The organism is uncultured Thiothrix sp. (assembly GCF_937876535.1).
Classification (GTDB): Bacteria; Pseudomonadota; Gammaproteobacteria; order Thiotrichales; family Thiotrichaceae; genus Thiolinea.
The window spans coordinates 178015-234789 of the sequence record NZ_CALFHZ010000005.1; the positions used below are offsets into that span (position 1 = coordinate 178015).

The 56775-nt window shown below is 44.9% G+C and carries 63 protein-coding genes (2 of these 63 cut by a window edge); 32 read left to right on the forward strand and 31 right to left on the reverse strand.

Annotated elements, in window-relative coordinates; all coding sequences use genetic code 11:
* On the reverse strand, positions 1-221 hold the 5' portion of the coding sequence (locus tag Q0230_RS02055) for a hypothetical protein (protein WP_298607653.1). The gene continues 442 nt to the left of window position 1, outside the view; 221 of the gene's 663 nt are visible here — the first part of the coding sequence; it begins with the start codon at positions 219-221; the stop codon falls past the left edge of the window.
* Positions 222-272: 51 nt separating this feature from the next.
* A complete protein-coding gene (locus Q0230_RS02060; RefSeq protein ID WP_298607655.1) occupies positions 273-1178 on the reverse strand; it encodes a LysR substrate-binding domain-containing protein in 906 nt (301 codons plus the stop codon).
* A 128-nt stretch (positions 1179-1306) separates the two neighbouring features.
* Between Q0230_RS02060 and Q0230_RS02065 the strand changes: the two genes are divergently transcribed.
* The 3 genes from Q0230_RS02065 to Q0230_RS02075 all read left to right on the forward strand — a co-directional run bounded on the left by Q0230_RS02065 (position 1307) and on the right by Q0230_RS02075 (position 2683).
* Positions 1307-1453 carry a hypothetical protein gene (locus tag Q0230_RS02065; protein ID WP_298607658.1) on the forward strand — a complete coding sequence of 49 codons (147 nt, stop codon included), beginning with the start codon at positions 1307-1309 and terminating at the stop codon, positions 1451-1453.
* A gap of 327 nt (positions 1454-1780) precedes the next feature.
* On the forward strand, positions 1781-2248 hold the full coding sequence (locus tag Q0230_RS02070; protein ID WP_298607660.1) for a DUF2059 domain-containing protein: 468 nt from the start codon (positions 1781-1783) through the stop codon (positions 2246-2248).
* Positions 2249-2368: 120 nt separating this feature from the next.
* Positions 2369-2683 (forward strand): hypothetical protein, encoded by a 315-nt coding sequence (locus tag Q0230_RS02075; protein ID WP_298607662.1) that lies wholly within the window; start codon positions 2369-2371, stop codon positions 2681-2683.
* Between the two features lie 69 nt (positions 2684-2752).
* On the opposite strand, the gene Q0230_RS02080 is transcribed toward Q0230_RS02075, so the two are convergent.
* Complete coding sequence (locus Q0230_RS02080; protein WP_298607664.1) at positions 2753-3091, reverse strand: YkvA family protein; 339 nt, start codon at positions 3089-3091, stop codon at positions 2753-2755.
* Positions 3092-3202: 111 nt separating this feature from the next.
* Here Q0230_RS02080 and Q0230_RS02085 point away from each other — a divergent pair, with 111 nt between their 5' ends.
* Positions 3203-3673, forward strand: a complete 471-nt coding sequence (locus Q0230_RS02085; RefSeq protein ID WP_298607666.1) for a cytochrome c — start codon at positions 3203-3205, stop codon at positions 3671-3673.
* Between the two features lie 60 nt (positions 3674-3733).
* On the opposite strand, the gene Q0230_RS02090 is transcribed toward Q0230_RS02085, so the two are convergent.
* From Q0230_RS02090 to grpE, 5 genes are all read right to left on the reverse strand, one after another.
* A complete protein-coding gene (locus Q0230_RS02090) occupies positions 3734-4426 on the reverse strand; it encodes a cytochrome b/b6 domain-containing protein (RefSeq protein ID WP_298607668.1) in 693 nt (230 codons plus the stop codon).
* Positions 4423-5235, reverse strand: coding sequence for a 4-hydroxy-tetrahydrodipicolinate reductase (dapB, locus tag Q0230_RS02095; RefSeq protein ID WP_298607670.1), 813 nt, complete (start codon positions 5233-5235; stop codon positions 4423-4425). Before dapB ends, Q0230_RS02090 begins: the two co-directional genes overlap by 4 nt.
* A gap of 35 nt (positions 5236-5270) precedes the next feature.
* Positions 5271-6425 carry a molecular chaperone DnaJ gene (gene dnaJ / locus Q0230_RS02100; RefSeq protein ID WP_298607672.1) on the reverse strand — a complete coding sequence of 385 codons (1155 nt, stop codon included), beginning with the start codon at positions 6423-6425 and terminating at the stop codon, positions 5271-5273.
* Between the two features lie 90 nt (positions 6426-6515).
* Entirely contained in the window at positions 6516-8441 is a 1926-nt protein-coding gene (gene dnaK / locus Q0230_RS02105) for a molecular chaperone DnaK (RefSeq protein WP_298607674.1), read from the reverse strand.
* A 121-nt stretch (positions 8442-8562) separates the two neighbouring features.
* A complete protein-coding gene (grpE, locus tag Q0230_RS02110; protein ID WP_298607677.1) occupies positions 8563-9156 on the reverse strand; it encodes a nucleotide exchange factor GrpE in 594 nt (197 codons plus the stop codon).
* A gap of 155 nt (positions 9157-9311) precedes the next feature.
* On the opposite strand from grpE, the gene Q0230_RS02115 reads away from it, so the two are divergent.
* Positions 9312-10067, forward strand: a complete 756-nt coding sequence (locus Q0230_RS02115; RefSeq protein ID WP_298607679.1) for a class I SAM-dependent methyltransferase — start codon at positions 9312-9314, stop codon at positions 10065-10067.
* Here the strand turns inward: Q0230_RS02115 and Q0230_RS02120 are convergent.
* A complete protein-coding gene (locus Q0230_RS02120) occupies positions 10064-10273 on the reverse strand; it encodes a hypothetical protein (RefSeq protein ID WP_298607681.1) in 210 nt (69 codons plus the stop codon). The two genes, Q0230_RS02115 and Q0230_RS02120, sit on opposite strands and share 4 nt — an antisense overlap.
* A 164-nt stretch (positions 10274-10437) precedes the next feature.
* On the opposite strand from Q0230_RS02120, the gene Q0230_RS02125 reads away from it, so the two are divergent.
* Both Q0230_RS02125 and Q0230_RS02130 read left to right on the forward strand, forming a co-directional pair.
* Positions 10438-11463, forward strand: coding sequence for a thioredoxin fold domain-containing protein (locus Q0230_RS02125; RefSeq protein ID WP_298607683.1), 1026 nt, complete (start codon positions 10438-10440; stop codon positions 11461-11463).
* A gap of 47 nt (positions 11464-11510) precedes the next feature.
* Entirely contained in the window at positions 11511-12122 is a 612-nt protein-coding gene (locus Q0230_RS02130; RefSeq protein ID WP_298607685.1) for a hypothetical protein, read from the forward strand.
* A 50-nt stretch (positions 12123-12172) separates the two neighbouring features.
* Here Q0230_RS02130 and soxB read toward each other — a convergent pair whose 3' ends face one another.
* The 6 genes from soxB to Q0230_RS02160 all read right to left on the reverse strand — a co-directional run bounded on the left by soxB (position 12173) and on the right by Q0230_RS02160 (position 17131).
* Positions 12173-13891, reverse strand: coding sequence for a thiosulfohydrolase SoxB (gene soxB, locus Q0230_RS02135; protein ID WP_298607687.1), 1719 nt, complete (start codon positions 13889-13891; stop codon positions 12173-12175).
* A gap of 68 nt (positions 13892-13959) precedes the next feature.
* The gene (soxX, locus tag Q0230_RS02140; RefSeq protein WP_298607689.1) at positions 13960-14580 is read right to left on the reverse strand and encodes a sulfur oxidation c-type cytochrome SoxX; all 621 of its coding nucleotides are present in this window, start codon (positions 14578-14580) and stop codon (positions 13960-13962) included.
* A gap of 10 nt (positions 14581-14590) precedes the next feature.
* Positions 14591-15409: a sulfur oxidation c-type cytochrome SoxA gene (gene soxA, locus Q0230_RS02145; protein ID WP_298607691.1), complete on the reverse strand. Its 819-nt coding sequence runs from the start codon at positions 15407-15409 to the stop codon at positions 14591-14593.
* A 31-nt stretch (positions 15410-15440) separates the two neighbouring features.
* Positions 15441-15752, reverse strand: coding sequence for a thiosulfate oxidation carrier complex protein SoxZ (gene soxZ / locus Q0230_RS02150; RefSeq protein WP_298607693.1), 312 nt, complete (start codon positions 15750-15752; stop codon positions 15441-15443).
* Between the two features lie 15 nt (positions 15753-15767).
* Complete coding sequence (gene soxY / locus Q0230_RS02155; RefSeq protein WP_298607695.1) at positions 15768-16235, reverse strand: thiosulfate oxidation carrier protein SoxY; 468 nt, start codon at positions 16233-16235, stop codon at positions 15768-15770.
* A 617-nt stretch (positions 16236-16852) separates the two neighbouring features.
* Positions 16853-17131 carry a DUF1127 domain-containing protein gene (locus Q0230_RS02160; RefSeq protein ID WP_298607697.1) on the reverse strand — a complete coding sequence of 93 codons (279 nt, stop codon included), beginning with the start codon at positions 17129-17131 and terminating at the stop codon, positions 16853-16855.
* Positions 17132-17266: 135 nt separating this feature from the next.
* Here Q0230_RS02160 and Q0230_RS02165 point away from each other — a divergent pair, with 135 nt between their 5' ends.
* From Q0230_RS02165 to Q0230_RS02175, 3 genes are read left to right on the forward strand one after another with little or no spacing between them, the layout of a single operon-like run.
* Entirely contained in the window at positions 17267-18118 is an 852-nt protein-coding gene (locus Q0230_RS02165; protein ID WP_298607699.1) for a LysR family transcriptional regulator, read from the forward strand.
* Between the two features lie 52 nt (positions 18119-18170).
* Positions 18171-19541, forward strand: a complete 1371-nt coding sequence (locus tag Q0230_RS02170) for an aspartate aminotransferase family protein (RefSeq protein ID WP_298607702.1) — start codon at positions 18171-18173, stop codon at positions 19539-19541.
* 9 nt (positions 19542-19550) lie between these two features.
* Positions 19551-20924: a glutamine synthetase family protein gene (locus tag Q0230_RS02175; protein ID WP_298607705.1), complete on the forward strand. Its 1374-nt coding sequence runs from the start codon at positions 19551-19553 to the stop codon at positions 20922-20924.
* A 46-nt stretch (positions 20925-20970) separates the two neighbouring features.
* Here the strand turns inward: Q0230_RS02175 and Q0230_RS02180 are convergent, their stop codons facing one another.
* From Q0230_RS02180 to gshA, 3 genes are all read right to left on the reverse strand, one after another.
* Entirely contained in the window at positions 20971-22779 is a 1809-nt protein-coding gene (locus Q0230_RS02180) for an assimilatory sulfite reductase (NADPH) flavoprotein subunit (RefSeq protein WP_298607707.1), read from the reverse strand.
* Positions 22780-22946: 167 nt separating this feature from the next.
* Complete coding sequence (locus Q0230_RS02185; protein WP_298607709.1) at positions 22947-23306, reverse strand: RNA-binding protein; 360 nt, start codon at positions 23304-23306, stop codon at positions 22947-22949.
* A 197-nt stretch (positions 23307-23503) separates the two neighbouring features.
* Positions 23504-25087 (reverse strand): glutamate--cysteine ligase, encoded by a 1584-nt coding sequence (gshA, locus tag Q0230_RS02190; protein WP_298607711.1) that lies wholly within the window; start codon positions 25085-25087, stop codon positions 23504-23506.
* 174 nt (positions 25088-25261) lie between these two features.
* On the opposite strand from gshA, the gene Q0230_RS02195 reads away from it, so the two are divergent.
* From Q0230_RS02195 to dusB, 4 genes are read left to right on the forward strand one after another with little or no spacing between them, the layout of a single operon-like run.
* Positions 25262-26047: an enoyl-CoA hydratase-related protein gene (locus Q0230_RS02195; RefSeq protein WP_298607713.1), complete on the forward strand. Its 786-nt coding sequence runs from the start codon at positions 25262-25264 to the stop codon at positions 26045-26047.
* A gap of 10 nt (positions 26048-26057) precedes the next feature.
* Positions 26058-26912, forward strand: a complete 855-nt coding sequence (locus tag Q0230_RS02200) for an EamA family transporter (protein WP_298607715.1) — start codon at positions 26058-26060, stop codon at positions 26910-26912.
* Positions 26913-26936: 24 nt separating this feature from the next.
* Positions 26937-27593 (forward strand): MOSC domain-containing protein, encoded by a 657-nt coding sequence (locus Q0230_RS02205; RefSeq protein ID WP_298607717.1) that lies wholly within the window; start codon positions 26937-26939, stop codon positions 27591-27593.
* Positions 27594-27635: 42 nt separating this feature from the next.
* On the forward strand, positions 27636-28634 hold the full coding sequence (dusB, locus tag Q0230_RS02210; protein ID WP_298607719.1) for a tRNA dihydrouridine synthase DusB: 999 nt from the start codon (positions 27636-27638) through the stop codon (positions 28632-28634).
* Here dusB and Q0230_RS02215 read toward each other — a convergent pair.
* Both Q0230_RS02215 and Q0230_RS02220 read right to left on the reverse strand, forming a co-directional pair.
* Positions 28623-29372, reverse strand: a complete 750-nt coding sequence (locus Q0230_RS02215) for a response regulator transcription factor (RefSeq protein WP_298607721.1) — start codon at positions 29370-29372, stop codon at positions 28623-28625. The two genes, dusB and Q0230_RS02215, sit on opposite strands and share 12 nt — an antisense overlap.
* Entirely contained in the window at positions 29365-31350 is a 1986-nt protein-coding gene (locus tag Q0230_RS02220; protein ID WP_298607723.1) for a PAS-domain containing protein, read from the reverse strand. The genes Q0230_RS02215 and Q0230_RS02220 overlap by 8 nt, the downstream gene beginning before the upstream one ends.
* A gap of 202 nt (positions 31351-31552) precedes the next feature.
* Between Q0230_RS02220 and Q0230_RS02225 the strand changes: the two genes are divergently transcribed.
* Together Q0230_RS02225 and Q0230_RS02230 are read left to right on the forward strand one after the other, a co-directional pair.
* A complete protein-coding gene (locus Q0230_RS02225; RefSeq protein ID WP_298607726.1) occupies positions 31553-32059 on the forward strand; it encodes a TerB family tellurite resistance protein in 507 nt (168 codons plus the stop codon).
* 130 nt (positions 32060-32189) lie between these two features.
* Complete coding sequence (locus tag Q0230_RS02230) at positions 32190-32507, forward strand: hypothetical protein (RefSeq protein WP_298607728.1); 318 nt, start codon at positions 32190-32192, stop codon at positions 32505-32507.
* 71 nt (positions 32508-32578) lie between these two features.
* On the opposite strand, the gene Q0230_RS02235 is transcribed toward Q0230_RS02230, so the two are convergent.
* On the reverse strand, positions 32579-33043 hold the full coding sequence (locus Q0230_RS02235; RefSeq protein ID WP_298607730.1) for a hypothetical protein: 465 nt from the start codon (positions 33041-33043) through the stop codon (positions 32579-32581).
* A gap of 209 nt (positions 33044-33252) precedes the next feature.
* Between Q0230_RS02235 and Q0230_RS02240 the strand changes: the two genes are divergently transcribed.
* The 10 genes from Q0230_RS02240 to Q0230_RS19660 all read left to right on the forward strand — a co-directional run bounded on the left by Q0230_RS02240 (position 33253) and on the right by Q0230_RS19660 (position 44069).
* Positions 33253-35199 carry an AMP-binding protein gene (locus Q0230_RS02240; RefSeq protein ID WP_298607731.1) on the forward strand — a complete coding sequence of 649 codons (1947 nt, stop codon included), beginning with the start codon at positions 33253-33255 and terminating at the stop codon, positions 35197-35199.
* Positions 35199-36002 (forward strand): ABC transporter ATP-binding protein, encoded by an 804-nt coding sequence (locus Q0230_RS02245; RefSeq protein ID WP_298607733.1) that lies wholly within the window; start codon positions 35199-35201, stop codon positions 36000-36002. The genes Q0230_RS02240 and Q0230_RS02245 overlap by 1 nt, the downstream gene beginning before the upstream one ends.
* A gap of 33 nt (positions 36003-36035) precedes the next feature.
* Positions 36036-37037: a branched-chain amino acid ABC transporter permease gene (locus Q0230_RS02250; RefSeq protein ID WP_298607735.1), complete on the forward strand. Its 1002-nt coding sequence runs from the start codon at positions 36036-36038 to the stop codon at positions 37035-37037.
* Positions 37038-37039: 2 nt separating this feature from the next.
* A complete protein-coding gene (locus tag Q0230_RS02255) occupies positions 37040-38116 on the forward strand; it encodes a branched-chain amino acid ABC transporter permease (protein ID WP_298607736.1) in 1077 nt (358 codons plus the stop codon).
* Between the two features lie 66 nt (positions 38117-38182).
* Positions 38183-39481, forward strand: a complete 1299-nt coding sequence (locus Q0230_RS02260) for an ABC transporter substrate-binding protein (RefSeq protein ID WP_298607738.1) — start codon at positions 38183-38185, stop codon at positions 39479-39481.
* Between the two features lie 80 nt (positions 39482-39561).
* Positions 39562-40374 carry an ABC transporter ATP-binding protein gene (locus Q0230_RS02265; RefSeq protein WP_298607739.1) on the forward strand — a complete coding sequence of 271 codons (813 nt, stop codon included), beginning with the start codon at positions 39562-39564 and terminating at the stop codon, positions 40372-40374.
* A gap of 14 nt (positions 40375-40388) precedes the next feature.
* Positions 40389-41627 carry a phenylacetate--CoA ligase family protein gene (locus tag Q0230_RS02270; RefSeq protein ID WP_298607740.1) on the forward strand — a complete coding sequence of 413 codons (1239 nt, stop codon included), beginning with the start codon at positions 40389-40391 and terminating at the stop codon, positions 41625-41627.
* Positions 41628-41803: 176 nt separating this feature from the next.
* The gene (locus tag Q0230_RS02275) at positions 41804-42376 is read left to right on the forward strand and encodes a peroxidase-related enzyme (protein WP_298607742.1); all 573 of its coding nucleotides are present in this window, start codon (positions 41804-41806) and stop codon (positions 42374-42376) included.
* 242 nt (positions 42377-42618) lie between these two features.
* The gene (locus Q0230_RS02280; RefSeq protein ID WP_298607744.1) at positions 42619-43824 is read left to right on the forward strand and encodes a hypothetical protein; all 1206 of its coding nucleotides are present in this window, start codon (positions 42619-42621) and stop codon (positions 43822-43824) included.
* A gap of 113 nt (positions 43825-43937) precedes the next feature.
* Entirely contained in the window at positions 43938-44069 is a 132-nt protein-coding gene (locus Q0230_RS19660) for an HNH endonuclease (RefSeq protein ID WP_367274120.1), read from the forward strand.
* On the opposite strand, the gene Q0230_RS02285 is transcribed toward Q0230_RS19660, so the two are convergent.
* Both Q0230_RS02285 and Q0230_RS02290 read right to left on the reverse strand, forming a co-directional pair.
* A complete protein-coding gene (locus tag Q0230_RS02285) occupies positions 44066-44479 on the reverse strand; it encodes a PIN domain-containing protein (RefSeq protein WP_298607745.1) in 414 nt (137 codons plus the stop codon). The genes Q0230_RS19660 and Q0230_RS02285 overlap by 4 nt on opposite strands.
* Positions 44469-44693 (reverse strand): type II toxin-antitoxin system VapB family antitoxin, encoded by a 225-nt coding sequence (locus Q0230_RS02290; protein ID WP_298607746.1) that lies wholly within the window; start codon positions 44691-44693, stop codon positions 44469-44471. The genes Q0230_RS02285 and Q0230_RS02290 overlap by 11 nt, the downstream gene beginning before the upstream one ends.
* 188 nt (positions 44694-44881) lie before the next feature.
* On the opposite strand from Q0230_RS02290, the gene Q0230_RS02295 reads away from it, so the two are divergent.
* From Q0230_RS02295 to Q0230_RS02315, 5 genes are all read left to right on the forward strand, one after another.
* Positions 44882-45199 carry a hypothetical protein gene (locus Q0230_RS02295; RefSeq protein WP_298607748.1) on the forward strand — a complete coding sequence of 106 codons (318 nt, stop codon included), beginning with the start codon at positions 44882-44884 and terminating at the stop codon, positions 45197-45199.
* A 117-nt stretch (positions 45200-45316) separates the two neighbouring features.
* Complete coding sequence (locus tag Q0230_RS02300) at positions 45317-45742, forward strand: hypothetical protein (RefSeq protein WP_298607750.1); 426 nt, start codon at positions 45317-45319, stop codon at positions 45740-45742.
* Between the two features lie 84 nt (positions 45743-45826).
* Complete coding sequence (locus Q0230_RS02305) at positions 45827-46495, forward strand: nitroreductase (protein ID WP_298607751.1); 669 nt, start codon at positions 45827-45829, stop codon at positions 46493-46495.
* 74 nt (positions 46496-46569) lie between these two features.
* Complete coding sequence (locus tag Q0230_RS02310) at positions 46570-47868, forward strand: hemolysin family protein (protein WP_298607753.1); 1299 nt, start codon at positions 46570-46572, stop codon at positions 47866-47868.
* A 71-nt stretch (positions 47869-47939) separates the two neighbouring features.
* Positions 47940-48527 carry an HdeD family acid-resistance protein gene (locus tag Q0230_RS02315; protein ID WP_298607755.1) on the forward strand — a complete coding sequence of 196 codons (588 nt, stop codon included), beginning with the start codon at positions 47940-47942 and terminating at the stop codon, positions 48525-48527.
* Between the two features lie 64 nt (positions 48528-48591).
* Here the strand turns inward: Q0230_RS02315 and Q0230_RS02320 are convergent, their stop codons facing one another.
* From Q0230_RS02320 to Q0230_RS02355, 8 genes are all read right to left on the reverse strand, one after another.
* On the reverse strand, positions 48592-49140 hold the full coding sequence (locus tag Q0230_RS02320) for a YggT family protein (protein WP_298607756.1): 549 nt from the start codon (positions 49138-49140) through the stop codon (positions 48592-48594).
* 8 nt (positions 49141-49148) lie between these two features.
* On the reverse strand, positions 49149-49988 hold the full coding sequence (gene proC, locus Q0230_RS02325) for a pyrroline-5-carboxylate reductase (protein WP_298607758.1): 840 nt from the start codon (positions 49986-49988) through the stop codon (positions 49149-49151).
* 79 nt (positions 49989-50067) lie between these two features.
* Entirely contained in the window at positions 50068-51048 is a 981-nt protein-coding gene (locus Q0230_RS02330) for a DUF2156 domain-containing protein (protein ID WP_298607760.1), read from the reverse strand.
* A 45-nt stretch (positions 51049-51093) separates the two neighbouring features.
* On the reverse strand, positions 51094-52563 hold the full coding sequence (locus tag Q0230_RS02335) for a YdiU family protein (RefSeq protein ID WP_298607762.1): 1470 nt from the start codon (positions 52561-52563) through the stop codon (positions 51094-51096).
* On the reverse strand, positions 52563-53540 hold the full coding sequence (gene folE2 / locus Q0230_RS02340; RefSeq protein ID WP_298607764.1) for a GTP cyclohydrolase FolE2: 978 nt from the start codon (positions 53538-53540) through the stop codon (positions 52563-52565). Before folE2 ends, Q0230_RS02335 begins: the two co-directional genes overlap by 1 nt.
* A 128-nt stretch (positions 53541-53668) precedes the next feature.
* Entirely contained in the window at positions 53669-54157 is a 489-nt protein-coding gene (mreD, locus tag Q0230_RS02345; RefSeq protein WP_298607766.1) for a rod shape-determining protein MreD, read from the reverse strand.
* On the reverse strand, positions 54154-55155 hold the full coding sequence (gene mreC / locus Q0230_RS02350; RefSeq protein WP_298607790.1) for a rod shape-determining protein MreC: 1002 nt from the start codon (positions 55153-55155) through the stop codon (positions 54154-54156). The genes mreD and mreC overlap by 4 nt, the downstream gene beginning before the upstream one ends.
* 86 nt (positions 55156-55241) lie before the next feature.
* Entirely contained in the window at positions 55242-56288 is a 1047-nt protein-coding gene (locus Q0230_RS02355; protein WP_078920834.1) for a rod shape-determining protein, read from the reverse strand.
* A gap of 247 nt (positions 56289-56535) precedes the next feature.
* Here Q0230_RS02355 and hslO point away from each other — a divergent pair, with 247 nt between their 5' ends.
* Positions 56536-56775, forward strand: partial view of an Hsp33 family molecular chaperone HslO gene (hslO, locus tag Q0230_RS02360; RefSeq protein WP_298607770.1) — the 5' portion only. Its footprint extends 657 nt past the window's final position; only the first 240 of its 897 coding nucleotides appear in the window; it begins with the start codon at positions 56536-56538; its stop codon lies beyond the right edge, outside the window.

Below are 56775 nucleotides of genomic sequence, written 5' to 3' on the forward strand. Positions count from 1 at the left end.
TGGTTAGGTGCTTGCATTACCGCTAGCTCAGGAAAACTATGCAGCAGTTCAATCGCTTGGCGTAAGGTGGTTTTACCCAGCTCCATATGAAAAACTTGCGTATGACCTTCTGCTGTTTTGGTGACTTGCCAAGGTAAATTATCGATAGCTTGTGGATGCTCTGACTTGCCACAAGCGCTTAATAACAGCAGAGTACAGAACCCTGCTAAAAAACGCTTCATTGCCCTAACCTATTACTTGCAAAGATGTGCATCATACCTGAGCACCTGCCCTCACGCATACCAGTCTTCACTTTCGCCATGCTCGAGTAGTAGTTGTACTAAATCCGACACATATTGTTTCAAGTATTTATTCTTCGCCCAAGCCACACGCGTGGTTGAGGTTGGCAATAAATGCGACAGATCACGCAACACTAAATCATCATCATGGATATGTGAATAGGCCATTTTCGCGATGATCCCCGCCCCAAAGCCCAAACGCACATAGCTCAAAATCACATCGGTATCAGTTGCAGCAAAGGACACATCTAAATGCAAACCTGCTTGTTCAAAAGTGGATTGGACTTTAGAGCGCCCTGCAAAACCAAAGACATAAGTCAAAATGGGATACTTAGCAATCCGCTGTAAAGTGAGTTCACCTTCCGCTAGCGGATGACCTTCGGGCAAAATCAAGCCATGATTCCAATCATAACAACGTTCACTAGTTAACCCCGGTGCTTTGCCGATTTCCTCGGTACAAATGGCAATGTCTGCTTTACCTTCATGCAACATACCAACTAATTGCGAAGGCGCACCTTGCAACAGATGAATCGAAACCGCTGGATAACGTTGGCGAAACTCCATTAAGACTTCAGGCAAAAAATACTTGGCTTGTGTATGCGTGGTCGCAATCCGCACCTCACCACTGGTTTCCATGCGATATTCATCTGCTACCGCTCGAATATTTTCGAGGGCTTGCTCAATCGTATCGATTTGCTTGACTAAAGCCCTGCAAACAGGGGTTGGCTCTACTAAACGCTTACCTTTGCGCTCAAACAGTGGCATCCCTAGTTCTTCTTCTAATAAGCCTAATTGCCGACTGACTGCTGATTGCACCACATAATGTTGACCTGCCGCACGGGAGACATTCATGCCATTACTCAGCAGGGTTTTTAAGAGTCGCAATTGAATGAGCTTCACGAGCTAGTCCTCCATTTAATCGAAAACATCGATATTAATATCTTAATCTATCACTTTTAAGCATTAAAGCAGTTTTGTACCATTACAATTACTAAAAGCAAGCAATTACCAGTCAAAGGATTTTTCACATGAGCGCCGTCGCAGCACCCAGTTTAGATGTTCAAGTTGAAGAAAGCTCTAGCATTGAAGTAGTAGCTTATGCTGAAAATGATGCTACTTATGCGGCAGAACCCGAAATTATTGTGTGGAATTTTGACCCTAGTATTTGCGGCTAAGCATTTCCTTTAGCACTTAAGTTTAGGTGGTGTTCACTCACTTAAAACTTAAGTCTTAGTACATAAAGACTGTATTACCCTGCTTAGCTTCACTCAGCCCTTCACTGTCTACAACTAATACCCTTTTCCTCTCAGCGACGCGGCGGAACTTTGCTTCCGCCCTATTTCCTGCGAAAAATACCCTAAGCAAGCTACAATAAATATTTTTTAATAATTTGCTGTTATTTTAAGCCTCTGAGCTTTAAAGTAATTTAATTTACAAATAGCTTAAATCTTATCCAAAGCATTCTACACTCTATTAATGAGTATAATAATTTAGGATCCATAATGAAGGTGCTGTTTTTCTTAAGTATTTTTTCAATTACAAGCCTTGCATTTGCTTTGGAGGACAATCTCGCTAACCGCCAACAACAAGCTACACGTTACCTAGAAGCGAATCCACCTAAGGCAATGGCACAAGCTTTAGCCGACCAAAATGTGAGCATGCTGCCAGAAATAGATCGTAAGCCTTATCTAGACATGTTAACTAAACATTTAGATATTGAGGTGATTAATCAAGCGATGCATGCGGCTCTGGTGAAATATTTTACCGCCAATGAATTAGAGGTTTTAGCAAATTTTTACAGCAATCCAGATGCTAAAACCGCTCTAACGAAAATGGATCAATACACCAGTGAAGTACTGCCAGTCTTACAAACGGAAATGTTAAAAGCACAGCAAAAAGCCTTTAATGCACCGGAGAAAGACTTAAACCCTGAACAGTCAAGTATGAGTGCAACCAATAAATTTCCATAGTATTTGCACATTTCAGAGCAGTTTGATGCACAATCACCACCTAAACTCCAGCTTAACAGCATCCAAGATCAAGCCCTTCGAACCCTGAGTTGCTGTCACCCTAGAGTAGGAGATACTGCAATGAAAAAAATAAGCCTAGCTGCGATTGTAAGCCTTGCCCTGTTAGCTGCAAGTACGACTGCATCAGCCCACGGTGGCTATGATGATGGCTATCGTCATCATGGTGGACAGCGCCAGCATAGTAATCATGCCTCATTTTATATTGGCTTTGGCCCATCTGGGTATGTGAGCTATGGGATGAATGTCCGCCCACATCACAACTGGCGCCCCGTCTATCAGCCTTACCGTTATTACCAACGGCCTTATCGTAGCCATCAACGTGTGATGCATCGTAGCCGTGGTTATTGTCCAGTACATGGCGGTTGGCATCGCTAAGATCAAGTCAGCTTAAAGCATCAGCCTTGTGCCAAGAATGGTAACGGTGCTGATGCTTTGCTTTTCGCGCTAAATTACTTCTGCCCCAAACCACTCAGTAGTCTTCGCCTTCGCTTGTTGTACATGGCTATCTTTGATATGCGTTACTACAGCTGCTAAAGCCCCTGCTAACGCCCCCCAATCATCCACATAACCGCCTGGAATAAAGTCCATGATGGCATCGACTGGTACAATAAAATAAGCCAGAGCACCTATAATAATAGTCTTAGCCCACTTAGGGGTGTCCGGATCTTGCAAACAGTAATAGAGCTTTAGTGCCAGTTCAACTACATCACGTCCTGCAGATTTTGCATAGCTTTTGAGTTTGCTCCAGAAAGACTGTTCAGTGTAAAGCGGGGAATTAGACATAGATACTCCTATGGTAACTTGCCTCAAGTTATAGTTAATTTATACTGCCAACCTGTACTGCTAGTACCTCTTAAATAGTAATTATTTTTAAACAATCAAGGAGCAAGCACGATGAAATTTGGGAAATTTGCCATTATCACAGGTGCAGTCTTATCAACCGCCATTGTCATGGGTAGCGCTTGGGCTGCTAAACAAACCCCACAAGAAGCGGCTATCGACTATCGCCAATCTGCCTTCACTATGATTCGCAATCACTTTGGCCCGATGGCTGGTATGGTTAAAGGTGACGTACCTTTTGATGCAGCGGCTTTTAAGAAAAATGCTGACGCAGTTGCGACTTTAAGCCAATTCCCAATCAATGGCTTCATCGATGGTAGCTACGAAGGTAAAACTGAAGCTAAACCAGAAATTGCTGCCAAAATGGAAGATTTCAGAGCCAAAATGGAAACTTTCAAAGTTGAAGCGGCTAATTTAGCTAAAGCAGCAGATGGTGCAAGTGATATTGCGGCACTGAAGCCACAATTCAGCAAAGTTGCCGAATCTTGCAAAGCTTGCCACGATAGTTATCGCAAAGAAGATTAATTAGCTAATTTGCTCCCCTGCTCAGATCTGAGCAGGGTTGGTATTGGCAACTCTATAACTCTACAGTTGACTTGCAAACTGCAAACCAAAATAAACTACCCCATAGCAGACAATAAAAATGCTTAGTGCTAACCAAGGACTTTTAAAGCTGACGCTACTAGGAATAGGTTGTTGATCTACCGGCCAATCGGCACTACCTGAAACCATTGCTTTAATGAGATTGGTACGTTTACGGATTTTATAAAACCCTACACTTAAAATATGCACTACCGCAGCTAGCAATAAGATATTGAACCATTGCTGATGTAGCCCATTCAAAGTCTTTGCAGTTGATTCAGAGACTAAGGCATATAAGGGGCCTTCGACTAAAATATCATCGTTAGCAAATAATCCAGTAGTGGCTTGAAACAGCACGCCACCTAGCAAAAATACCACCATCCAAGCCCCTAGGGGATTATGGCCCACATGATACATAGTACCACTTTGCTTCAACTCTTTTAGATGATGAATTGAGCTTGCGGGTGATTTAATAAACGAGCTAAAACGGTTAGTTTCACTCCCAATCAATCCCCAAATAATCCGAAAGATAATTAAAGCAAGCATGAAAATACCCGCTTTCATATGCCAATCCATCCACAAGCCACCTAACTCAGCTGACAGCCACATAAAGCCCATGCCGAGCACTAGTGTCCAATGGAAGAGACGTGTAGGCAAATCCCAGATTTTGACGGGGGTAGTTGGTGTATTATTCATTTGAACCCCAAGACATCTTGCATATCATACAAGCCCGTGGGTTGGGTCTGTAACCATTGAGCAGCACGCACCGCACCCTTAGCAAAAGTCATTCGGCTGGACGCTTTGTGGGTAATTTCAATGCGTTCGCCTACATCCGCAAACATGACCGTATGATCACCAACTATATCGCCAGCACGAATCGTTTCAAAACCAATCGTTTTACGATCACGCTCACCCGTGACACCTTGACGACCATATACAGCACACTCTTTCAGATCACGCCCTAAAGCTGAGGCAATCACTTCACCCATATGCAAAGCCGTACCTGAGGGTGCATCTACTTTGTGGCGGTGGTGTGCTTCAATAATTTCAATATCTACGGTATCGCCTAACACACGGGCAGCCATATCAAGAAGCTTCAGGCAGAGGTTGACACCAATACTCATATTCGGCGCGAACATAATACTGATCTTTTCAGATGCTGCTTGGATAGCGGCTTTACCCGCCTCATCAAAACCAGTCGTACCAATCACCATTTTTTTATTATGTGCTACACACCAAGCTAAATGCTCTAAGCTCGGCTCTGGGCGAGTGAAATCGATTAATACATCAAAATCATTCGCAGCAGCGTCTAAGGATGGAGCAATAAGGACTCCATTAGCCCCCATACCCGCTACGGCACCAATATCCGTATCGACCAGCGGGCTATGTGGATGTTCAGTAGCCACGGTTACCACTAAACCTTCGACAGCATTACAGGCTTCCAGCAGAGTTTTGCCCATGCGCCCCGCAGCACCTACAATTGCTATCCGTGTCATTTCGGTCATTTCAGCATCCCTCGGTTCATCATTTTGCTTAAGCTTTAATCGTTTTTGTCACCAAAAAGATCGTGCTTTACATCATCAATGAAACCTTTTGCCTTGTCCAGCCAGCTATGCTCCTTTGGACTATGTCGATTGCCACCCTCACTCATGGTTTGATCAAACTCCTCGAGAAGCTCGCGTTGACGCTTTGTGAGATTGACTGGCGTTTCAACAATCACCGTACAAACTAAGTCCCCTAGGGAGGAACTGCGCACTGACTTCACGCCTTTATTACGTAAGCGGAATTTTTTGCCCGTTTGGGTTTCAGGTGGGATTTTTAAAGTAACTTTGCCATCCAGAGTTGGCACTTCCATCTCGCCGCCAATGGCTGCGGTGGTAAAGCGGATAGGCACATTACAGAATAAATTATCACCTTCACGGGTGAACAGCTCATGCTCTTTGACAAATACTTGTACGTATAAATCACCTGATGGGCCACCATTCAAACCAGCTTCGCCTTCGCCGGATAAGCGAATACGATCACCCGTATCAACACCCGCCGGAATTTTGACTGATAGGGTTTTATGCTCTTCGATGCGACCTTGGCCATGACAGCTAGGACAAGGATCAGTAATGACTTTGCCATTTCCATGACATTGCGGGCAAGTTTGTTGAATAGAGAAAAAGCCTTGTTGAATTCGTACTTGGCCTTGACCGTGGCAAGTTGAGCAAGTTTGTGGGTGAGTGCCTTTTTTCGCACCTGTACCGGAACAAGTCTCACAAGTTTTCATCGTAGGGATGCGAATATCAACTTCTTTACCGGCAACTGCCTCTTCCAGGCTCAGTTCAAGATTATATTGTAAGTCGCTACCACGATAGGCACGGCTACCACCGCCACGTCGACCACCACCACCAAAAATATCGCCGAAAATATCCTCAAAAATATCACCAAAGCCAGCGCCGCCCCGTGCGCCACTTGCTCCTACTTGATCAACCCCAGCATGGCCGAATTGATCATAAGCCGAGCGTTTATTTTGATCACAGAGAACTTCGTAGGCTTCTTTGGCCTCTTTGAATTTGGCTTCAGCATCAACATCATCTGGGTTGCGATCTGGATGATACTTCATCGCTAAGCGTCGGAACGCTTTCTTTAAATCATCCTCACTCGCATTTTTTTGTACACCGAGGACTTCGTAATAATCCCGCTTTGACATTAGTATCCCCTGCTACAAATAGGATCCACAAAAACAAAAAGCAGGCGTGACAGCTTGCCCGTCACGCCTGCGGAAGTTAGCTCGTTTAGCTTACTTCTTGTTCACTTCTTCAAACTCAGCATCAACGATGTCATCATCGGCTGGCTTAGCACCTGCACCAGCTTGGCCACTCGCGCCAGCTGTACCCGCTTCAGGGCCAGCACCCATACCAGCCATCTTCTGCATCAGTTTGCCAGACGCTTCACCTAAAGCTTCGCTTTTACGCTCGATAATGTCCTTATTATCGCCTTTCAGAGCATCTCGTAATTCACGCACTAAGCTTTCGATATTGGCACGATCTGCACCATCAACCTTGTCGCCATAATCACGTAAAGATTTCTCAGTGCCGTGAATTAAGTTGTCCGCTTGGTTGCGTACATCCACCAATTCACGTTGCTTACGATCTTCTTCAGCATGTGCTTCGGCATCTTTCACCATGCGCTCAACTTCAGCATCAGACAGACCAGAAGAAGCTTTAATCACGATGGATTGCTGCTTACCAGTGGCTTTGTCTTTGGCCGATACGTTCAGAATACCATTCGCATCAATATCAAACGCAACTTCAATCTGTGGCATACCACGGGGTGCTGGTGGAATGTCTTGTAAGTCAAAACGGCCTAAAGACTTATTGTCGCGCGCCATTTGCCGCTCACCTTGTACCACATGCACGGTTACCGCAGTTTGATTGTCATCTGCAGTTGAAAACACTTGTTGAGCCTTAGTTGGGATGGTGGTGTTTTTCTCAATCAACTTAGTCATCACACCACCTAAGGTTTCAATCCCTAAGGACAATGGGGTCACGTCTAATAACAGAATGTCTTTCACACCACCACTTAACACACCGCCTTGAATCGCCGCACCGACTGCAACTGCTTCGTCAGGGTTCACATCACGGCGTGGCTCTTTACCAAAGAAGTTTTTCACTGCCTCTTGGACTTTAGGCATCCGCGTTTGACCGCCGACCAGAATGACTTCATTGATTTGGGAAGCACTCAAACCCGCATCTTTCAAGGCAATCTTGCAAGGCTCAATGGTACGGCTGATTAAATCATCGACCAATGATTCTAACTTGGCGCGAGTCACCTTAATGTTCATGTGTTTCGGGCCAGACGCATCAGCTGTGATATAAGGTAGATTCACATCCGTTTGTTGGCTAGAAGACAACTCGATTTTAGCCTTCTCTGCAGACTCTTTTAAGCGCTGCATGGCTAATGGGTCACCTTTCAAATCCACCCCAGATGACTTACGGAACTCGTCCACTAAGTAATCAATCAAGCGCATATCAAAGTCTTCGCCACCCAGGAAAGTATCCCCGTTAGTTGACAAAACTTCGAACTGCATTTCGCCATCCACATCCGCAATTTCAATGATAGAGACGTCGAACGTACCACCACCTAAGTCATACACAGCGATTTTGCTATCACCCTTAGACTTATCCATACCATAAGCTAAAGCCGCTGCGGTTGGCTCATTGATGATCCGCTTTACTTCTAAGCCTGCAATACGCCCAGCATCTTTAGTGGCTTGACGTTGTGAGTCATTGAAATAAGCAGGCACAGTAATTACGGCCTCAGTGACTGGCTCGCCTAAATAGTCTTCGGCGGTTTTCTTCATTTTCATCAGCACACGCGCAGAAATTTCAGGTGGTGCCATTTTCTTACCGCGGACATCAACCCAAGCATCACCATTGTCAGCTTGCACAATTTTGTAGGGTACTAATTTAATATCTTTTTGTACCGCATCTTCTTGGAAGCGCCGACCAATCAAACGTTTGACTGCATATAGGGTATTTTCTGGATTGGTCACTGCTTGGCGTTTTGCCGTTTGACCCACTAATACTTCTTCATCCATAAAGGCAACTACCGATGGGGTAGTACGATCACCTTCTGAGTTTTCAATAACCCGTGGCTTATCGCCCTCCATGATCGCTACACAAGAGTTGGTAGTACCTAAGTCAATACCAATAATTTTTCCCATAATCTTTACTTCTCCAGAAATCTTTTTAACTACTGCAACCCAAGGTTGCTAACTGAATCCTTAGATAGGGGCTATTTATTGCTTTTCAAGGCTTAAAAACCCCAGAAAAAATGTTTTTTTGCTACTTTTTGCTAACCATTACCATCGCTGGGCGAATCGTGCGACCACTCAAGGTATAACCCTTCTGCATGACTAAAAACACCGTGTTATTGTCATAATCGGGGTGTGGTTGCATCCCAACCGCTTGATGCAATTCAGGATTGAAAGCTTGACCGAGTGGATTAACCACTTCCATTTTGAATTTTTCCATGACGGATTCAAATTGCTTTAAAGTCAGTTGCATCCCTTCACGCAAGCTATCCGCATCACCCTGAGCCTGTAAGCCCATTTCTAAACTATCGATGACCGGCAACACTGCTTCTGCAAAGCGTTGTACTGAGAATTTATGTGCATCTTCCACCTGTTTTTCATAGCGGCGGCGTTGATTGTCAGCCTCGGCTTGGCCTCTAATATATAAATCCCGATTTTCCTCGGCTTTAGCTTGAGCTGCTGCTAACTCTGCTTGCAGTTTAGTGACTTCGGCTTGTGCCTGCGCTAAAGCGTCAGCACTATTAGCCTCTGTTTGCACTGTTTCTGCGCCCGCCTCGCTAGCAGCTTGTGGCTGCACCATCGGGTCTAAGGTTGAGTCTTGTTTATCTTGTTCTGCTGGGTTCATCTTCGATCTCCAAAATCTTGCCACGCTGCTAAAGGCTCCGTGTACTGAATCGCCTGAGAGAAATAAGGGTTAATTTTTCAAATTCAAGGCCAAAATAGAAAAGCAGATGCAAAAAATTAGAGAGTTTGCGATTATTTTCTTCAAGGAGAACCCAAATGACTCAAAACTTCAAAGATCATTTTTCTAATGTAGCGAAAACCTATGCTAGTTATCGGCCACAATATCCGGCTGAACTATATGCCTGGCTAGCCAAAATTAGCCCAAGCACTGCATTAGTTTGGGACTGTGCTTGTGGTACGGGGCAAGCATCCTTAGGCTTAGCTGAGCATTTTCAGCAAGTGATCGCGACTGATGCGAGCGCCCAGCAAATCGCCGCTGCAGAACCACAGCCTAAGATTGAATGGCGGGTTGCCTCTGCTGAAACAAGCGGTTTAGCGGATAACTCGGTGGATTTAATAACTGTCGCCCAAGCTCTTCACTGGTTTGATTTAGAAAAGTTTTATGCTGAAGCGCAGCGTGTATTGAAACCCAATGGAGTTTTAGCGGTGTGGACTTATGGGGTTTTGAAAATTGCAGAGCCACGTATTGATGCTCTAGCTCAAGACTTTTACAGTAATACCGTTGGCCCTTACTGGCCACCGGAACGGGCAATTGTCGAAACAGGCTATCGCGATTTAGCTTTTCCGTTTCAAGAACTCTCAGTACCCACTTTCAGCATGCAGCTAAACTGGTCTAAAGCCCAACTAATGGGTTATTTCCGCAGTTGGTCAGCAACTGATCGCTATATCCAAACCAAGGGTTCTGATCCTGTTAGCGATTTAGAGCAACAACTTGCCGATCTCTGGGATGAGGCAACCAGCTATCTCACTGAATGGCCTTTAGCCTTTAGAGTCGGGCGAAAAAATACTTAAAATTTTTCGGCAGCCTCTAAGCGTTGTTGATTCACTTGTTGAGCAGCGTCTATTTTATCAATAATCACCTGCTCAGTTTGTTTAGTGGGTAATACTGTTGTGGTAGGAGCAGGTGCGGGAGCCACCACGGCGGTATTCTCTTGGCAAGCAGTTAAACAACTACAAGCAACTAAAAATAATAAGGTTTTGGTGCTGGTAGAGATCATTTTTGTTCATGTTTCCAGTTCTGACAGTTGTTAAGTTTAGCAAAGCAGTAGGGCTTGTTAGCTTTTATCAGCTTAACGGCATGACCGTCTATCTCTCCTAAGCATTCGCCTCCAAGCCTAAGGCAACGTATGCTTAAATACTTGTTGGAGAAGGAGATTAATGAATGCCTAAATTAACTCAAGCTGGGTGGTGGTTCACTCTATTATGGCTGTGGTTTACCCTAACTCCATTACAGGCTGATACTAGTACTGAAGGCAAAGTAGTGGGCGGTATTGAACATGAAATGCCTGATTGGTTTAAAGAAAGCTTTTTAGAAATCCAAGAAGATATTAAAGAGGCTGCCGATGCGAATAAACAGGTAATGCTATTTTTTCACCTTAATAATTGTCCTTATTGCGCCAAAATGCTGGATGATAATTTCCTGCAAGAGCCATTGAAAACCTATATTCAAGAACATTTTGATGTGATTGCCATTAATGTTAAAGGTGATCGCCAAGTGCAATACAGCAAAGAACGCTCCTTCTCTGAAAAAGAATTAGCTACTGACTTAGAGGTCACGCTTACACCCACCATTATCTTTGTCAATGCCGAGAATAAAACCGTTGCCCGCTTGAATGGTTATCGCTCCCCCACACAATTCAAGCCAGTACTCGAATATATAGCCAACCAAGTTTATAAAACCGAATCACTCAGTGAGTATCTTGCCAAGCAAACTTCGCCAACAAGTTATCAGTTACAGCCGAATATTTTGTTTCAAGACCGCAAAGATCTTTCTAATATTAAAACGCCTTTAGCAGTCATTTTTGAATCGACTAGCTGCAGCGACTGCAGCTTCTTACATGATACTTTATTGAACAACCCAGCAATTCAAGGCGAGTTAAAAGCTTTCACTGTGGTGCGTTTTGCTGCCGATGACAATACTGAAATCACCGATGTAAATGGAACTAAAACTACGCCTAAACGCTGGCTACAGCAACTCAAACTTAGTTATCAGCCGGGGTTAGTGTTGTTTGCTGAGGGCAAAGAAGTCACCCGTTTAGAGGCCAAATTGTATAACTTCCATTTTCAGCAGCTCTTAAACTATGTCAGTAGCCAAGGCTATAAAGAACGCAGCTTTCCAGAACATTTGGGTATGCGCCAAGAAGAGCAGCTAAAGCAAGGGAAAACTGTCAATATTGGAGAGGAATAAGACTTTAGACACGCTAAGCAAGCTTTTAACTTCAAGAAGATTAAGATATGGCTCCAATTAAAAATTTAAGCATTATCCTGATAATTTTAGCTAGCCTAATCAGTATTCAAACCCTGCGTGCTGAGGAGCCTACAGCCCAACCACTAGCAGCGACCGAACCTCCTACAATAGCCGCTATAGTTACTGCAGCAGACACCAAAACAGCTCCTGATATAACAGGTCTATACAGACTCACTAAAGCTGAAAGAACTTTGTTAAGCGCTAAAGAAGACCCTTTAAAAGGCTTCTATGTGTTTAAAGGCAAATTGGAAATCGAGCGTTTAGCTGCTAATCAGTTTCTAGTTTTCGAAGCACAAACTGTGAAAAATAGTGGCACCATGCACTATGTAAGTATTTTTGAATTGATTGATGGTGAGTTTAAGAAAAAATTAATTCATCTTGAAAATGCTCTTGTCGGCGATGTAGAAATAAACTATGCAACTGACGAATTAGTCATCAAGACTACTGAGCGTGATGAGTTTGCTGAAACACTGACATGGCAACGTATTGAGGCAGCTAAAGAAACTAAAGATAAATACCTAGAAAAACATATCGACCAGGCCAAAGCACATTTTGAGGAATATGGTTTAGATCAGTACAAAGCTTTAAGAGCTAAATAGTGAATCAAGGCTAGTCACTACTCAGTAGTTTGATCAAGTACCATGTCATTTTAGGCCCAACCTGCATTCCCCTCCACATTTTTCAATCTTGGGGTATTCAATTCCAGCTTACTAATCGTTTTCTTATCACGTAGGTAATCCGCCACCACGTCCCAAATCGGCTTATTGTCTGGTACTTTTTCCTGCACGCTCGCCCAACCTGCCACCGGATAAGTCTTACTCATTTCCAATGGTTTACCCGCTAACTCCATATCCGACACACGTTCGCCCATTTTCGCTGTCGGATCAAAACTAAACTTCAAACCACCTACACGCACCATATCCCCACCCTGCTGATAATACGGATCAGGATTAAACAGATTATCAGCCACATCCTCCAGAATGGTTTTGATAGTTTCACCCGTTAATTCATTGCGAGTCACCGTGCCATAAGTGATTGCGGTCTGATCAGCGACATGCTCGAAAGTAATCGGCTGCTGGGGTAATAAACTCGTGCCCCAGCGGAAACCGGGGGAGAAAGCAATTGGCGCATCGAGACGTTCCATTAGGGCATTGCAAATCAGTTGATCGAAACTGCCATTAAAATTACCACGGCGATAAAGCACTTCATCACAAACCGCTAATTCTTCGGCTAATTCTTTCTTGAAAGGCTCGCGCACTTTGTCGATTAGCTTGACCATTTCAGGGTCAGGGGTGAGTAAATTGGAGAATACTGGCAAGAGTTTATAGCGGTAATCCGCTACTTTGCCGTCTTTCACGTCTAAATCCAAAACGCCTAAAAACTTGCCATTCGAACCTGCATTGGTGACTAAGGTTTTGCCGCTCGCATTCTCTACTATCACGGGCTGGAATACGCCATCGTGAGTATGGCCGCCCATAATCGCATCAATGCCGGTGACTTTGCTGGCCATTTTCAGGTCAACATCCATGCCATTATGCGAAAGCACAATCACCACTTTCGCACCCTTACTGCGCGCCTGATTCACCATCTCTTGCATACGATCATCGCGAATGCCAAAACTCCATTCGGGAATCAGATGCTTAGGATTAGCCACCGGCGTATAGGGGAAAGCCTGCCCAATAATCGCAACTGGCACGCCATTCACTTCCTTGATGATATAAGGGTTAAACACAGGTTCTTCAAAATCGGTGCTCATCACATTTTGCGCCACAAAATCAAGCTTACCTTTGAAATCGCTCTCAATGATTTCTTTGACACGATCCGCGCCATAGGTCATTTCCCAATGCGCGGTCATCACATTCACACCTAAGACTAATTGGGCATCCACCATGTCTTGCGCTTTGGTTTTTAAGGCAGTCCACGAGCCTTGCCATGTATCGCCGCCATCCAGTAATAATGCGCCTTTACGCTGGGCACGAACTTGATCAACCAAAGTTTTGAGATGGGCAAAGCCACCCACTTTACCGTATTGCTTGGCAGCTTCGGCAAAATCTACATAGGTGAAGGCATGGGCTGCTAAACTGTTGGGAGCGATATTATAAAACTTCAAAAAGTTCTCACCCACCAAATGCGGCGGCTTGCCCTGCATCTTACCAACGCCCAAATTGACGCTCGGCTCACGGTAATAAATCGGCAAAAGTTGCGCGTGGCAATCGGTGTAATGCAATAAGGATACATTACCAAAGGCTGGGAGTTCATAGGGATTGGTAGGCTTATCTGCTGCCAGACTCAGGCGCGGATTGAGGTGAAAACCGGCCACACTAGCCGCCGCTAATAATTGCAAAAACTCACGGCGATTCATGCCCATTGGTTTGCCCTCAATTAGAATTCAGAATAGGCGCTCAAGACGAAAAACTTGAGCGCTTAGTACACAGTTTATTTATTGACGGGTGATGCTGGATCAATCAAAAACGCTACTAAATCAGCAATTTGCTCAGGGTTAAGCACGCCATTAGCACCAAAACGCGGCATATTGGAACAGGCTACATGCGCTTGTGAGTTATAGATTTTCTCATAAGTGTATTTGATATTGGTTTCATTGTTCCCGCGTGCTTTGCCATAGCCCGTCAAAGAACTGCCAATATTGCCTGCTGCCACTTCTTTCGGATCAGCCGCATGACAGGCATAGCAATTGCCACCCCGCGGCTTATCCGCCTTGTCTGGCATAATCACGCCGACCCGCATCCCAAAGCCTGTATTAAATACCTCTTTGCCTTTTTCCCAGCTTCCCAGCATCTTTTCAGGGTATTTAATGCTGGCTTTCTCGCGCTCCACAATCGCCTTAGCCTGTTCGTCTGAAGGCTTATTGCGCGTTTCAGAACAGATTTTCAAAGTTTCATCTTGCTTGAGTCGCTCTAAATGCTGCTTGTCACCCTGTTGGTAACCGGTGGAAATGTATTGATCGACTAAAGCTTGAATCGCTTTATCATCGCCTGCCGCCCAAGTTACCCCTGCAAGAATGCTTAAGGCTACGCTAGCCAAGATTGGTTTTTTCATAGCCTACTCCTTAACGTGACATGCCAGGTAAAACATAAGTACCGTCTTTTGCCTGTGAGGTCAGATAGGCAATTAGTGCCACGGTAAGCGGTGAGCCATACTCAGTATCCGGCAAACGCATCTGCCCTTCACAATCCCAAATCCGATGCTGCATAGTACGCACGGCGGCATGTGAGACCCGATAGGTCGGCCAGCCACCAATGGCTTTTTGCGCATCAGCACCGGCTTTAGAAAAATTACCTAGATTTTGTAAGCGGATACGCTGTTTATCCGCACCATGACAGGAGGCACAGGAAAAATCTAAAGGGCCAGTACGGTGATAAAATAAAGCCTCACCGACTTTAATCATTTCTTGCTCTTTAGGATGTGCAATCGGTGGATTGATTTTCATCCCATCGGATTGCGCGGCGATATAGACAGCAATCGCCTCTAAGTCGGTATTATCTTCATTGGCTTTTTCATTGGCATAGGTTTTTTTCTTCAGCTCAGCTTCGTCAAAACCTTGCACTGTGGTCATACAAGTCAGCATGCGTGACTCTAAATCTTGCACGCGATCTGTGTCTTGGAAATAGCGCGGCAGTTCAGCATACACACCTTTCACCACACCTTTACCTAAACCAAAATCACATTCTTCCATCGAAACATTTTTTGAGCCGCGTTTGGCTTTAAATAGCTCCTCGCCGCGATCCACAACTAATAAGGCCGGATTCGCATCTCGATCCCCGTAGGTCATTTCACGATAAGCATCCGCATTGGGTTCTTCTGCAGCATAAACAACCGTCAGAGCAAGACTACTCATGAGCAGTCCGGACAATAATAGCTTTTTCATAGCACGCTCCTCTCCTAGCGTTAGAGCCAAACTACTCCACGGTCAACTCCGCAGAATCCGTAGCATCTTTGTTGTCTTTCCAAGTTAATTTAACTTTGTCACCGACAGCACCTTTATAACTAAAGGCCAGATAAGGATTCTTCGAAACCGAGCCACCCCAATTAGTTTTCAGTACTTCCTTGTCATTCGCCGTCACGACCACTTCGGTAATGTAATGTGCAGGCACTAATTCACCAGTCGCTGAATCTTTACGTAAGCCCGTTTCCATCGGGTGAGTCATTAAGGCTTTAACCTCAACCAAGCCGCCTTCTAGTGATTTTGCTTTCAGCTTTATACTTGCCATCCTGAACTCTCCTGATTAACCGCCGCAGCCGCCGATAGTGACTTTAATTTCCTGTTTAGCACTAAATAAACCCTCTTTAGTTTGGACTAAAGCCAGCACTTCTGAAGTTTTTGCCATTTTGATGCGGGTAGAGACTTCAGCTTTAGTGCCCTCAGGCAAGGTGAAGGTCGCAGCTAAGGGTGTAGGATTATTTGCGACTACAATACTAATGCCAGTCACACCTGCCATTGAGGAACTCACAGTTAAGGGTACAACCGCACCATTTTCTGCAATCTCTGGTGCTTTGATTTGCACATCAGTAGAGGGTTTAGCCTCCACTGCATTAAGCATTTTCAACACGTCATCTAAAGTTTTGGCAGCAAAGGGATTGGTATTCGACTCTTCAGCGGCGAACACTAAACTCGGGCTGACGAAGCCACTGCTAATGGCAATGCCAGTTGCGCCCACCGCTAAGGTATTAGAAAGAAATCGTCTCCGTTTCATAGAATCTCCTGTGCGTTTTCTAAATTTAGATTGTTATTAGAGTTTAAAACTAAAAATAAGCTAGAACGAATAACTGGATAAGAGTCACACCGAATAGGTAACTGGAAATAGGGCATAAGCAAGCGGGTAATAGTCAAACAACTCATTAATACCACTTCCTCCTAGCGGCTATTAATCACGAGTGATGAATAGCAAATGAGTAATCTGCATTAATAACAGCTAAAGATAACCGGGTCAAACCTCTATCTCTAAAGACTAGCTTGAATACCTCCTATCTATCTCATACCGTTAATTCACTGATTTAATGAACAGAATCAGTGATTCTATTTTTTGCTTAAGTACGCATCTACGGAATAGAGGCGCATTAACGCCCTGAAAAAGCCAGATTCAGCCCTAAACCTGCAAAGGCTGCCGCAAAACCGCGCCGTAAGGTATTTTGTACCCGTACTGATTGCAGAACGAGCAGCCGGAAGAGTTGGCTAGTAAGCCATAAGCGACAAAAACTAAGAAAGTCATGAGCATAAAGACCGCACTTAAGAGCAAGATTTGCCCTAAGACAGCACCAGCGTCTGGGGTAACAAATTGGGGTAAGCCTAGCAGGTTTGCTGAGTTTACATTTAGCGAGCGCGATCAGCATCCCGCAAAGCCCGCTTAATACGATACGCTGGTAAATCATCGATACTCCGCTGACTTTCAAGCCAAGCATCGCCAGCACTCACCCCAATATCTTTTAAGATATAGTCAGGTAAATCAGCAAGTTCAGTACGTTCTTTCGCAATCTGTACTTTTAAGGCTTGTAAAACTTGCCAATCTCTAAACCGTTCAGCCAATTTTTCAAAGCTAAACCAATCCCATTCGCCGAAAGGAACACTCACTACTGCGCTATAAAGTTTCATGATACCATCCATCAATATTTGTGAAATTAATACTTATTTACTTAACATATATTGACTTTAACAGTGTACTGATTTATTAGTAAAACGAATAATTTTGAAGAACTATTTCACAATTTTTGATAGGTAAGTGCGTATATGAAACCCATTCGTAATTTTGATTTAGCCACTCTACGCAGCTTTGTGCAGATTGCAGATGCAGGCAGTATGACACGCGCCGCCTCACGCTTAAATATGACCCAATCCGCGATTAGTATGCAGATCAAGCGCTTGGAGACTAGCCTAGAACAAGCTTTATTTGATCGCTCAGTACAGCGCTTATTACCGAACGCAGCAGGTGAGCAACTCCTGCATTTTGCACGGCAAATGCTGGCTTTAAACGATGAAGCTTGGGGACGCATGACTGCACCCGAGTATGAAGGCGAAATTCGCTTGGGCGTACCTTCAGATATTATCAATCCACATATTCCGCAAGTGCTCGCCACCTTTAGTCGCGATTTCCCAAAAGCACAGATTAAACTCACGACTGATCTGACAATTTATCTCAAAGAGCAATTCGCTGCCGGTCAGCACGATATTATTCTCACCACCGAACGCGAGCCGGATGGAGGTAAAATTATTAGCCGCCAAGCCCTATTGTGGACGGGTTCAGAAACGGGCTGTACTTGGAAAAAACGCCCATTACCGATTGCCTTCACTAAAGGCTGTATTTTCCGCACCCCTTCAATAGAAGCATTGGAAAGGGCTAACATTGATTGGTTTGATGTGGTAGTCACTGAAGATGATATTGCCAAAAACGCTATGATTAGCGCGGGCATGTGCGTGGGTGCTCAGCTTGAGCAAACCCAAAATAGCGGTGTTAAGCATCTACCGTTTAATGGCCTCTTACCCGAATTACCACATTTTTGTATAGCGCTCTATCATCAGCCTTTGCCAAATAATGATTTGGCTCTGAATTTAGTCAGTTATATTGAAGGGGCGTTTGCTTAAGTGATCACAATTCGGTGAGAATAGACTCACTGTTAGCCACTTGGAGCTGCCTATGACACGCACCTACTCGCTCAAAAAACTCGCTGCACTTGCTCAGCGCGAAGCTGAAACTTTTATCCAACATCACCCCCAATCTGCTCATTTGGCTGAGCAAGCCAAGCACTATCTGTATGGTGGAGTGCCTATGCATTGGATGGCAGACTGGTCGACTCCCTACCCCTTATTTGTACAGGAAGCCAATGGTGCGTACTTCAAAGATGTGGATGGGCATCGCTATGCAGATTTCTGCTTAGGGGATACGGGCTGTATGTTCGGGCACTCACCTGAACCCGTCGCTAAAGTCATAGCTCAACATGCGGCACACGGTTATACCACCATGTTACCCAGTGAAGATGCGATTGTAGTGGGTCGGCATTTAAGTGAGCGCTTTGGTTTACCCTATTGGCAAGTAGCTACGACAGCGACCGATGCGAATCGCTGGGCTTTACGTTGGGCACGTGCCGTCACGGGGCGCAAAATCATTCTAGTATTTGATGGCTGTTATCACGGCACGGTCGATGAAACGATGGTGCGCCTGCAACATGGCAAAACCGTGCACCGTAAAGGTTTAAAAGGCCAAGCTTTAGACCTCACTCAATACATGCGCGTAGTCGAGTTTAATGATCTGCCCGCACTCACATTAGCCTTACAAACCAATGATGTGGCTGCCGTTTTATGCGAACCCGCGATGACCAACATCGGTATGGTTTTACCAGATGGAGGCTTTCATACTGAATTGCGCCGCCTCACGCAAGCGCATGGCACACTATTAATTATTGATGAAACACATACGATTTCAACTGGTTATGGGGGCTACACCAAAAGCTTTGGTTTAGAGCCAGATTTATTTGTACTAGGTAAACCGATTGCTGGTGGCTTGCCTTGCTCCGTGTTTGGTGTAAGTAGTGAAGTTGCGCAAAAAATGCAGCAACTTAAAAGTACAAATAACCTTGCTGAGCATGACGGACATGGGCACAGCGGTATGGGAACTACCCTGTCAGCGAATATGTTTACCATGCGGGCGATGCGCGCAAATCTTGAACAAGTCATGACCAAAGCTGCCTATGACGACATGATTCCTAAGGCAGAATATTTAGCTCAAGGGCTAAAAAACGTGATCACAAAACATGATTTGCCGTGGTGTATTACCCAGATTGGCGCACGGGTTGAATTTCAATTTAGCCCAAAAGCACCCCGCACAGGACATGAGGCCGAATTAGCCTTTGATGATGAGTTGGAGCAGTGTATTCATCTGTATCTGCTCAATCGTGGTATCATGATTACCCCCTTTCACAATATGATGCTGGCCTGCCCTGCTACTCAAACCACTGATATTGATAAACTTATTCGTACACTTGATACTTTCATTCAAGAACTATACTAAGGATTGATCATGCAACCGACTGCACCTGCCCGCTCGCCTGAAGTAACCAGCTTTTTAAGCGCTCAACCGCATTTAAGCCAAATTGCGCTGATCTTGACCGATATTAATGGCATTGCACGTGGCAAATTTCTACGTCCGCACGAGCTACATGCTTTATTTTTAAATGGTCGGCCTTTACCTAGCTCGATTTTATCTTTGAATGTCTTGGGTGAAGATGTGGATACTACTGGTTTAGTCTGGGAGGTCGCCGATATGGATTGCCTCGCCAAACCAGTACCAAATTCTTTGAAAGTCTGCCCGTGGCTACCCAGTACCGGACAAGTATTGGTCAGTATGGATAAAGTCGCCGGTATGCCTGCCGCTGCAGCTGATCCGCGTTTACGTTTAGCGGAGATTATTGCCAATCTCAAAGCCGATAATCTATACCCTGCTTTAGCCTGCGAATTAGAATTTTATTTGCTGGATGCGCAAGCATGGAAACAAGGCAAAGTCGTACCCGCTACCGCCAGCAATCAACTGCCACTCACGCAAACGCAGGTCTACAGCGTGGATGATTTAGAGGCGATGCGCCCCTTCTTTGCAGATATTTATAAATACGCCGCGATTCAAGGTTTACCCGCAGAAACCGCCATTTCCGAATATGCACCGGGGCAATTTGAAATCACTTTGGTTTATCGCAAAGATGCTCTGCAAGCGGTAGATGAAGCGATTCAATTCAAGCGTCTAATCAAAGGTGTAGCTGAACAACATGGCATGCTTGCCTGCTTTATGGCAAAGCCCTTTACTGAGCGCGCAGGTAGCGGTATGCATATTCACGTCAGCTTAAATGATGCTGATGGTTTGAATCTGATGAGTGCTGGTGAAACCGAAACCAATGAATTACTGCTACATAGCATTGGTGGCATGGCAGCGACTGTGCAAGATAGTATGGCAATTTTTGCCCCGCATGCGAATTCCTATCGGCGCTTTAAAGCTAATAGTTATGCACCGACGGCGGCGACTTGGGGCATTAATAATCGGAGTGTGACTTTCCGTGTGCCAACAGGTTCAGCAGCAAGTCGCCATGTCGAACATCGTGCTTCGGGTGCGGATGCGAATCCTTATTTAGCCGTGGCTGCGGTATTAGCGGGCTTACATCACGGGATTAAAAATAAACTCAATCCGGGTAAACCGGCTGAAGGTAATGCCTATGGCGAGCAAAGCAATACCTTGCCCTTAAACTGGTACGATACTTTAGAAGCCTTTGAAAACTCGCCGTTTATTGCTGAATATTTTGGGGCGGATTTCCAGCGGATTTATAGCGCGCTCAAGCGAGAAGAGTGTGAGCGCTTTAATGCTGAAGTAAGTGAATTAGATCATCGCTGGCATTTGCGGCTGGCTTAAATGCAAAAGGGGCTTGATCAGCCCCTTTTGTCAATCCATGTTTATTCTAGTAAACATCGCGCTGATAGCGATGCTCAGAAATCAATAACTCTAACCAGTCATGCGCTTGTTCAGGTGTTTTGCCACCCTGTTGAATCGCAATAGCCAATAAAGCTTGATTCACATCTTTCGCCATACCGTGCATATCACCACAGACATACAGATGTGCGCCTGTTTGCAGCCATTGATACACTTCTGCGCCCGCTTCTAATAAACGATTTTGTACATAAACCTTCTGCGCTTGATCGCGTGAGAAGGCGACGCTCATCCGCTCTAATACACCCGATTGCAGCAAACTTTGCCATTCAGTTTGATAGAGAAAATCGGTACGGAAGCGCTGTTCACCAAAGAATAACCAAGTATTGCCACTTAAACCCTGAGCTTCACGTTCAAATAAGAAACTCCGGAACGGCGCTACCCCTGTCCCCGCACCAATCATAATAATTTTGGTCTGTGGGTCATGCGGCAAACGGAAGTGTGGGTTTTCTTTAATATACACTCCACTCACATCACCGGCTTGTAAACGCGCTAAGCCATTGGAAGCCGTGCCTAAATGCTCGCGGCCATTGAAAGTATATGTCACGCGCTTCACCAACAAATGCACTTCATCAGGGTGCGCGTTTGGACTGGAAGCAATCGAATATTGACGATCTTGCAACGGGCGTAATAAATCGACTAAAGCCTGTGCCTCTAACTGACTAGGATAAGTGTGCAATACATCAGCCCAATCTGCCGCCCACAGGAAATCTTTGAGCGCTTCTTTATCCTCGACAGCAGTTAGTAATTCAGCCTGATTAATCAATTGTGCATATTGCTTTAACTGACGCTTAGTAACCGTCGACAACTCTAACTTACTGGTTAAAGCGGAGCGCAAATCCAAGCTTTGCCCGTCTAGACTCACTGTTTCAGAGCCAGTGAATTTGCCTTGCTTTAAAACCTCATCAACTAAACCAGCATCGTTATGGACTTGAATCGCTAAGATGTCACCCGGCTGGTATTGAATACCTGAGCCTTCCAGTGAAAACTCTAAGTGCAACACATCTTTACTTGAGCCTGTATCAGTGAGGACAATACTATTCAGTAACTCAGCTTTGAATGGATTCTCATTAGAATATAAAGCTTCGTTAACACTGATTGCGACAGGATTGGCTACAAATTGAGTGTTGGCCGCTTCTGTAGCTGCTTTGAATTGCTCCAGAACTTTTTCTTGCCAAGCTTTAGCAGTTTTCGCGAAATCAACATCGCAATCAACGCGATCTAACACCCGCTTCGCACCTAATTCAGCAAAGCGAGTATCTAAGACTAAACCCGCTTGGCAGAACTCATCATAACTAGAGTCACCCAAAGCTAAGACGGTGTATTCAAGTTTTTCTAAGCGCGGTGCACGTGCGGATTGAATAAAATTAAAGAAAGCCCGCGCATCATCCGGTGGTTCACCATTACCGTGAGTGCTCACCACAATGACTAGACGTTGTTCTTGTTTAAGCTGTTGAGGCCGATAATCCTTCATACTGCTCAGACTGACTTCACCTCCGTGAGCTTTTAAGTGATTGGTTAACTGTTCGGCAATTTTTTTACCATTGCCCGTTTGTGTCCCGTAAAGGACTAAGGTTTTGATAGCGGCGGCAGCACTGACTACTGGCGCAATAGTAGGGGTCGTCACCGTGGCCGTACTGCGTTGTGGGAAAGGAATCACATTATCCTTACCCATTGATAAACCTGAAAGATAGCCGCCTAACCAAGCCAGTTGGACAGGGCTTAAATCCGTGACAGCGGAGGTGATACGCTCTAATTGTTGTGCACTCAACACAGTCATAACTGCTCTCATTCAGGCTAAAGTTTAAAGATTGGCGCCAGTATGCCGTAGGGAGTATTTCTGTTAAAGTGATATAAAAAGATTAAAATATTACATTTTTAGATAAAATTGGCCATAAAAAAGGCTGGTACGAGACCAGCCTTTACGGTATTTGGGTAAACCGCTAATTAATAGCGATTACGATAGCCGCCACCCTCACGGTCGCCACCGCGACCACCACCACCGAAACCACCGTCACGACGTGGAGGACGACCACCGCCACCACCACCGCCGCCACCATTGTTTTCACGTGGTTTAGCTTCGTTTACTTTGGCATTACGACCACCAATATCGGTGTCATTTAAGCCATTGATGGCCGCTTGCGCTGAGCTATTGTCAGGCATTTCTACGAAACCGAAACCTTTTGACCGGCCAGTTTCTTTATCTTTAATAATGCTAACTTTGCTAACATCACCGAAGGCACTAAAAATGCTACGGAGGTCTTCTTCAGTAGTCGCGTAGGCCAGGTTTCCAACGTAAATATTCAATTGTAATCATCTCATCTATTGTGTGCTGCGGAAATCATTTAGTAGCGGGCAAGCAGACACACAAATTACCCGCAACATTTCAGGTATAAAACCCTGAACAATTACTAGTGTATAGTAGTTTTGATTCAAGGAAAGAAAAATCTTGATAAATTTCATTTTCAGTTTCAGCTTATTTACATAAGCAAATTCTCATTTACTTATAACTCCCCAGAAAAATAAGCATGGAGGAATTGGTCAAACTCCATAGTATCTGATTTTTCAATAGCTTGCTGTTGAGCTAGCGACTCCTGCGCCAGCTGAGTAAACTCTGCTTCACGCTCTGCAGATAAATGCTTTTTCAGAAAGAAATCACGATGTTGGCGTGATTTAGTTTGGGCAAAACTAAAAAAGCTTGCGCCCTTTTCCTGCATTTCCCGCATCATCTGGGCAGAAGGGGTTAGCTCAGGGTCATTAATCAATTCGAGTTTTTGTTGCACTGCAGAATAATAAGTCGTTTCTTGATGAACTTTATCTAATAACTCAGCCACCGGCAGCATTTGCTCTAATAATTCCTTACCCCAAGCTTGTAGACTAATCTGCCGTTCAGGCTGCTCTAAAAGCAAACCCGGTTTACGCCCCTGATGTGCTACCAGCATTTGATTGCTATTGATCATATTGCGTTCATTCGCATCGATTTTGGGGCTAGCCTGCAATAAACAGAAATGCATAAACACCTCTAAGAAGCGTAGTTGCTCATGTGTCAAACCGGCTGGATGGAAGGCATTAATATCTACAGAGCGTAGCTCGATATATTTAATGCCGCGATCTTGCAGAGCATTGACTGGCTTTTCAAAGCGTTGCAAAGGCTGCTTAGGACGTACCGTGCTGTAGTATTCATTTTCGATTTGTAGAATATTGGTATTCAGCTGGCGGTAGACACCATCAACTTTTACGCCGATTTTTTCATATTCCTTACTAGGGGTATGAATCGCGCGCCACAAGCTGTTGGTATAAGATTGCAAAGAGTCATAACAAACTTGTACACCACTCGCATTTTCTTTGCTATTGGTATAGCCAATATTTCCCATCCGCAACGAGGTGCCATAGGGTTCATAGAGAGTATATTCATTCAACTCCAACATCGTTTCTGGTGCTTTACGCCCTCCCAGAAAACTTTTACAAATGGCTGGCGACGTACCAAATAAATAAATAATCAGCCAACCATAACGCAATAAATTGCGAGTAAGCGCCATGTACTGTTCATCACGAAACTCACGCAAACTGCCTTGATGTCCTTCTACCGCTTGCCAAGGCTCCCAAAAAGCTTCAGCAATCGAGTAATTAAAATGAATACCCGCAATCACTTGCATGGTTTTTCCATAGCGCCACGCTAAACCCTGCCGATACACATGTTTCATCAAACCAGCATTAGAACTACCATACTCTGCAATACGAATATCGTCATCACCGTGTAGCACGCACGGCATACTGGTCGTCCACAACAGCTCATGGTCTAAATGCTGATACACAAAGGTTTCAATATCTAGCAGGAAATCCAAGGCTTCAGGCGCACGCGCTTGGGGGGGCGTAATCAGTTCAATTAAAGCTTCTGAATAATCCGTGGTAATCCAAGGATGGGTTAAGGCTGAACCTAAGACTTTGGGATGATCGGTTTGGGCTAAAGTACCGTTAGGGGTCACTCGTAGGCTTTCTTTCTCTAGACCGGTGCGGCTCTCTCGCAAAGCTGCATGTAGTTGATGTTGTTCAATCGCGCGTAAACGCTGCTCCACTTGTTGATACACAGGCAGCTCCTCCTAAGTTTTTATGGGGCTTTATCAATTTTAAGAATATCATTTTTAAGCATAAACGTCTGATAGCACTGTTTTGCATTGGGATATTTGCGCTAAACGGTCGTTGCATAGCAGTGCCTGCTAACTACCGCTATACTCTAGCCTGCTTACTTGGAGGAGTCGCTCGTGGAATTTGAAACTATCTTATTAGAAACGCCAGAGGCTGGCATCTACTGCCTAACCATCAATCGTCCAGCGCAATACAATGCGCTGAATGCCAAAACTTTAGAAGAAATTCATGCTGCGGCTACTCATCTCCAAACTCAAGCGGATGCTCGCGTCTTACTCTTAACCGGCTCAGGGCAGAAGGCCTTTGCAGCAGGTGCAGATATTAAAGAAATGCAGTCTAAAAGCGCGATTGAAGGTCAAGCTTTTGGGCGTAAAGGTATGCAAGCCTTTCGCAGCTTAGAGTTATTACCCATTCCAGTGATTGCAGTTGTACATGGCTTTGCTTTGGGCGGTGGCTGCGAATTAGCCATGAGTTGCGATTGGATTATTGCCTCCGAACAAGCCCAATTTGGTCAACCTGAAGTGGCTTTGGGTGTCACCCCGGGCTTTGGGGGAACTCAGCGTTTAAGTCGCTTAGTCGGGCGTTCCAAAGCGTTAGAGTTATTAGTTTCAGGGCGGCGAATTGATGCAGCAACAGCCTTGGCTTGGGGTTTAGTCAATCATGTTTATCCCGTCGATGACTTGATGAAGGAAGCATTGAAAATTGCGCGTGAAATCGCGGCTCAAGCGCCCTTAGCGGTACAAATGTGTAAGCAATTGGTGATTCGTGGTCAAGATTTAGAGTTAGCAACCGCTTGCTTATTAGAAGAGCAAGCCTTTGGCTTAAGCTTTTCTACTCAAGATCAAAAAGAAGGGATGGCCGCTTTCGTGGAAAAACGTACCGCTTTATTCCGCGGTGTTTAAGTAAGACTTAATGAGTTCTGTTGTCGCACTGCTGACTTTGTCAGTAGGGATGCATGCGACTTGGAATTTATTAGCGCGCCAAGTTCCTGCATCCTGCAATTATCTCTGGTGGGGGTTACTCGCCCATTTATTGCTATTTGGACCATTGGGTGTTTATGGCTTGAGCCAAATAACAGGGTCAAGCCAGTTCATCCTATTGAATAGCTTAGCTGCGATGGCTTTAAGTATTTACTTTGTGGCTTTGCGCCATGCCTATCGTTTTGCACCGGCTGCTTTCGTTTACCCCTTGGCACGTAGCTCCCCCCTGTTAATTGTGATTTGGACGTGGCTCTTGTGGGGGCAATTACCGAGTTGGCTAGCTAGTGTAGGCATCGGTTTAAGCTTATTAGGCTTATGGCTGTTAGCCATGACCAGCTCTAGGCAAGCCCATACCGCTCAAGCCTTACCTTGGGTCGGTTTAGCCGCTATCTGTACCAGCATTTATTCTCTATGTGACAAATTATTGATTCAGCAACTACCATCTTTTGCGGCCATTTTGGGTTATGTATCCCTTAGCTATCTAATGGCATTTATGGTGATGAGCCTGTTGAACTGGCGCGAAACCCGACATTGGCTTCCCGCTTGTAGGCCAAATGCTTGGTTAATTTTAATTGGTGGTTTGTGCATTGGCAGTTCTTACGCCTTGATTATTCAAGTAATGAATCACTTGGATACAGCGACTGCTGTGACTTTTAGTAATGCGGGGATTGTGGTGGTCAGCATTATTTCGATCTTTGTGCTAAAAGAACAAGAGCAGTGGTCAAAGCGTTTGGCGGCTGCGAGCCTTATCAGTATGGGATTAATCGTACTTGGCTCAAGCCTTTAAATCATGCAACTGGGGAGAGGGAGCATGAATGCATTTGTGGTGGGACATTTGTATGCGACAGCTAAGCCGCAACGGATTGGGGAAGATCAGGCGTTCACAGGGATATGGAAAGACTGTATCCAAACAGCTGTTTTAGATGAAGATGGCATCAAAGGTGATATTCAAGTTGATCGACGTGTGCATGGTGGTACGGAAAAAGCCTTGCATCAATATGCAATTCCAAGTTATGCGCAATTACATGCAGCTTTCCCTGAATTAGCGGCACGTATGCCCATTGGCAGTATGGGGGAAAATCTGACGGTGCTGGGTATGCATGAAGGCAATGTGCATATTGGAGATATATACCGCCTGGGCAGCGCACTTGTACAAGTCTCACAACCACGTAATCCCTGCTGGAAAATTAATAGTAAATTCGACGATGAGCGCTTAGCAAAATTCATTGCGACTCAACACATCAATGGTTGGTATTACCGCGTATTAGAATCTGGCTCGGTACAAGTCGGCGATAGTATGGATTTAGTCGAACGCTTTAATCCCATTTCATTACGCAATTTTCTAGAGGCGTATGCTGAACATCGACCCAATTTTCTGATTTTACGTAGCTTGGCGCGCTGCCAAGGTTTAACGCCTAGCTGGCAGCTGAAAATCCAGCAGCGGATGGAAGTGCTACAACGTTTATAGCAAAACGCACCGAGCGGCTAGAAGCTGATACACTTAGCTGTTATGAAAATTGGCTCTTACACCTTAACAAATAATCTGATTGTGGCTCCAATGGCAGGTGTCACGGATCGTCCGTTTCGCACGCTTTGCAAACATTTCGGCGCAGGGCATGCGATTAGCGAAATGATGGCTTCCGACATGACTTTATATGCGCAAAAAAAGTCGATGTTTCGGGCTAATTTCGCAGGGGAACTAGCCCCAATTTCTGCACAAATTGCCGGTTCTGAACCTGAACAAATGGCCGAAGCCGCACGCTATCAAGTTGCGAATGGTGCACAGATTGTAGATATTAATATGGGCTGCCCAGCGAAAAAGGTCTGTAAGCGTTTAGCAGGTTCCGCTTTATTGCAGGATGAAGATTTAGTCGCCCGCATTCTAGATGCAGTGGTGGCGGCCGTTGAAGTACCTGTCACTTTAAAAACTCGTTTAGGCTTTGCGAATGGACAAGAAAATATTCTGCGGGTGGCAGAGCGTGCCGAACAAGCGGGTATTGCTGCCTTAGCAATTCATGGACGTACTCGCGAGCAAATGTATACGGGCGCAGCGCGCTATGAATTGATTCGGGAAGTGAAGCAGCTTTTAAAAATACCTGTGATTGCGAATGGGGATATTGATAGCCCTGCCAAAGCTAAGCAAGTCTTAGAGCAGACGGGTGTCGATGCTTTAATGATCGGGCGTGCTGCTCAAGGCCAGCCCTGGATATTCCGAGAAATTACCCACTACTTAACCACGGGCGAGAACTTAGCGCGTCCTAGCCTCAAGGAAATTCGCGAAGTGGTTCTGCAACATTTAGCCGATTTATATGCTTTTTACGGCGAATACTCAGGCTGTCGGATTGCACGCAAGCATATCGCTTGGTACACGACCAGTTTGCCGAATAGTAATGCGTTTCGCGCTGCTATGTATGCAGAAGAATCTACCGCTACTCAATTTAAAGCCGTCGAAGCTTATTTTGCAACCTTGTTTGATCAAACTGAGACAAGGCAAGACTTAGCTGCTTAGTTGCGGGCTACGTACTTTTTCGACCGTTTGCGTTAGTAAATAGCCGCCACCACGCACGGTTTTAAACAGAGTTTGCTCATCCTCAATGGGCAGCTTCTTACGCAATTGCCCAACCCGTACATCAATAGTTCGATCAAAAGGAGCAGCATCGCGCCCGCGTGTTTGCTGCATGAGATAATCGCGATTTAAGACAGTTTGCGGATGCTTAACGAAGACTAAGAGCAGATCAATTTCAGCGGGAGATAAATCAATCAGCTCCTGTTGCATATTGCGAACTTCACGTAATTTACAATCAAGCGCATAACTGGCAAAACGATAACAGCTGGTTTCCAGTTTAGGGGTTTGTTTAAAGCGGCCTAAGCGCCGTAAGACTGCATTAGAGCGTGCGTGTAACTCGCTCATGGCAAAGGGCTTAGGCATATAATCGTCTGCGCCGCCATTTAAGCCATGTAAGCGTGCATCCAACGCATTTTCAACAGTGAGCATAATCACGCCTGCTTGATGCTCCGCCTTGATTTCATCTAACAACATAAAGCCGTCTTTGCCGGGCAAATGTACATCTAAAAAAACAATATCAATCGTCTCGGTATTCAGCACTGCATGCATTTCTTCACCAGACGCGGCGCAATGCACCACCATGCCTTGTTTTTCAAAATAGCGTTTAACCAGTGAGCGAATACCTGGCTCATCATCGACAATTAGAATATGGTTGGGTGTAGGGCTTACCGATTCAAGCATGCTCCGCCTTCAACAGCTCCTGCAGTTTGTGGGCCAGTTGATTACGCATAAAGGGCTTACGTAGCAAGTGTTGCTCGCTCAAAGTTGACTCCACCTGTTCGCTGTAACCTGTCATGCACAGCACTTTAGTCTCAGGATAGTCTTGTCGAATCCGTGAGTAAAGCTCCAAGCCACTAATAGAGCCGGGCATGATGATATCCGTCAAGACTAGCGCATACTGTTTAGTCTGCTGGAGCTTTTCCCAAGCAAAATCTCCATTTTCAGCTAAATCGACTGCATAGCCCATTTTGTGCAAAGCACGTTGCACAAATTGCCTGACACCAACATCATCTTCCACCAATAAAACTTGTGCCTGTTGACCATCCTGCTTTAAGCGTAGTAGACGTTGCTGCTGTTGGGTAGGTGTTTCGTTGACTACTGGAAAAATTAAACGCAGCGTAGTGCCCTCACCTAAACGTGAGCGAATCTCAATCCCCCCTCCTGACTGCTTCACAAACCCATAGACCATGCTTAAGCCTAAACCAGTACCGACCCCTGCCGGTTTAGTTGTATAGAAAGGTTCAAATGCACGGCTAATGGTTTCAGCGGTCATTCCTTCGCCCTCATCACGTACACTTAGCATTAAATATTCGCCTGCAGGCAAATCAGTGAAAGAAGTGGAATTCGCTAATTTTTGATACATTTCGGTGCGAATAATCAAACGCCCACCGCGCGGCATTGAATCACGTGCATTCAGGGCTAAATTTAAAATACTGGTTTCGAGCTGATTACGATCCACTAATACGGGTGGCAAATCTTCTGCCAATTGTTTTTGCAAGTAGATGGTTTCACCTAAAGTGCGCTGTAACAGCACGCTGAAATCATCCACCAATTCCCCCACATCAGTAGCAGTCGGTTTTAACGCTTGGCGACGTGAGAAGGTCAACATCCGCTGAATTAGCTCACTGCCCCGTTGGGCAGCTTGCAGGCTACATTGCACTGCTTCATGGATTTCCTCTAGATCTAAATCTTCGTCCTCCTCAAGAAAATTCAGATTGCCCAAAATAATAGTGAGCAGATTATTAAAATCATGCGCCATACCACCAGTTAAGCGCCCAAGCGCTTGCATCTTTTGCGATTCGATTAATTCACGTTGGGTCTGTTTGTATTCAGTCAGATCTTGCCCAAGAAAGAAATAACCAAGCATCTGCTCTTGTTCGTCAAAATGTGGAATGAAGGAAATCGACACATCCAACGGGCTACGTCCTTTGCGTCCAAGGACATATTCAGTTTGAACCTCCTTACCCTGCTGAACCGCATCAATATCTTTGTGAAACTGTTCAAGATTACGATTTTCTACCAAATCAAAGATAGAAGTTCCAAGTAGCTGGCTACGATTTAAACCAAACCACTCTTCATGCATATGATTGATAAATTGGTAATTATCATTTTTATCCACATAAGCAATTAAGGCGGGTACGGCATCGGCTATCTGGCGAATCCAGAGTTCGCTTTTCCGTAAAGCATCAGCTGTTTTGCGATGGGCTTCGCTTTCTAAACGATATTCTTCGGTACGCTGTTCGACACGCCGCTCTAGCTCTAGCTCGACCATACGCTGCTGGGTTACATCGGTATAGGTGGTGACAAAGCCACTATTATGCGGTAATGGATTACCACGTACTTCAATCACCGTTCCATCGGGACGTACCCGATCGAATACATGCGATGCAAAAGTCCGTGCAAGCCGCATTCGCTCCGCAACAATCTCATCAATATTCCCCTCACCATATTCACCACGCTCTGCATTAAAGCGAAATAGCACTTCAATCGACAAACCCGTTTGGGCAAAAGTTTCGGGGAGTTGGAGCAAGTCAAATAGACGCCGATTCCACGCTAATAGGCGTAAATCTTCGTCAAAGACGGAAATGCCCTGATCTAAGTAGTTCAGAACATCCAGCGATAAAGCTCTGTGGTTTCCAAGGATAGCTTCTGTACTCATAAGCTTTAGTATTGCGCAGTATCCACTTGGATGGGAGTAGCTTTACCTTCGGTTTACAAATTATCTGGCTGGTTTTTTAAACCAATCCACTCAAGTTGGAAAGACCATGCCACTCACTAGGGTTTTATTGGTGTTCAGCTGATTAGCTGTTAACCTGCACATCCACACATTTACTGAATAATCTAAATAAAGGAGAAGAGTTATGGGATTGTTTGATATGTTTAAGGGCGATACTGGTGCGCAAATGACCCCGCATTTGGCCTTTGCAACATCCCTGCTGTATATGATGTCTGCTGATGGTGAGATGGATAATGAAGAAGTCGGTCACTTACTCTCAGTCTTAGGTGGTAGTGATGACGGTCACGGCAATATTGGGGTCGGTGCAAACAATAAAGCATTACTCGACAATGCGATGAAATATCGCCGTAAGAACTCGATTGAAACCTTCCTGCAAGAAGCGACCCCTTTACTCAGCGATGCACAAAAAATGTGTATTCTAGTTAATCTGATTGATTCATCCTTAGCTGATGGCCAACCTGAGCCAGAAGAACAAGCCCTGTTCGGTAAAGTCATGCAAGCTTTCGGTGTAAGTGAAGAACGTTTCCGTCCTTTCTTTGAAGTCATTATGCTGAAGCATGATCGTTCAGTGTTTGTGAACCAAAACCACCCAAGCAATCAACCAGGCTTTAAAGTGCAACTTTCAAATTAGCTTGAACCTCTTGAAGGCTGGTAATACCCAGCCTTCAAACTGCTTAGATTACAGTCATGTAATCCTCTAGTTCGGCTCAGGGAAGGCGAGTAGAATTCGCAACACTTCTCCCTCAACTGGACTCACTTGAATGTTACAACTAAGCAAAGCCAAGTTTTTGGGCTTATGTCTGCTACCTACCCTGCTCTTAGCAGGTTGTGCGACTACTTCTGACCCTAATGCCCCCCAAACTGAAGAAGATAAAGCTTGGGCGATGAATGTACCCGGCCAAGCGCATACGCATATTGTGATGTTACCCGGCTGCTCCGATAAACCGCTCACGTTTACACATGTGCATAGACCTGATCAAAACACGACCGATACAGGGGCTCCTGTAAAAATGCACCTGCATAATGGTTGCTTCCAATGCCCACCCAAAAAAGCTGGGGTGAAACGCATTCTGCATTAAGTCCTATTTTCAAGGCATTAGCTAAGTGGCCTACAGACTGGGCTACTTAAGCCTCAAAGCGTGTCTTAAGCTTATTTCTTAAATTTCATTATCACCTTACTGCGTGTGCTAGTCACCGCGTAGTGATAAGTCGTCACATACTTACTTGCTGTTTGATAACCCACCACATAGGAGACTACCCCCTCGAATTGTCCAGTACGCTTTACATCCTTCACTTGAGTTTTCGGCAGATGCAATAACTCTGGAATCGTGCACATCCAATACACCGAAGGAAACAGGATTTGCTTAAATTTCACACCATTCACTGCTACTGGATCGTCACTAGGATCAAAGGTAAAAGGTGGCGATTTAGACGCAACCTGATAGGTCGGACTAGGGTTCTTCACATCAAAAATCACATATTCATACAAACCTGTTGGGCTGGTATTAGTGATTCGTGTAATCGAATTAGTCGCTGTGCAGGCAGCCGCTGCAGCTACTTCAGGCAATAGAACACTACTGGTAATCACTGCTAAGGCTAAGCATGAGATTCGCATAATAAACTCCCTCCATTGTTACAAGTCCCATCTTTAAATCAGAGCTTAGGTAGCACGCTTAGTTCCCGCTCAGTTTTAACTTGTGATTTCGGCCTTGAAGTCACTGATAAACTTTCATTACTTTTACATTAGCTTTACAAACTAAGTTTGGACACTCTCCCTAGTTTGCCTTTAGGATAAAAATAGGAATCAGGTGGAGGAGGAGTGGCGTGGATCACCAAAGTGATACTTTCCCTAAATTGCTGACCGATAATGCTCAACGCTTTGCCACTCGGGTAGCAATGCGTGAGAAGGATTACGGCATTTGGCAGTCGTGGACCTGGGCACAAATGCGCGATGAAATTGTCGCACTGGCTAATGGGTTAGCGGCGCTCGGTTTTCAACGCGGTGATAAGCTAGCTATTGTTGGCTCTAATCGCCCTCGCCTTTACTGGGGTATCTGTGCTGCTCAATGTTTAGGTGGCATCCCCGTTCCGGTCTATCAAGATTCAGTCGCTGATGAAATGCAGTATGTGCTCGAACATGCTGAAGCTAAATTCGTCATTGCTGAAGACCAAGAACAAGTCGATAAGATGCTAGAGATTCAGGAACGTTGTCCGAATATGCAGCATATTATCTATGATGACCCACGTGGTATGCGTTCTTACCAGCATGATCATTTACATGATTTTGCTGAAGTACAAACCCTTGGGCGTGAGTTTGCCAAACAGCATCCTGAATATGTGAATCAGGAAATGGCGCAGGGCAAAGGCAGCGATATCAGTATTTTCCTCTACACTTCAGGCACTACAGGTAAGCCGAAAGGTGTAGTCATGACTTATGACAATATCATCATGACTGCACGCAATAGCGTCAACTTCGACAAGCTCTCCCAAAACGAAGAAGTCTTATCCTACTTACCTATGGCATGGGTTGGGGATCACATTTTCTCCTACGGTCAAGCTTATGTAGCCGGTTTTTGCATTAACTGCCCTGAAAGTGAAAGTACAATTTCCACCGATTTACGTGAAATTGGCCCGACTTATTATTTCGCCCCACCGCGTGTCTTTGAAAATATTCTAACGACAGTCACCATCCGTATGCATGATGCTGGCAAGCTCAAGCAGCGCATGTATAACTATTTCATGGAGGTGGCGCGCAAAACTGGGGTCAAGCTACTCAATGGTGAGGCGGTTAGTGCTGCCGATAAACTGATGTATAGCCTAGGCAATTTACTGGTGTATGCTCCACTGAAAAATACGATGGGTTTTAGTCGGATTCGCTTGGCTTATACTGCAGGCGAAGCTATTGGCCCTGAGATTTTTGATTTCTTCCGCTCTTTAGGCATCAATATCAAGCAGCTTTATGGCCAAACTGAAGCTGCTGTATTCATTACCATGCAACCAGATGGACAAATCTTTGCAGACACGGTAGGTGTACCTGCGCCTGGGGTTGATGTGAAGATTGCTGAAAATGGCGAGGTTCTCTATCGAGGTCCTGGTGTCTTCCATAGCTATTACAAAAACGAACAATCGACCCGTGAAACCAAAAATGAAGAAGGCTGGGTTTTCACCGGTGATGCGGGTTATTTTGCTGAAAATGGTCACTTAAAAATCATTGATCGGATTAAGGACGTAGGTCGCTTCAACGATGGCTCGATGTTTGCGCCAAAATATATTGAGAATAAGCTGAAATTCTTCCCGCATATCAAAGAAGCGGTCGCTTTTGGACATGAGAAAGATTATTGCACTGCCTTTATCAATATTGATTTAGAAGCGGTTGGTAATTGGGCAGAACGGAATAATGTACCGTATGCCAGCTATCAAGAATTAGCCGGTAATCCACAAGTTTACCAGATGATGCTGAAAAGCATTGAAGAGGTGAATCGTAGTTTAGCGGGTGACAAACTCTTGTCGAACTCGCAAATTCATCGCTTCTTGATTTTGCATAAAGAACTCGATCCGGATGATGGTGAATTAACCCGTACCCGTAAAGTACGGCGGCGGATTATTGCTGAGAAATATGGGGTCTTAATTGATGCGCTGTATAACGGTTCAAAGGCGTGTTTCATTCGCACTGAAGTCACCTTTGAAGACGGTCGTAAAGGCGCTATCGAAGCTAATTTGAATATTGCTGATGTACCCACCTTTGCATCAACGGTGAAGGAGGCTGCGTAATGGCTGAATCGACTCAAGACGGCCGCAAAATCGGCGGCACTTTGCTCGAAGTTAAAAATATCAGCCTCTCTTTCGGTGGGGTCAAAGCACTCACCGATATTAGCTTTGATATTAAAGAAGGTGAAATCCGCGCCATTATCGGTCCAAACGGTGCAGGCAAAAGCTCAATGCTCAATGTCATTAGCGGCTTTTACCATCCTCAACAGGGTGAAGTCTGGTTCCGTGGTCAAAAACGTGGCTCGATGCGCCCTTACGAAGTGGCACGCCAAGGCATTGCCCGTACTTTCCAAAATATTGCGCTGTTCAAAGGTATGTCGACCCTTGACAACTTAATGACAGGGCGGATCACACAAATGCATACGAATCTGTTCTGGCAGGCCATTTGGAAAGGTCCTGCTGAACGTGAAGAGATCGCGCATCGGGAACGGGTTGAGCACATTATCGACTTCCTTGGGATTCAAGCCATCCGTAAAACCCCTGTTGGTCGCTTACCTTATGGCTTGCAAAAGCGGGTTGAACTGGGTCGCGCTTTGGCCGCTGAAGCTAAGTTATTGCTGCTTGATGAGCCAATGGCTGGGATGAATCTGGAAGAAAAAGAGGATATGTGCCGCTTTATTCTGGATGTGAATGACGAGTTTGGTACAACAATTGCGCTGATTGAGCACGATATGGGCGTCGTTATGGATCTCTCGGATCGTGTAGTGGTTCTTGATTATGGACGCAAACTGGCGGATGGCACACCAGCCGAAGTGCGTAGCGATCCTGAAGTCATCAAAGCTTATTTAGGGGGTGCACATGCTTAAGCATTGCTTATCACTGAGAGGGAGGGTGTCTAAATGAGCCCAGACCTATTAAATGTCTTAGAAGTCATCCTCAATGGTTTAATGGCGGGCATCATGTATTCGCTCGTCGCCTTAGGCTTTGTACTGATTTACAAAGCCTCTGGCATCTTTAACTATGCTCAAGGGGTTATGGCACTGTTTGCGGCTTTAACGCTTGTGGGTTTCCAAACGGGTCAAATCCCGTTTGCCCATGTGATAAATGCTGCTTTAGGTACACATCTAGATACTTGGGGACCCGGGTTGCCAACCCTGTTAGCCATTATCCTCACTATGGGAGTGATGGTCTTATTCGCTTATGTGCTGGAACGTTTCGTATTACGGCATATGGTCAATCAAGCACCGATTATTCTGTTCATGACTACGATTGGCTTAGCTTATTTCATGGAAGGCTTCGGTGACCTGATGTGGGGTGCGGATGTTAAAACTATGGATGTCGGCTTGCCTTCTGGTGGCTCAACTTGGCTAGAAAGTATCACTGCTGGCTGGGCTGCAGAAGGCTCAAATTATCGTGGCATGTATATCGACGTCCTCGATCTTTGGGCAGCAGGTGTCGCCATTGTACTAGTCATCACCCTAACTTTATTCTCGCAATACACCAAAACTGGGCGTGCTTTACGTGCAGTTGCGGATGATCACCAAGCGGCGTTAACGGTAGGGATTTCACTACGGACGATTTGGATTATTGTCTGGTCGATTGCTGGGTTCGTAGCACTCGTAGCTGGCATCATGTGGGGCGCTAAATCTGGCGTGCAATTCTCTTTATCTTTAATTGCACTTAAGGCTTTACCGGTATTAATCCTTGGTGGCTTTACCTCGATTCCAGGGGCCATTGTGGGTGGACTAATTATTGGTGTGGGTGAAAAGCTGTTTGAATACTTTATCGGCGGCATGATCGGCGGCGCAACTGAAAACTGGTTTGCCTATGTCTTGGCGTTGTTCTTCCTGATGTTCCGTCCACAAGGTTTGTTTGGCGAACGTATTATTGAGAGGGTTTAAGCATGTTCTATCGTGAGGCGGGCGACTTTAAAACCTCTTATTCATCCGATCAACAAACCTTCCCGATTCGTTTAGATCGGCATATGGTCTGGGGCATCTTAGCCATTGCGTTCTTTGTAGTGCCGTTCTTCATCAATGATTATTGGGAGAAATCGGTACTGCTACCCTTCTTAGTCTGGGCAATGGCTGCCTTAGGTCTAAACATTCTGACTGGCTTCTGCGGCCAAGTAAGTTTAGGTAGCGGTGGTTTTATGGCTGTCGGTGCTTATGCTTGCTATAAGCTGATGGTGGCCTTTCCGTGGATGAATATGTTCATTGTGGTGATCCTCGCGGGCTTAATTACTGCGGTCGTTGGGATGATCTTTGGCTTGCCAAGCTTACGAATTAAAGGCTTCTACTTAGCGGTCGCTACTTTAGCTTCGCAATTCTTCTTAGTATGGTTATTCAATAAAGTACCTTGGTTCTACAACAACTCTGCCTCTGGCATGATCGTAGCGCCTGAACGTACTTTCTTTGGTATCCCCTTGACTGGGGCGGAATCACCCTCTTGGATTACCTACTTATTCTGTTTAACCCTAGTCGTTGTATTTGCCTTCATTGCACATAACCTGATTCGTGGTCGCATCGGACGCTCCTGGATGGCGATTCGTGATATGGATATTGCGGCGGAAATCATCGGCGTACCCCCCTTGAAAGCTAAACTTTCTGCCTTTGCGATCAGCTCTTTTTATATTGGTATGTCGGGTGCGATGATGTTTGCGATTTATTTAGGTACTGCTGAACCCACCGAAGCTTTCGGCATCAGCAAATCCTTCCTTGTACTGTTTATGATCATTATTGGTGGCTTAGGCAGCATTTTAGGATCATTCTTAGGTGCTGCATTTTTAACCCTAATGCCCGTCTTACTGAAAAACGTAATGGTGAATGGCTTCGGTTGGCCTGCTGATTTAGCAGCACATATCGAACTTTTACTGATTGGTGCTTTGATTATGTTCTTCTTAATCGTTGAGCCACATGGACTGGCTCAGTTATGGCGAGTGACTAAGGAAAAATTACGCTTATGGCCGTTCCCACACTAGGTTCATCAGCCTTGCTGTGTTGGGAATCGTGCTAGCAGTTTGTGTTTTATTTGGAGGAGAAAACAGATGAAATTGAAAAAGATCGGACTTGCCTTATTAGCAGCTGGTATGTTGGTAACTGCAATGCCAGCGGCAATGGCTGAGTTGACCTTCCCCATGTTGAGCTATCGTACTGGGCCTTATGGACCAAACGGCACTGAGTTTGCGGATGGTTATGCCGATTATCTCACTTTAGTCAACGAACGTGATGGTGGTGTCGGTGGGGTAAAAATCAAAGCACCTGAGTGCGAAACCGCCTACAACACTGAAAAAGGCGTTGAGTGCTATGAGTCTACTAAAGGGCAAGGCTCATTGATTTATCAACCGCTATCGACTGGTATTACCTATCAACTGATTCCTAAAGTCACCGCTGACAAAATCCCGATGCACTCAATGGGTTATGGCCGGACTTCAGCTGCTGACGGTAAGGTTTTCGAATACATTTTCAACTATCCAGCCAATTATTGGGATGGTGCTTCAGTCATCATCAAGCATCTCCTAGATCAGAACAAAGGTGATCTAAAAGGTAAGAAAATTACTCTGCTCTATCACAACTCTGCTTATGGTAAAGAGCCCATCCGTACCCTGGAAGAACTCTCTAAAAAACATGGTTACACCTTAAAAACCATTCCTGTTGAGCATCCCGGTCAAGAGCAAAAGTCACAATGGCTAGAAATCCGTCGGGATAACCCAGACTATGTAGTCATGTGGGGCTGGGGTGTTATGAACCAAGTCGCGATTAAAGAAGCGGGCAATATCAACTTCCCAATGGATAAGTTCATTGGTATCTGGTGGGCAGGCTCTGAAAACGATGTACGCCCTGCGGGTGCAGCAGCCAATGGCTACAAAGCCGCTACTTTCCACGGTGTTGGCACTGACTATCCCGTGTTCAAAGATATTGAGAAATATGTCAAAGGCCCAGGCAAAGCTGCTGGTGATGGCAAAAACATTGGTACTGTTCTGTATAACCGTGGCTTGTATGCTGCCATGTTAGCGGTGGAAGCTGCCGCTACTGCGCAGAAAATGCATAACACCAAAGAACTGACTGGCGCGCAAATGCGGGACGGGATGGAAAACCTCAAGATCGACAAAGCACGCTTGGAAGCTTTAGGCTTACCTAATTTTGCGCCAGAAATTAATGTTTCCTGTGCAAATCATGGTGGCCCAGGTCTTGCCGCCATCCAACAATGGGATGCGAAAGAAGGTAAGTGGAAGTTAATCACTGACTTTATCGCCTCTGATCGTGAAGTGATTGATCCATTAATCGCTGAAGACGCTGCGGCGTTTGCGAAGGAAAACAATATCACTCCACGTGAATGTAAATAAGGCTTCGGCCTGATTCTCCCTCCGTATTGTTTCGGTCAAATACGGAGGGAATCTTAGCAACTCCCTACTGACGGACAGCCATGACGACAGAAAACTCAATGCTCAGTATCAAGAATATTGAAGTGATTTACGATCACGTCATTCTGGTACTTAAAGGGATCTCGCTAGAAGTACCCAAAGGCGGGATAGTGGCGTTATTAGGTGCAAATGGCGCTGGCAAAACCACCACGATTAAATCGGTTTCGAATATTCTCAAAACTGAGCGTGGTGAAGTGACTAAAGGCTCGATTGAGTTTGAAAGCCAGCGCGTAGAGGATTTATCCCCTAATGACCTCGTCAAACGCGGTGTCGTCCAAGTGATGGAAGGCCGCCATTGCTTCGAGCATTTAACGGTTGAAGAGAATTTATTGACCGGTGCGTATATTCGCAAAGATGGGCGCAAAGCCGTTGCGGATGATTTAGAAATGGTTTACAGCTATTTCCCACGCTTGAAAGTGCGCCGTAAAAGCCAAGCGGGCTATACCTCCGGTGGGGAGCAGCAAATGGTGGCGGTTGGACGCGCGATGATGTCCCGCCCCAAATTGATTTTATTAGATGAACCTTCGATGGGCTTAGCTCCCCAACTCGTGGAAGAGATTTTCACGATTGTGCGCACCCTCAATCAGAAAGAAGGTGTGACGTTCCTGCTGGCTGAGCAGAATGCTTCGATTGCCTTACGCTATGCCACCTATGGCTATATTCTTGAAAATGGACGAGTAGTAATGGATGGCGCTGCCACTGATCTAGCCTCCAATGAAGACGTTAAAGAATTCTATCTCGGCCTCAGTGGTGGCGATAAGAAAAGCTTCCGCGATGTGAAGCATTATCGTCGGCGTAAGCGTTGGTTGGCTTAAGGGGAGGATGCTGCGTGAGCCACTATTATGATTCTTTAGAAACACGCGATGCTGCCGAACGTGAAGCTGCCTTAATTGCCGCAGTGGCTAAACAGGTGGCTCATGCCAAAGCACATGCTCCTGCTTATACCCAATTACTGGCTGAAGTGAACCCTGCGACAATCACTTCAGCCGCTGCAATTGCGGCGCTACCGATAACGCGCAAATCGGATTTATCAGCCTTACAAAAAGCGACTCCGCCTTTTGGGGGCTTAGCAGCGATTCAAGGTGTGGCACTCACGCATATTTTCGCTTCCCCTGGTCCTATTTATGAACCTGGCTCAATTCGTCGCCCAGATTTCTGGCGCTTAGCACGGGCTTTATATTGTGCAGGCTTTCGCCAAGGTGATTTAGCACATAACACGTTTTCTTATCACCTCACCCCGGCAGGTATGATGATGGAAAGTGGTGCACATGCGCTGGGTTGTGCAGTGATTCCAGCGGGTGTGGGGCAAACCGAACTACAGCTACAAACGATTGCCGATTTAAGGCCGAATGCTTATGTTGGCACGCCCTCATTTTTAAATATTCTCTTAGATAAAGCGACTGAACTCGGTATCGACATTAGTTCGATTACGCATGGCTTGGTCAGTGGTGAGGCTTATCCACCTACTTTCCGCGCCAAATTTGCAGAACGTGGGATCACTTGTTATCAAGCCTATGCCACCGCTGATTTAGGTTTGATTGCTTATGAAACGGAAGCTGCACAAGGTTTAGTCGTTGACGAAGGAATTTATCTAGAAATCGTCCGCCCCGGTACGGGTGATCCCGTCGCTGAGGGTGAAGTGGGCGAAATTGTCGTCACCAATCTGAATCCTGATTACCCACTAATTCGCTTTGCTACCGGTGATCTTTCGGCGATTATGTCAGGTCAAAGCCCATGTGGACGTACCAATAAACGGATTCGTGGTTGGATGGGGCGGGCGGATCAAACCGCGAAAGTACGCGGCATGTTTATTCATCCTTCGCAGGTGGATAAAGTGATTAAGCGCCATCCTGAAATCACCAAAGCCCGTTTAGTGGTGGAATGGCGTGATCAAGCGGATCAACTCAGTTTACATTGTGAAACGGCTGCTCCAAGCGAAAACTTAAGCCAAGCTATTGCCGCAAGTATTCGGGATATTTGTAAGCTGCGCGGTGAAGTGAAATTTGTCGAGCTCGGCAGCCTTGCCAATGATGGTGTGGTGATTAGCGATATTCGTAAATACGACTAAAGTTTAAGATCGCTTACGCTTTAGCCGACCACACGGACTCAATGCAGCCAGAATGATGATGGCGAGCCTTGCTGGAGTTGAATGCGCATGTTCCCTCCTCACATGCGTCGCCGGTTAAAAGCTTGTGTGGTTCGGCTTTTTATGAATTTAATTAATCCACGTAGAGGATGTGCTGCATGAGCGATTTTCCTATTAGCCGCTTTCCAATACCTAGTTTAGACAGCTTGCCAGACGATATTCGTGCACGGATTGAAGCGGTTCAAGAAAAGTCTGGTTTTATTCCGAATGTCTTTTTAGCTCTCGCTCATCGACCCGATGAATTTCGCGCTTTTTTTGCTTATCACGATGCTTTAATGGAAAAACCAAGCGGACTGACTAAAGCCGAACGCGAAATGATTGTGGTGGCAACCTCGAATGCTAATCAATGCCAATATTGTGTAGTCGCACATGGGGCTATTTTAAGAATTCGCGCGAAAAATCCCTTAATTGCCGATCAAATCGCGATTAATTACCGCAAAGCTGATATTAGCCCTCGCCAACATGCCATGCTGGATTTTGCTATGAAAGTTTCCCAAGCCGCTTACGAAGTGAATGATGCTGATTATGCCCTGCTCCGTGAGCATGGTTTTAGCGATGAAGATATTTGGGATATTGGCGGAGTCGCTGCTTTCTTTGGGATGAGTAATCGGCTGGCGAATATGCTGTCGATGCGGGCGAATGAGGAGTTTTATGGGATGGGTAGAGGGTGACTCTAAAGCACTCACGCAAACTACTGGCATTTTTTTATGCATTGACTGTATAATTCTGAACAATTAAACCTCAGCCCGCGAAATTCTCTATGACAATAATCACTTATTGTAGCTTCATAATTTTCGCCTATCCTAGTAGCTAGTCTTTGTACAGAAAGCATTCGAAGGCTGTCTATTCTGTAATATAGGGATTCCGCTTAGTAAACTATTGGCTTGCTAACCAGAAACTATGGAAAATATTTATGACTTATACAGCACAAGTTTTTAGAGTATTAATAGCATCGCCAGGAGATGTTAGTGAAGAAAGGGATACGGCTGTAAAAACAATTCAAGAATGGAATGATTTAAATTCTGCAGAACGTCAATTAGTTCTTTTACCATTGAGATGGGAAACACATTCAGCACCAGAATACGGGAAACGCCCTCAAGAAGTAATCAATCGTCAGGTTGTTGATCAATGCGATTTACTTGTAGGGATTTTTTGGACAAGAATTGGCAGTCCGACGGGAGTGGCTGCTAGTGGAACACTTGAAGAAATTGAAAGAGTTGCAAATGATGGAAAACTCGCGATGTTGTATTTTTCTAAATCAAGTAAGAATCCTGATGACATTGACTTAGAGCAATTAAAAAAATTAAGGGAATTTAAACAAAAAACATTTCCAAATGCGCTGGTTGAAAATTATAATGGCATAATAGATTTCCGCGACAAACTTTCAAAACAATTAGAAATACAACTACGAACCTTGCTTGCTAGCTCAACTAACAGGGCTGAGAATAATAACAGCACCCCCTATACAGATATTCTTTTTCAATTCGCAAACGTTGAGACCGGCGAGGCAATTGGCGATCAACTTACATTAAACTCCACAAACTTAAAAGTTACCGATTACGGATCTATTCCAGATTATCAACCTAAGAACACTGAAGCCAAATCACAAGAGCAGAGAGAACTTTTTGATTTAATAATGAAAACTAGAAATAGAGATAAAGACTATTACAGAAATAAGGTAGATAAACTTATAGAGAAAAGTAAAAGAATACCTGTAAGATTTTGGCTAAAAAATATAGGCACGGTTGGAGCTCGGGATGTTTTTTTAGAAATAAAACTCAAATCCAACAAACATCCAATCATATTACACGCTCAAAGGCAAATCGAAACTTCAGATGAACTATTGATTGCCATTGGAGATGATGGTGTCAAAGCTAATCGTGTTTCTGATACTTTATGGTCAACGAATATTGAAATGAGAGCACTCCAACCTAAAAGAGAAGTAAGTCCCGCAAGAAAACTTCTTCTTAGTGCCGAAGAAGACTGTTCTATTGATGTAGAAGCAAATATCTATGCTGATACTTTGTCTGAACCAATAACAAGAAAACTTAAAATCGCATATAAAATTAAAACTGTAGAAACAAGCTATAGTGATTTATTAGAAGAACTAGAAGAATAATCAACTATAGACTATGTTATTTAAACGCCAACAATTTACTCAACGACGAACGCGGTAATAGCCTATGATTCTCACTCCTTGCTTCCCACTATATTTATTATTTTGACGTTGGCGTGGCCATTATAAATAGCACAACAAACTTAACTGTTGACCATGTTATTCCTCTTTCACATGACGGAATAGATGACCAAAAGAATCTTCAATTTCTTTGTCGTAGCCATAACAGTATTAAAGGTGCTGACTAACTCAAAAACGGATTAATAATCAACAAGTCCCCTCGAATCTTTAAATAATGCTGCATATCTTCTGAATACAGAATCTTGCAACCAGCACGCAAAGCAACTGCGACAATCAAGCTATCCCAATAAGATAGACTGTATTCTAAGCGTAAGCCAGCAGCCGTCAGTAAATCTTCTTTTTCCTGTGCAAGTACTGGATAGCTTGCCATAAATTCTGATAGGAAATTTTGAATATAAGTCTGATCTTTGCCTGCTTTACGTATTAGATTAATACTAATTTCATTAGCAACTTGCACACTGCTATAAATACCCTCCTCCCCTGTAATTACGTCTATCGCTCTCTGATACTTTCCCTCATCTGACTTGATTAATGAGTAAAGCCAAATCTTAGTATCCAGAAAAACCTTAGCGGGCATAAATATCTTCCCGTGATATTGGTTTAAAATCAGCTAACTCAATAGGTTTTTGCAAATAGTTACTGAAGAACTCTTGCCTAGGTTTTTGTTGTTCACGGCGCAAACGCACTAACTCTTGTAGAGCCAAATGAACAACCTCGCGCTTGCTGCGAACATTAGTTAGACGGATGGCCTCTTTAACGAGAGTATCGTCCAGTATGATATTAGTACGCACAATAGAACCCCTAAAATGTGTATTCCTATACACATAGTAGTTAAGTGAGTTGTGATAAACAAGCTAAAAGGCTGAGCGCTGTTCTGAACTGGTGCGCACATTTTTTGTATAAATTGAGCCTTCATCACTAGTGATTTATCTACCATGAGTGCTATAACCAAGCTGTTAACCTAACACTTCAGGCCAGCATGTACACCGCCACTTTCACCTTCATCGCCAAGGAATTCGATGCCGAATTCTATGAACTCGACAATAAAATCGCAGCAGCTGCTAAAGTCATCCCTGGTTATTTAGGTGAGGAAGCGTGGGAGAATCCGCAAACCGGGAAAATCTCCACAGTTTACTATTGGGAATCTCTCGAAGCGTTGCAACAACTCATCAATGACCCTAACCATATCCTCGCTAAGCAAGCCTCCAGCCGTTGGCTGGAAAAGTATTACGTGACTATTTCCCAAGTCCTAAAGTCCTATGGGAATTCAGAAATCAATTTTGCAACTAAAGAATAAACACTTTAGCTTGCACTCATAACTGTTTCATCTGCCTGTCAAATTCATTCACGGTTCGCTATAGCGGATGCATAGTTAAGCAGCCGAATAACTCTAATAATTACTAGCAGGCGCTCTATGAAATACGATGATGCAGAATTTTACTTCCTCAATTTTGAAAGCGATGACCTACCCAACGAAGCAGGCGCTACCCATATCGGTATGTTTATGGCTTGGCTGATTAGACATGATCTAGTGTCTGAAGACCTCCAAGCCAGTGCATCAACAGAGCTTGAACAAGTAAAGTCTAAAAAAATGACTGGCAGAGCATTTTTGGTCGATCTTTGTGACTGCAAGCTCATGGCTGAGGATTTAAGTGAAGACGGCAATGCTTTTGCCAGTTGGTATTATGAATCCAACTACCTAGATGATTATGCCCAAGTGTTCAAAGTACGCGGTGAAACCACGATGGAATTTTGTAGTGTGGCGGATACTTGGGAGAATTATAAACAGCTTGCCCCCGTACTGGCGAAACGCTTTACTCAGTGGCAGAGTCAGGCTTGATTTAAAGGATGCGCTGCCTTGGTACTAGAGCCTAAGTTCAGCTTCCGTTACAGTACAGGTTTACCCCAAAACAGGAAAAGGATAATGAAGGTAAGCGAAGCATTGCAGGCTCGAAAATCCACTCGCGCTTTTTTAGATAAACCCGTCAGTCGTGAAACTATTGAGCAAATTCTAGATGCGGCACGTTGGGCACCTTCGGGCACTAATACCCAACCTTGGCAGGTAGCGGTATTTATGGGTGAAAAAAAGCGTGAGCTGCAGGACAAGATTGAGAGCGCTTATCGCAGTGGGGTGAAAGGCGGAATGGATTATTCTTATTATCCTGATGAGTGGAAAGATCCCTTTTTAGCACGGCGACGGGTGTGTGGTTTGCAACTGTATAGTGCACTTAAAATTGGCAAAGAAGATAAAGAGCGGCGTGCAGAACAGTGGGTGGCGAACTACCGCTCGTTTGATGCTCCAGTAATGCTGCTATTTTTCATTGATAAGATCATGGATACGGGTTCTTATTTAGACTATGGCATGTTTTTGCAATCAGTCATGCTCGCGGCGGTTGAGCAAGGTTTAGCTACCTGCCCTCAGGCTGCCTTAGGCGAATATCCAGATATTGTTCGAGAGTTCCTAGGCTACGATAAGGATCAAATCGTGGTTTGTGGGATGGCTTTAGGCTATGAAGACACCACGGCTGCGATTAATAGCTATCGTACTGAGCGCGAAGCTGTGAATAATTTCACGCAGTTTTATATCGACTAAGTACCCGCCATACAGACCTAGCGTTAAAAATGCTATAATCCCTGCCATTCATTTTTGACGGGGATTATTAAACTGTGGACGTTGCCATTTTATTTGGCCTGATTTTATTGAATGGCTTTTTTGCCATGTCGGAAATTGCCTTAGTCGCTGCCCGTAAAGCGCGCTTACAGAACCTTGCTCAGCAAGGTGATGACAATGCTGCACTCGCCCTACGCTTAGGCGAAGACCCAACCTTTTTTCTTTCCGCAGTTCAAATCGGCATTACCTCGATTGGCGTGTTAAACGGAATCGTTGGTGAAGCAGCTTTAAGCCCCCCTTTCAGTACTTGGCTGCAAAGTTTAGGTTTAGAAGAACATATCGCCAGCCCCTTAGCCACTGGTTTAGTGGTCGTTAGTATTACTTATTTCTCCATCGTGCTAGGTGAATTAGTACCCAAACGGGTCGGACAGATGAACCCTGAAGCGATTGCACGCTTTGTAGCAACTCCAATGTGGTGGCTAGCGATTATCACGAAACCTTTTGTTATGTTGCTTTCTGGCTCTACACGCCTATTATTAAGTTTATTGGGTGCAAAAGATGATGGACGCTCTTCAGTAACGGAAGAAGATATTCATTTATTATTGAGTGAAGGTTCCGAAGCGGGGGTAATTGAAGCGCAAGAGCATCAAATGGTGCGGAATGTATTCCGCTTAGATGATCGGCAAATCTCTTCCTTTATGGTGCCGCGCAGTGATGTAGCTTATTTAGATGTGGATCGTCCTTTAGAAGAAAATCTGGAGCTGATCCAAACCAGCCGCTATTCACGCTTCCCCGTGGTCAAAGGGAATTGGAAAGAAGTTTTAGGCGTGGCCAGCACCAGCCGCTTATTGAACCAAAATCTGAGTGGTGAACCAATTGATCTAACTAAAAACCTCCGCCCGGCTGCTTTTGTGCCTGAATCCTTAACAGGGATTGAGTTATTAGAAAACTTTAAAGACTCGGGTAGCCAGTTAGTTTTTATTATTGATGAATACGGTGAAATTCAAGGGATCGTTACTCTACATGATATGATGGAAGCGATTATGGGTGAGTTTAAACCCCAGCACCAAGATGATACTTGGGCCGTACAACGCGAGGACGGTAGCTGGTTACTAGATGGCTTAATTCCCATCCCTGAACTGAAAGATCGTCTGGATATTCGTACCGTCCCAGAAGAAGATAAAGGACGCTATCACACGATTAGTGGAATGCTAATGCTACTTTTAGGCCGCTTACCCCAAGAGGCTGACCATTGCGAATGGGAGGGTTGGCGTCTAGAAGTAGTGGACATGGACGGCACACGGATTGATAAAGTCATGGCCACCCGCATTCAAGCTGAAGAACAGGGTGTCTGAGCATTTTTTGCACTAACCATTAGGACTGTAAACTACAATTACCAAATAGGAAGGTTGGGAGACTCTCTACAATGGAACTGTTGATTGGCATATCCCGCGAGGCACGTCTGCGGGTCATTGAACTGGGTAAAAATTGGGATCATTTTCTAGTCCTTGGCTGTATCCTCTTGTTGGGAGGGGTATTAGCGATCACGATCCCCTTATTGACTAAAGCGAATGCTGAAATAATCACTGGTTGGACTTATCTAGCTTGTGGTTTTTTTCAGCTCTTCCAAGCCCTACGTGTACATGGTACTGAAAGTTTTCGCTGGTGGTTGTTATTCGGCACCCTCCTTGTCTTACTTGCTGTGGCAATTCTCCAAAATCCTTTAGTACAAATTGCCACCTTGCATGTAGTCACCAGCCTGTTAGTTCTTTTGGGTCTTTTAAAAATTACTTATGCCTATCGGTTACGCCCTGCTCGTGAATGGAGCTGGCTGATAGTTTCAGGTTTGATCAGTTTAGTGCTGGCCACTTTATTGGTTTCTAATTTATTCAACGCTCATACAAAACTCAGCCTCTGCTTAGCTATTGAGCTACTTAATGCAGGATTATGGCTTACCGTAATTGGTTGGGGATTTAATACGATGAATGAGCGTTTGATTAAACAAGTTATCTAAACTAAATCAACCACTCAGCTAAAAAGGCAGGCTAAGCAAACCGCTTAGTTTGCTTAGCCAAGCTTCAAATATTAGGGAAACCACCCAGCGCAATTAACACCACTTGTAACAACAAAATAGCGACTAGTGGTGATAAATCGACCATTCCAATCAGGGGGACGAATTTCCGAATCGGATCAAGCATTGGGGCAGTTAAACTATCTAATAAAGAACCCATCGGATTCCCATAACTATTACCCACCCAACTCATAATCGCCTGCACAATTAAAGCGACCATGAATATCCATACCACAGTGCGAATTAGATCAGCCAGCACGGCTAGTAATAAGCCACCTACCCCAGCATCCAGTCCTTGGATACTCATTAATAAAGTAGCTGCAATCAGCTTTAAAGTGAACGCAAGCACTAAAGAAGCACTATCAATCTTGCCAATCGGCGGAACAAAACGGCGTAAAGGAACCAGCACTGGATTAGTGATCTTGACAAGAAACTGCGAGAGCGGGTTATAAAAATCAGCTCTGACTAAAGCCAATAGAAACCGCAGTAACACCGCACCAATATAGAGTGAAAACAGCGTTGAAATCAGAAATACCGCAATATTTTGAAAAACCATGAAAGCTCCTAACTATTCGCTGCTGCCAATTCTTTCGAGCGTTGTGCAGAAGCTTTTAAAGCCTCAGCAAAAAGAGGCACTAAGCCGCCCGCATTTAAGGTATTTAAAGCAGCCTCGGTAGTACCCCCTTTAGACGTCACTTGCTTACGCAAATCAGCCGGTTGTTGATCACTTTCTAAAGCCAAACGCGCCGCACCCAAAGCGGTTTGCACCACTAACAGATGGGCATCTTCTGGCTTTAAACCTAAAGACTCTGCTGCAGCCTGCATCGCTTCCATCACTAAGAAGAAATAAGCCGGGCCACTCCCTGAGACTGCAGTTACAGCATCCAGTTTAGCCTCATCCTCAAACCACAAGGTAATTCCAACAGTGCGTAATATGCTTTCTGCCAGGCTACGCTGCTCCTTGGAAACCTGTGCATTCGCATATAAACCGGTGGCACCTGCTTTGACTAAAGCCGGTGTATTTGGCATACAGCGTACAATGGGTAAATTACCGCCCAACCAGGCATTCAAAGATGCCTCACGAATCCCTGCGGCAACCGACACGAACATGGGGCGTTGCTTTTGGGCTAAGTCTTGCAAAGGTTCGATCACGGTACGCATGACTTGTGGCTTCACCGCTAAGACAACAACATCAGCATCTTGAAGCGTGGCGGCATTATCTGTACTAGTGAAAATCTGACTGCCATAACTACGAATTACATCCAACTGATTCTGATCCGGATCAGACACCCGAATCTGTAGATTACCTGCCTCTTGCAACATACCCACAATCAGACTGCGTGCCATATTGCCGGCACCGATAAAAGCAACCGTGGTAGGTTTTCTGGATAATTGTGGAGTCATAGGCGTTTATCTCTTGGCTTTAAACATGGTTGTTTAGTTTATAACAGCTCAGTGTATGGCGTCGCTACACTTACTTAGCTTAAATCATGCGCATGGCTTTCATCAGAATAATCATCTCCCATAAACGATTGCCCTGTGTTGATGAAAAATAAACAGGCTGACGCTGCCCATGAAATTTTTTCTTATGGCTAATATTGCCTTGAAAGGGATACAGATGATTGAGTTTACGATAGGCATATTTTAAGCCTTTCATAGTGAATTCATTATGGCGAAAATGCTTACGTAGTACATACAAAGGCATTAAGCCTAAGGAGACTTTTTGCACGCCTTCTTGCTCAAAAATTCGAATAGCTTCAAGAATAATAAAGACACTCAGGCCATTCGGTGCAGCGGCAGTAATTCGGTCAAAATTATGATAATAGCCGACAATCTTGCCTTGCTCGTACATCGGATCAAAAATCGCTAAGCCTATTAACTTTCCCTGCTGCCGTGCCCAAAAGCAACGTACATCGGGTTCATCGGTAGGCACAAAAGGCCGAGTTAGAAGAATGAGTTCCTTGCCACCTTTTTCCTGCATCCACTCTTTAGATAAAGCCTCAATTTCACTCATGTTACAAGCTGAAAGCGCGCGCTCTTCGACCGTCACGCCTTCCCGCTCACATTTATTCCGCCATTGACGTAATTTGGAGCGTTCTTTACCCGCTAAATCAAAAGGAATGGGTAGTTCAGCTTCTTGACCAAAATGATTCACTTCATAACCCAGTTGTTCGAGAATTTGGCCAATCGGTGCAGTGCATTGCAAAACGATTACACGTTTATGCAACTGGATGAAGCGCCGTAATAAACCTTCGGCTTGATCCGATGCACAAATTGGATCAGCTAAGATAATCTTCCGCCCTAAAGGTGCAAATAAGGGATGGCGAAATGGCAAATAGGCAATAAAGCCAATGCCCTCTTCAAGATAATACTGCATGCCTGCTTGCAAGCTAGAATAGCTTAAGCAACTCTTACCATATTGTTTCAGATAAGGTTCAAGGCGCTGCCAATCGGGATGAGTCATTGCATACTTAAGATAATTGCTAAGCGCGCATTGTCGAAGAAAGCTTCACGAAGAGCAACTGACACTAATACTATCCGCCCAAGCGGGTGGATGATCGCTATAGCTTTCCATCCCTGCCTGCTCAGTAAATGGCTGTTGCAGTAGTTTTAACAATAAATCCACTTCACTGGCATCACCCTGCTCTGCCTTGGCAATCGCTTGCTGAGCCATATAATTCCGCAAAATATAAACTGGATTCACTTGCTGCATGCGTGCTTGCCGCTCAATATCGACCGACTGTTCTTGTAGCAAGCGTTCACGATACTGAATAGCCCAAGCATCGAAAGCACTTCGCTCTACAAATAAATCACGCAAAGTAGATTCAGATTGATTGGCTTGTAAACCAAGCTTACTTAGACGGCGAAAGAAAATCGTGTAATCGACTAAATTCTGCTGCATCTTAATTAATAAATCAGCGATTAAACCTTCATCAGTCTCAACTGCCTGCTGTAAGCCCAATTTAGCACGCATTCCAGTCAGCCAAGCCTGATCAAATTCAGCTTGATATTGGAGTAGAGCGGAACGGGCTTTTTCAACGGCCTCATCCGGGTCCTCTGCTAGTAAAGGCAAAAAAGTGTGGGCTAAAGCATTGAGATTCCATAAACCAATTGAAGGCTGCTGATCAAAGGCATAGCGCCCTGCTTGGTCAGTATGATTACAGATAAAACCCGGATCATAGACATCTAAAAAGCCATAAGGGCCATAATCTAAGGTCAGCCCAAGAATGGACATATTGTCGGTATTCATCACCCCATGCGCAAAACCTACACACTGCCATTGCGCCATCAAGCGTGCAGTACGCTTCACGACCGTTTCCAGTAAACCCAGATACGGCTCCGCTGTCGATTGCAATTCAGGAAAATGATTAGCTAGAACGAAGTCTGCCAGTTGCTTGAGCTGCTCATATTGACGACGATGGAAAAACACTTCAAAGCTACCAAAGCGGACATGGGATGGTGACATGCGGACTAATAGAGCACCCTGCTCAAGACGCTCGCGATATACCTCTTCATCACTCACCAACATGCATAAAGCACGAGTCGTAGGAATGCCTAAAGCCTGCATCGCCTCTGAGCACAAATACTCACGCACCGTAGAACGGATGACTGCCCGCCCATCACTAAAACGTGAGAATGGGGTTGGCCCAGAGCCTTTTAATTGCAGCTCCCAACCTTGGGTCTCCCCAAGAATAATCGCACGCCCATCTCCAAGTTGTGGCACATAAGTTCCAAACTGGTGACCCGCATAGAGCATGGAAATGGGCTGAGTGCCTTCCCAAGCTCGTTCACCATTAAAATAAGCAGTAAAAGCTGGATTCTGTGCTTCCCTTGGATCTAACTGAATCAGTTGCGCTGCTGCCGCATTAAAGCTAAACAGCTGTGCATTGGCTAAAGGTGTAGGCCTCACCCGCGCATAAAAATGCGCAGGTAATTGCGCAAAGCGATTCTGAAACGGCAGCGTATCCAGCGTATACATCAACAGCTCATATAATCATGCGGATCGTCTTGATAACCGCCATCAATACCCTTCACCACGACAGAGACAGCATCATGCGCATGCAGACTTTCTAAGTGATTGACACGAATCCAGAAATCACGCACTGAAATATCTTCTGACATCGCGAGTTTCAAGCGACGGGCTGCATCTTCACAGAACATTAAGTTGGCTGCATTCAAACGTGCAAACTCTTGTTCATCTTCACGTTTAACCGCCGCTTGCACTGGAGTCTGTAAAGCATTCTCAATACGATCAATTAGGCTAGTGAGTGGTAAATTGCGGATTTTTTCCGCTAATTTCACTTTCACTTGCGCCATACTACGTTGACTATGGGGAGTGGCACTGATGCCTTGCGTCGTACCTAACCAGTCATACACTGTGTTTGCATTGACGACTCCCTCGCCAAATTGGTCACGAAAACCCTCTTGAATCAATTGGCGCGCCAAAGCTGCTGAACACGGGCAGGTAGAGGAATAAGGTACCTCTACTTGTGCTTCCAAATCAAACTGTTGACCACGTAAAGTCGCAGCAACACGTACTGGATAATTCTTCCAGCCTCTATTACCGCTGACTAAAGAGCTACGCTTTTCAAAATAATTGAAACGGCACTCCAGATAAGCGGCATTACTTAAATTACCGTGGGACTCTACAAACTGCGTGACCGTTTTGCGCAATAATTCTGGCGTAAGCTCATGCATACTGAGCAAATTATCCAGTGCTAAGTACAGGCGTGACATATGAATCCCTTTGCTATTGGGATCGATTAAATTCACATAAGCTTGTACCCGTGCAAGCGTTTGAATCTTTTCGCCGGTAGAGTTCAGTACCAAAACTGGGATTTCGATGGCACTCATGCCGACCCAGTTTAGACTACCTTTTGGCCCTGCATGCGGTTGGCTTGCAATATCTGGTAAGACAGTGCAAGACAAATCAGTGCAGGCATTAGTTGCACTCATGGACAAGCTCCTTAACTTAAAGTTAATTTCTATTAGTGGGGTCTAAGGTAACAAAACTCAAGGAGCTGGCGCAATTCACCTACTATAAGGTGGCAGTATAACGAGAAGTGGTAAGAACTGTCGTGCAATCAAACCATTTTACGGGGTACGTAAAAATAGCCCAGAATCCCATGATAAATCGGCCAAACCAATAAGCTACTCAACAGTGGCATCCAATAGAGTAAACCAGGGCCAATATTGCCAGTCACTCCTCTAATCCACAGATTTATCAGCATAAAGATGCCAACTACAATGAAGATCAAAGCAAACTGCTGCAAGAAGGCTTCTGCGGACATCCGCAAACTGAGGCGCACTGCAAAATAAGTGACGAGCACATAACCTAAGGCATGTTGCCCAAGCAGTGCATAAGAAATCGTATCCGCCAATAACCCCATGAAGAAAGCTACAAACAGATTCACATTCTGACGCATACACAAAGCCCAATGAATCAAACTTAACACCACAAAATCTGGACGCCAGTAAGACCACTCAGGAGGCAGGGGCACATTATTTAAACCTAAGCCAATCAATAAGGTTAACCAGATAGCACCGGGGAAGCGTGGTAAATTCTCAATCATTGCGGATGCCCTGCTGGCTTACTGGCTGTGGTTGGTTTGTTCGCTGGCTTCTCGTCTTTTTTAGTTTTCTCGTCTTTCTTATTCTTAATATCCGCTGGTTTGGCAGGAGCAGTAGGTGCTGCGGGTGGTATAGCTGGCAACATTTCTACTGGTGAAGGACTAATCCGCCACAACAATAAGACTTCACGGGTATTATCGAAATTAATCATCGGCTTAGCGCTAATATTCGCAAAAGGATCACCCGAAATATACTGCACACCATTCGGAATAACTTTTGCAACAGGAAAATCTGGTGGAAATAACATATCTAAGCCGGAGCTTACAAACACATCACCATCTTGGACATTACTACTGCTACCAGCCACAATACTTTTCAACTCTAGAATATCCGCCTTCCCCGTACCATTGGCGAGTGCCCGCATCCCTGTACGTAAATTCCGCACCGGAATCGCATGTTGGCGATCAGTCAATTCCATGACTTTAGAACTAAAGGGGGTGACTTCAACGACCTGCCCGTAGATATTCCCCCCTTCTGCTAATACAACTTGCTTTTCATGTACCCCATCGCGCGAGCCTTTATTTAAGGTGACGACTTGCCGACCACGTTCATCTGAAGCTGCAATCACTTCAGCCATAGTGAAGGTATAGCCCACTCTCTTATCAACTTTGAGTAGCTCACGCAGGCGGGCATTTTGCTGCTCTAAAACCTGCATATCGCGGTATTGCACAGAATAAAGCCGCAGTTGTTCTTTTAAAGCCGAGTTTTCACTGGCCAAATGCGTTTGATTAGCGAAAAAGCCAGTTACTTTGGTATAGAGATTAAAAGGCGCATCCACCATCCGTTGTAGAGGATAGGCAACAATGGCAAAACCGGTGCGCACAGGTTTAGTGGCAGCTGGATTACGATAATCCACTGCCATCAAAGACAAAGCTGCAATCAGTAGAAGCACAAACTGAAAGGATAAGCCCGGTGTTGCGTGATAATCAGTATCGTTAATGGCAGTCTAGGCTCCCTGTTATCTACCCTGAAAGTGACTGCTAGAGGTATTCATTATTTATATTATTGAGCAAACCTTAGCAGCGCTTAATCAGTAGCAAGGAATGCATCCCCTTCAGCTTCTAAGATTTCTAGAATTTTACCACCACCGCGTGCCACACAAGTTAATGGATCATCAGCAATGACCACCGGAATTCCAGTTTCTTCCATTAAGAGGCGATCAAGGTCACGCAATAAAGCACCACCACCAGTCAGTACAATCCCACGATCCGCCACGTCTGCACCTAATTCTGGTGGAGTTTGTTCTAAAGCGGTTTTAACTGAGCTTACAATTCCAAAAAGTGGCTCTTGTAAGGCCTCAAGAATTTCATTGCTGGTTAAAGTAAAGGCACGCGGCACACCTTCTGAGAGATTCCGACCTTTAACCTCAATCTCTAATAACTCTTTACCAGGATACGCCGAACCGATTTCGCACTTAATCCGCTCAGCGGTTGCTTCACCGATCAACATGCCGTAGTTACGACGCACATAGCTAATGATTGCTTCATCTAAACGGTCGCCGCCGATGCGAACTGAAGCCGAATAAACAATCCCACGTAGGGACATGATAGCGACTTCTGAGGTGCCACCACCGATGTCTAATACCATTGAGCCAATCGCTTCATCGACTGGAATGCCTGCACCAATCGCAGCAGCCATCGGCTCTTCGATCAAATAAACCTTGCGCGCACCTGCACCCAAAGCAGAATCTTTAATTGCACGCCGCTCAACTTGAGTCGCACCACAAGGCACACAGATGACCACACGCGGGCTTGGACGCAGGATACGACCCGAATCAACTTTACGAATAAAATGTTGCAGCATTTTTTCGGTGTAAGTGAAGTCGGCAATGACCCCATCTTTCATTGGACGAATCGCAGTAATATTTTCTGGTGTACGCCCTAACATTTTTTTCGCTTCAGCACCGACCGCTTCAATAGATTTAGGTCCGCCGGGGCCACGATCTTGCCGGATAGCAACTACTGAAGGCTCATTGAGAACAATGCCCTTTCCGCGCATATAAATAAGGGTATTGGCTGTCCCAAGATCTACTGAAATATCATTGGAGAATAAACCAGAAATGGCTTTGAACATTGTTGTAAAGTCCGGCAAAAGCTAAAAATTATGAGAGGGGGACCGTGAAGTTGTCCTTAATGGTCCTAGTTATCCATGCCTCAAATCAGGTCGGCCCAAATTTCCTGCGTAAATGTAGCAACCAGCGGGGGTTTGGGCAAGCCAACTTATATGATAAGTTCACCAACCATATTCCCCAAGTAGGCATTGCGCGGGAATTTTATCACACACTGAAACTAAAGGTAGTAGCTACAAGGCTGATTCTTGCATGAGAAGAGATATTTTACGGCGTTTTATCCTAGAAAAAGCGAATATTCGCGGGGAATGGGTACATTTAGAAACATCTTGGCATCAACTTTTAGAGCGTGCTGATTATCCCCCTGTAATACGCAAGGTTTTGGGCGAAGCTTTAAGTGCTGCTGTTTTATTATCCGCCACAGTCAAACATACAGGCTCACTAATTTTGCAAATTCGTGGAGATGGCCCTGTGCATTTATTAGTAGTCCAC

Coding starts and splice junctions, on each gene's coding strand:
- Q0230_RS02065 (WP_298607658.1), top strand. CDS start 1,307: ATGAGCGCCGTCGCAGCACCCAGTTTAGATGTTCAAGTTGAAGAAAGC.
- Q0230_RS02070 (WP_298607660.1), top strand. CDS start 1,781: ATGAAGGTGCTGTTTTTCTTAAGTATTTTTTCAATTACAAGCCTTGCA.
- Q0230_RS02075 (WP_298607662.1), top strand. CDS start 2,369: ATGAAAAAAATAAGCCTAGCTGCGATTGTAAGCCTTGCCCTGTTAGCT.
- Q0230_RS02080 (WP_298607664.1), bottom strand. CDS start 3,091: ATGTCTAATTCCCCGCTTTACACTGAACAGTCTTTCTGGAGCAAACTC.
- Q0230_RS02085 (WP_298607666.1), top strand. CDS start 3,203: ATGAAATTTGGGAAATTTGCCATTATCACAGGTGCAGTCTTATCAACC.
- Q0230_RS02090 (WP_298607668.1), bottom strand. CDS start 4,426: ATGAATAATACACCAACTACCCCCGTCAAAATCTGGGATTTGCCTACA.
- dapB (WP_298607670.1), bottom strand. CDS start 5,235: ATGACCGAAATGACACGGATAGCAATTGTAGGTGCTGCGGGGCGCATG.
- dnaJ (WP_298607672.1), bottom strand. CDS start 6,425: ATGTCAAAGCGGGATTATTACGAAGTCCTCGGTGTACAAAAAAATGCG.
- dnaK (WP_298607674.1), bottom strand. CDS start 8,441: ATGGGAAAAATTATTGGTATTGACTTAGGTACTACCAACTCTTGTGTA.
- grpE (WP_298607677.1), bottom strand. CDS start 9,156: ATGAACCCAGCAGAACAAGATAAACAAGACTCAACCTTAGACCCGATG.
- Q0230_RS02115 (WP_298607679.1), top strand. CDS start 9,312: ATGACTCAAAACTTCAAAGATCATTTTTCTAATGTAGCGAAAACCTAT.
- Q0230_RS02120 (WP_298607681.1), bottom strand. CDS start 10,273: ATGATCTCTACCAGCACCAAAACCTTATTATTTTTAGTTGCTTGTAGT.
- Q0230_RS02125 (WP_298607683.1), top strand. CDS start 10,438: ATGCCTAAATTAACTCAAGCTGGGTGGTGGTTCACTCTATTATGGCTG.
- Q0230_RS02130 (WP_298607685.1), top strand. CDS start 11,511: ATGGCTCCAATTAAAAATTTAAGCATTATCCTGATAATTTTAGCTAGC.
- soxB (WP_298607687.1), bottom strand. CDS start 13,891: ATGGGCATGAATCGCCGTGAGTTTTTGCAATTATTAGCGGCGGCTAGT.
- soxX (WP_298607689.1), bottom strand. CDS start 14,580: ATGAAAAAACCAATCTTGGCTAGCGTAGCCTTAAGCATTCTTGCAGGG.
- soxA (WP_298607691.1), bottom strand. CDS start 15,409: ATGAAAAAGCTATTATTGTCCGGACTGCTCATGAGTAGTCTTGCTCTG.
- soxZ (WP_298607693.1), bottom strand. CDS start 15,752: ATGGCAAGTATAAAGCTGAAAGCAAAATCACTAGAAGGCGGCTTGGTT.
- soxY (WP_298607695.1), bottom strand. CDS start 16,235: ATGAAACGGAGACGATTTCTTTCTAATACCTTAGCGGTGGGCGCAACT.
- Q0230_RS02160 (WP_298607697.1), bottom strand. CDS start 17,131: ATGAAACTTTATAGCGCAGTAGTGAGTGTTCCTTTCGGCGAATGGGAT.
- Q0230_RS02165 (WP_298607699.1), top strand. CDS start 17,267: ATGAAACCCATTCGTAATTTTGATTTAGCCACTCTACGCAGCTTTGTG.
- Q0230_RS02170 (WP_298607702.1), top strand. CDS start 18,171: ATGACACGCACCTACTCGCTCAAAAAACTCGCTGCACTTGCTCAGCGC.
- Q0230_RS02175 (WP_298607705.1), top strand. CDS start 19,551: ATGCAACCGACTGCACCTGCCCGCTCGCCTGAAGTAACCAGCTTTTTA.
- Q0230_RS02180 (WP_298607707.1), bottom strand. CDS start 22,779: ATGACTGTGTTGAGTGCACAACAATTAGAGCGTATCACCTCCGCTGTC.
- Q0230_RS02200 (WP_298607715.1), top strand. CDS start 26,058: ATGAGTTCTGTTGTCGCACTGCTGACTTTGTCAGTAGGGATGCATGCG.
- Q0230_RS02205 (WP_298607717.1), top strand. CDS start 26,937: ATGAATGCATTTGTGGTGGGACATTTGTATGCGACAGCTAAGCCGCAA.
- dusB (WP_298607719.1), top strand. CDS start 27,636: ATGAAAATTGGCTCTTACACCTTAACAAATAATCTGATTGTGGCTCCA.
- Q0230_RS02215 (WP_298607721.1), bottom strand. CDS start 29,372: ATGCTTGAATCGGTAAGCCCTACACCCAACCATATTCTAATTGTCGAT.
- Q0230_RS02220 (WP_298607723.1), bottom strand. CDS start 31,350: ATGAGTACAGAAGCTATCCTTGGAAACCACAGAGCTTTATCGCTGGAT.
- Q0230_RS02225 (WP_298607726.1), top strand. CDS start 31,553: ATGGGATTGTTTGATATGTTTAAGGGCGATACTGGTGCGCAAATGACC.
- Q0230_RS02230 (WP_298607728.1), top strand. CDS start 32,190: ATGTTACAACTAAGCAAAGCCAAGTTTTTGGGCTTATGTCTGCTACCT.
- Q0230_RS02235 (WP_298607730.1), bottom strand. CDS start 33,043: ATGCGAATCTCATGCTTAGCCTTAGCAGTGATTACCAGTAGTGTTCTA.
- Q0230_RS02245 (WP_298607733.1), top strand. CDS start 35,199: ATGGCTGAATCGACTCAAGACGGCCGCAAAATCGGCGGCACTTTGCTC.
- Q0230_RS02250 (WP_298607735.1), top strand. CDS start 36,036: ATGAGCCCAGACCTATTAAATGTCTTAGAAGTCATCCTCAATGGTTTA.
- Q0230_RS02255 (WP_298607736.1), top strand. CDS start 37,040: ATGTTCTATCGTGAGGCGGGCGACTTTAAAACCTCTTATTCATCCGAT.
- Q0230_RS02260 (WP_298607738.1), top strand. CDS start 38,183: ATGAAATTGAAAAAGATCGGACTTGCCTTATTAGCAGCTGGTATGTTG.
- Q0230_RS02265 (WP_298607739.1), top strand. CDS start 39,562: ATGACGACAGAAAACTCAATGCTCAGTATCAAGAATATTGAAGTGATT.
- Q0230_RS02275 (WP_298607742.1), top strand. CDS start 41,804: ATGAGCGATTTTCCTATTAGCCGCTTTCCAATACCTAGTTTAGACAGC.
- Q0230_RS02280 (WP_298607744.1), top strand. CDS start 42,619: ATGACTTATACAGCACAAGTTTTTAGAGTATTAATAGCATCGCCAGGA.
- Q0230_RS02285 (WP_298607745.1), bottom strand. CDS start 44,479: ATGCCCGCTAAGGTTTTTCTGGATACTAAGATTTGGCTTTACTCATTA.
- Q0230_RS02295 (WP_298607748.1), top strand. CDS start 44,882: ATGTACACCGCCACTTTCACCTTCATCGCCAAGGAATTCGATGCCGAA.
- Q0230_RS02300 (WP_298607750.1), top strand. CDS start 45,317: ATGAAATACGATGATGCAGAATTTTACTTCCTCAATTTTGAAAGCGAT.
- Q0230_RS02305 (WP_298607751.1), top strand. CDS start 45,827: ATGAAGGTAAGCGAAGCATTGCAGGCTCGAAAATCCACTCGCGCTTTT.
- Q0230_RS02315 (WP_298607755.1), top strand. CDS start 47,940: ATGGAACTGTTGATTGGCATATCCCGCGAGGCACGTCTGCGGGTCATT.
- Q0230_RS02320 (WP_298607756.1), bottom strand. CDS start 49,140: ATGGTTTTTCAAAATATTGCGGTATTTCTGATTTCAACGCTGTTTTCA.
- proC (WP_298607758.1), bottom strand. CDS start 49,988: ATGACTCCACAATTATCCAGAAAACCTACCACGGTTGCTTTTATCGGT.
- Q0230_RS02330 (WP_298607760.1), bottom strand. CDS start 51,048: ATGACTCATCCCGATTGGCAGCGCCTTGAACCTTATCTGAAACAATAT.
- Q0230_RS02335 (WP_298607762.1), bottom strand. CDS start 52,563: ATGTATACGCTGGATACGCTGCCGTTTCAGAATCGCTTTGCGCAATTA.
- folE2 (WP_298607764.1), bottom strand. CDS start 53,540: ATGAGTGCAACTAATGCCTGCACTGATTTGTCTTGCACTGTCTTACCA.
- mreD (WP_298607766.1), bottom strand. CDS start 54,157: ATGATTGAGAATTTACCACGCTTCCCCGGTGCTATCTGGTTAACCTTA.
- Q0230_RS02355 (WP_078920834.1), bottom strand. CDS start 56,288: ATGTTCAAAGCCATTTCTGGTTTATTCTCCAATGATATTTCAGTAGAT.